Here is a 57,671-nt window from a genome sequence, read left to right as displayed (position 1 = left end):
GCTCAACAAACGGAGCCAGCTCTTTATCCGCTTCTTCTTTCGCTGCCGGATCTTCATCCGCCAGTTTTTCCAGCGATTCATCAGCTTTGCTGACAGACTGGAAGGTTTTACCCTCAAATTCATTGAGGTAATTCATCATCCACTCATCGATACGATCGGAGAGCAGCAGCACTTCAATGCCTTTCTTACGGAACAGTTCCAGGTGCGGGCTGTTTTTCGCAGCCGCATAGCTGTCTGCGGTGATGTAGTAAATTTTCTCCTGACCTTCCGCCATGCGGGATACATAATCCGCCAGGGAAACGGTCTGCGCGGAGGTGTCTTCCTTCGTGCTGGCAAAACGCAGCAGTTTGGCGATCAGTTCCGCATTGGAGCTGTCCTCGCCCGGACCTTCTTTCAGAACCAGGCCGAACTGCTGCCAGAATGTCTGGTATTTTTCCGCGTCATTATTGGCCAGTTTTTCCAGCATCTGCAGAACACGTTTGGTCAGGGCGCTGCGCAGGCTGCGGGTGACGGCGCTGTCCTGTAAAATCTCACGGGAAACGTTGAGCGGCAGATCATTGGAATCTATCAGGCCGCGCACAAAGCGCAGATAGTTCGGCATAAACTGTTCCGCGTCATCCATGATAAACACGCGCTGGACATACAGGCTCAGGCCACGGCGCTGGTCGCGGTGCCAAAGGTCAAACGGAGCCACGGACGGGATATAGAGCAGACTGGTGTACTCCTGCTTCCCTTCCACGCGGTTATGCGCCCATGTCAGCGGATCCGCAAAGTCATGGGAGAGATGCTTGTAAAACTCATTATATTCTTCATCACTGATGTCGTTTTTATTGCGCGTCCACAGTGCCTGAGCTTTGTTGATTTTCTCCCAGATAACGGTGCCGTCTTCTTCATTTTTGCTTTCGATTTCCACCGGCAGCGCAATATGGTCGGAATATTTGCCGATAACCGAGCGCAGACGCCAGTCATCGAGGAACTCATCTTCCCCTTCACGGAAATGCAGGGTGATTTCGGTACCGCGTGAATCTTTATGGGTTTTGGCGATAGAGTAATCCCCTTCCCCTTCAGATTCCCAGAACACCGCCTGATCAGACGGCACACCCGCCGCACGGGTGATCACAGTGACTTTGTCCGCCACGATAAAGGCGGAATAGAAACCCACCCCGAACTGGCCGATCAGCTGGCTGTCTTTGGCCGCGTCAGAGCCGAGTGATTCCAGGAAAGCTTTGGTGCCGGATTTGGCAATGGTACCCAGGTTGTCGATGACCTCATCGCGGGTCATCCCGATACCGTTATCACTGATGGTCAGAGTGCGCTTTTCTTTATCAGCGGACAGCCGGACATGCAGATCACCGTCATTTCCATACAGTGAACTGTCGGATAAGGCACGGAAACGCAGCTTATCGGCCGCATCAGAAGCGTTGGAGATAAGCTCGCGCAGGAAAATTTCTTTGTTGGAATAAAGTGAGTGGATCATTAACTGCAGAAGTTGTTTTACTTCTGACTGAAAACCACGGGTTTCTTGTTCTTGCAGACTCATGAATAACCTCAAACTGACTTATCAACGAAAAAAAACAGGATAAAAATCAGGTGGGGCCGGTCTTTGGGTTTTCAAGGCAAACGGGGAATTTTTTGTGACAATTCTGAGGAAAAGTGACAGACGGCACAGGCCGTCTGTCCGGGTAACAGGCAGAAACCGCCGTCAGTAATCGCTGTTGTAACGGATTTTCTGACGTCCGGCGATGGAGTGGGACAAGGTCGTGCCATCCACCATTTCCAGCTCACCGCCGACCGGTACGCCGTGGGCGATACGGCTGGCGGAAACATCATACTGCGCGCACATTTCCGCAATATAGTTGGCAGTGGCTTCCCCTTCCACTGTCGGATTGGTAGCCAGGATCACCTCAGTGATGGTTTCCTGAGACAGCCGCTCCTCCAGTTTATCCAGCCCGATATCCATCGGACCGATGCCGTCCAGCGGTGACAGGTGTCCCATCAGCACAAAGTAGCGGCCGGAGAACTGCCCTGTCTGCTCAATCGCGTGGATATCCGCCGGGCTTTCCACCACACAGATAAGACCGGTCTGCTGACGGCGCGGGTTGGCGCAGATAGTGCACTGTTCCTGCTCGGTAAAGGTCCGGCAGTCCCGGCAGTGGCCGATTTCCGACATGGCACGGGTCAGTGCCTGTGCCAGACGCATCCCGCCGCTGCGGTCGCGCTGTAACAGCTGAAACGCCATACGCTGTGCCGATTTCGGCCCGACGCCCGGCAGGCAGCGCAGGGCGTCCATCAGTGCTTCAAGAAGCGGACTGGTTTGCATCAGAACGGCATCTTAAAGCCCGGCGGCAGCTGCATTCCGCTGGAGACTGACGCCATTTTTTCTTTCTGGGTTTCGTCGATACGACGCGCGGCATCATTGAATGCGGCAGCAATCAGATCTTCGAGCATCTCTTTGTCGTCTTCCATCAGGCTTGGATCGATTTCCACGCGGCGGCAGTTATGTGCGCCGTTGATAGTCACTTTAACCAGGCCTGCACCGGATTCACCGGTGACTTCCGTATTTGCAATCTCTTCCTGCATCTGCTGCATTTTATCCTGCATTTGCTGGGCTTGTTTCATGAGATTGCCCAAACCGCCTTTACCGAACATAGTTTTCTCTCTTTGACTAAATTGCGTATTCTAACGCAAGGTGGTTAAACAGGCCGGATACTCTCTTCATCCAGTTCCGCATCAAAAAAGGTCAGCAGAGTCTGAATGGTTTTATCCGTCACAATGGACTGACGCGCCTGCGCCAGCATCTCTTCATAGATAGCCTGCCGCCATTCCAGCGGCGTTTTCATGCTGACATCATCGTCTTCACAAATTGTGAGACTGATAACTTTACCATAAAGTTCACTCAGTGCATCACTCAGCACGCTGTGTGCTGATTTTGAATTCAGGTGGCGCTGTGAGGTGCGCAGATGCAGACAGATACTGTCTTCCCCGGTCTGCTCTTTCACCGCGTTCAGCGCCAGTTGCTGCACCAGTTTCGGCAGCTGCATTTTATCAATATCCGCCGCCCACGGATCCCGTTCCCGGGCAGCAACAGCCAGTTTTTCAGCCACTTCCGGCGTTTTTTCGTGCTCAAGGGCTTTTTTGATATCTTTCGGCCGCGCAACCGGGAGTTTCTCTTCCGGTTCATCCTGTTTCTGCGGACGCCACTGATACGGCTGCGGTTTACCGGATGCTTTCGGCTGTGGTGCAGACACAGCACGGCCCCGGCGGTTTTCAGTCACGGCAGCGAGTCGCTCCAGTGCTGAGTTCGCCGGTTTACCCTTTTCAGTTAAGGTAACCGGCTCAGACTTTTTTGACGGCGGGATCTCCTGCCGGTTCAGTGCGTCACGGGCTTTCAGCAACTGGGCGGTCGGGTTGTTTTCCGTTTCCTGCGGTATCGCCGGCGGTATGCTGCGCGCCGGTGCGTCCGGTGCCGCTGTCTGCGGTTGTGACGGCAGGGAAACCGGTGCCACGGACGGCGCGGTGATCACTTCATCAATCACATTACGCGGATGAAATGCCAGTGCGCGCAGCAGTGCCATTTCAGCGCCCATGCGTCTGTCAGGGGCATACGGCAGCTCTTTGCGGCCGACCAGCAGTGTCTGATAATAGAGTTGCAGATCCGCTGGGGCAATGGCCCGGGCCAGGATGCGCAGACGTTCTTCTGTCACCCCGGCACTGTTATCCTGTACCGGCAGCAGTTGCAGCATGGCGATTTTATGCAGCGCGGCCAGCATTTCTGTCAGCAGGTTATCCCAGTCCGCGCCCCGTGATGCGGCATCATTCACGCCGTTCATCACCTGAACGCCATCCCCTTTCACCAGGGCTTCCAGGATAGTCAGCGGCTGTTCGTCGTCCAGAGTGCCGAGCATCTGCGTTACCACGTCGGTGGTCACTTTTCCGGCCCCCAGGGCAATCGCCTGGTCCGCCAGACTCAGCGCGTCACGCATACTGCCGTCTGCGGCACGGGCCAGTAACAGCCGTGCACGGGCATCGTTTTCAATCTGTTCTGCGGTCAGAATGGTATCGAGCTGCTGACTGATCTGATCCACATCCAGCGCTTTGAGATGGAACTGTAAGCAGCGGGATAAAATCGTCACCGGCAGTTTTTGCGGATCGGTGGTTGCCAGCAGGAATTTGACGTGCTCCGGCGGCTCTTCCAGGGTTTTCAGCAGCGCATTAAAGCTGTGACGGGAGAGCATGTGAACTTCGTCGATAAGATAGACTTTGAAACGCCCGCGCGACGGGGCGTACTGGACGTTATCCAGCAGTTCACGGGTATCTTCCACCTTGGTGCGCGATGCGGCATCGATCTCAATCAGATCAACAAACCGCCCCTGCTCAATTTCCAGGCAGTTCTGGCATTTACCGCACGGCGTGGCCGTGATGCCCTGTTCACAGTTAAGACCTTTGGCAAACAGGCGTGCCAGGGTGGTTTTTCCGACCCCGCGGGTACCGGAAAAGAGATAGGCATGATGCAGCCGCTGATGTTCCAGCCCGTTTGCGAGCGCTGTCAGAACATGCTGCTGACCGATAACCTGTGAAAATGTTTGTGGTCGCCACTTACGGGCAAGGACTTGATAGCTCATGGATTCCGCAGAGAGTGAACATGATTTTCCATCATGCTACCACAGCCTCACCACAATGGGCGAGGCTGAGTTTGCGTTTAATACGGGGAGAGACTCAGCCGCCGGCATATTCCAGCAGGCAGAAGCTGTGCACACCTTCCGCTTCAAGGCGTTCCGCGCCGCCGAGATCAGGCAGGCCGATAATAAAGGCTGCTTCATGCACTTCACCGCCCAGACGACGGATCAGACGGATAGTCGCATTGACGGTACCGCCGGTGGCCAGCAGGTCATCGACAACCAGCACGTTGTCACCACTGCTGATGCTGTCTTTATGCATCTCCAGGGTATCAGTGCCGTATTCCAGATCATAGGTCTCGCTGAGGGTACCACACGGTAATTTCCCTTTTTTGCGGACCGGCACAAAGCCGACACCCAGACGTAACGCAACCGGTGCGCCGAATAAGAATCCACGGGCTTCAGTGCCCACGACTTTGGTGATCCCTTTGTCTGCGAAATGCTCCACCAGCATATCAATCGTCAGACGATAGGCTTCCGGATTGGCCAGTAATGTGGTGATGTCGCGAAACAGTACCCCTTCCTTAGGATAGTCAGGGATAGTCCGGATACTTTCTTTAATAAATTGCAGTTGTTCAGCAGTTGCGCTCATAATGGGTGCCATAGAGATAACACGAAACCTCAGAATCTATGCAAATCAGGGGAAAATTGCAACCGTATCCCGTGACTTTGCCGATTATTTGTTGTTTTATATCAAACAGACTAAAAAATGCTTCTGCAACTATAGATCCTCAACAGATCCTCAACAACGATCCCGGGCACATTTCACTGAGGCGGATAATGAACACCAGACAATTGTTACAGGCGCTGCGGCAGAAAATCAGCGCGCTGGAAGAGCAGATTGCCCCGATAGCAGACCGGGAACTGAGCCAGCGCCGCTTCGATGATACCCTGTTCGCCGCCCGTAATAAAACCCTGCGCCTGTGCATGGATGAATTACTGCACCATACTGACCAGCTGGCGCAGTGTGCGGATGAAAACCGGGCTGAACAGGTACGTTTTCTGGCGGAAAAAATTGTCGCCCAGATTGCGGCACTGAACCGCGAGGCCGCCACTCAGGCGCTGCGCCAGAAAGAACAGAGCTATGTGAAACGGGACAGCCAGGTGGATCTGTATCAGCGTCTGGCGCAGCATCAGGATTATGAGCGCCGCCTGGCTCAGATGACCGATGACCGCGAACTGGCACTCGGCCGCGCACAGACCTTTGCCGAACAGCAAAAAATCCAGAAAGAGCTGGCGGCTCTGGCCGGACGCCTTGTCCGCTGCCGTCAGGCTTTACAGCGCATAGAGCGGCAGATTGAACGCCACGACGGCACCGAATTTTAATCAGATACCGGATACCCCATGAGTCTTGAAAATGCCCCCGATGAGGTAAAACTGGCGGTCGATCTTATCTGTCTGCTGGAAGAGAACCGCATCCCGGCCGCAACCGTGCTCGCGGCGTTACAGATTGTCCGCCGCGATTATGAAAACAAACTGCGCGATACAGAGAACGATCAGGCCGGCTGAGCGCCGTCATCCTTCTCTTTTCCCTGCACCTGTACTTCTTTGCCGCTGTTCTGATCGTGGAGATACACTTCCAGCTGATTGAAGGCGATATTAATATCGTTTTCGCGCGCCATCCGGTCAATCGCGCGGTTCACTTCATCCGTGGTGGCACTGCGGTCGCCGATAGTGCGCACATAGAAACGCAGCTGGTGATCGAGGCTGCTGGCACCAAACTCGGTGAAATACACACCCGGCGCCGGGTCGGTCATTACTTTCGGGTTATCCGTAGCCGCTTTCAGCAAGACCTCTTTCACCTTCGCCAGATCCGAGCCGTAAGCCACACCGACATTAATCACAATCCGCGTTACCGTATCAGAGAGTGACCAGTTGGTCAGGCGCTCGGTCATAAAGGCTTTGTTCGGGATAATGACTTCTTTGCGGTCAAAATCAATCACCGTGGTCGCACGGATGCGGATCTTGTTAACCGTACCGGAGAAAGTACCGATAGTGACGGTATCGCCGATACGGATCGGGCGTTCGAACAAAATAATGATACCCGAAACAAAGTTAGCAAAGATTTCCTGTAACCCGAAGCTGAGACCGAAGGTTAAGGCTGCTGCCAGCCACTGTAATTTACCCCACGACACCCCGAGGGTGCCGAACGCGGCAATCGTCCCGATCCCGACAATCAGATAAGTCAGAATGGTGGTGATAGCGTACGAGGTGCCCTGGCGCAGCGAGAGCCGCGAGAGTACAAGGACTTCAAGCAGACCGGGCAGGTTGCGCATCATTATCCAGGACACCACCACAATCAGGACAGACAGGATCAGATCCCCGAGCGTGATTGCCTCCACCACATTCCCCAGCGCGGTATCGACGTTGTAATGCCACAGCGTGATACTGTCAAAGAAGGAGAAAATGGTAATAAAATCAGACCATATGCCGTAGAACGCCGCTGCAAAGACAATAAACAGAACCATCGAGGTCAGACGCAGTGACTGCTGGTTAATCAGCTCCATCGACATCGGCGGCTCTTCCACAATCACATCCGGGACATCATCCCCCTCATGCTGCTCTTTATGCTGAACCTGCTGTTTCTGCCGGCGGGCCAGCGCACGCTGATAGGTCAGACGCCGTGCCGCCAGTGCCAGGCCGCGCAGACTGGTATGATAGACGATATACCACAGCAGCAGCAGATAGAGACTGTCTATCCAGCGGCTGCTCAGGCGCAGTGCCGTGTAGTAATACCCCAGCCCGACCAGCACCACCAGTACCAGCGGGGAGAATGTCAGTAAAGTCAGCAGGAACGCCCGCACCAGATGAGAGCCCTTCTCGCGCCAGATTTCAATGCAGAACGGCAATGTGAATGCAAAGACAAACACCAGTGCCACCGGCACCACCAGCTGACCAATCACATCATCCACCAGGCGCAGCGGGTATTCCATCCCGTAAGCCGCCCACAGCATAATCGGCAGCAGCGGCAGCGCCAGGCGCACCAGTCTGCGGCGGCCGGTACGGCAGATTTCAGGATCGATCCCGAAGTGTGTGACTGCAATTCCCTCCGGTTTCATAATCCGGTAACTCCACTCGAACAGCACCCAGAAGAGAGCCAGCTGGCGGGAGATAGTCCACATCAGTGCGGAATCCGCACTGCCGGTTTTCAGGCAGAAATAGCCGAAGGCAATCACAAACAGTGAGGACGGCAGGGTTTTGATCAGCATCAGTCCCAGCGCCATTGGTGTGTAGATCTGGCGGTCTTTTTTCAGCCGCCCGACATCAGCATTAATTTCAGCAAGTTTGGTATCAATATTCTTGGTGCCGAAACGCAGCAGCAGCGCAATAATCAGCAGCGGAATAGTAATAAAGAGGGAATCGACAAAACCGTTGATCAGGCTTTGCAGCGACCAGTTCAGATCCAGTGACGTCAGTTCCTGTTTGGCCGCGCCCGGGAAGGACTGGAACCAGGCCAGGTTGACCGGTTTGTTACTGTTGACCCAGAAAATCTGCTGCGCGAGGGTTTTCTCCAGTGAGGCCACCACGGTGACCAGTTGAGTCTGATCCAGCTGCAGGTTAATCGCCTGGGAAATCTGGTTACCCATCTGGGTATTCAGCTGATCCAATAAATCCTGACGGACAGACACCACCTGCATCAGCGCATGTTTCTGAGCCCGCAGCTCTGCTGCGGTCGCCGGCATATCATGGGTTTTGGCGTACTCGTCAATCATGGTGCTGACAAAGTTGTCCGGCTGATAAAGCTTGTCGCGCTGCTGGTTGATTTCAAACTGCGCCAGACGCATATCCGCAATCCGGTCCGGCAAATCTTTAATCAGCAAATCCGGCGGCAGGTAGATCTGCTCTTTAAACAGGATACGGGAGAGCAGCAGGCTGCCGCGCAGCACGGTGATCTGCTCTTTGAGGTTGCGCTCGGATTGCAGTGCGCGATCCAGAATACTGCGTACCTTAATAGAGCGCTGCACCAACTGGTTATTATCGCGGGTGGCGGCGACCAGTTTTTCACTTAAATCATGGTTGAGCGCGATTTCACGCTGCACCAGCGGATCATCCTGCATATTGCGCTGGGTATCATCCGAACTCTGCGCCTCTTTGGCCGCCTCTTCCGAATAATCCAGCCGCTTGCCGCTGACCGTTTCCTGAATTACATCAATATTACTTTCCAGCTGTTTGATGCGCTCCACCACATAGTCACGCTGCACCTGCAGCAGATTCTGTAACTGGGTGTTCGACTGTAATGCCCGTTTCTGATAATCAATCTGCTGCTGTAAGTAATACTGCTCCACCTGAAGGGCTTCAATTTCCGTCGGCCGCAGCACTTTCTGGGCCGCCATCGAATCATTCAGCAGGACGCGGATCTGCTGCAGACGCTGCACATTACCGTACATAATATTCTGTGCGCGCTCAGGCTGAGTCTGGAGAGCAATCAGATCACTATTATAAGAAGAGAGGTTATTCTGTGCGGTCTGCAACGCCTCAAGGGTGCTGTTAAGTTTCAGCTCCAGTTGCGAGAGCGGCAGATTTTCAATGGAGGCCCGGTATTCCGCCAGTCCTTCATCAGTTAATGATTTTATCTGCGTTAATTTTTGTGTGACCTGATCTGACAGTTTCGGGGCTTCATCCACCCGTTTTTTCAGTGCCTGTGATTTTTCTTTCAGGGCATCGAGATTGTCATAAAACACCAGCGCCCGCTCCAGATCCTGCACTGACAGCTTATCAGCGGCAGTCTGTTCTTTGCGGTTATTCAGGGCATTGAGTTCGGTCTGAATGGTGTTGCGGTCAGGAATATCCTGTACGGCCGCCACCGCGCTGTTCTGAACCAGCACCGGCAGCAGAAATATGAAACAGGTAAAAAGACGGAGGAAAATCTGCCTCAGCAGACCGGAAGCCGGGACACGGCTGATTCGCTTCATAATAATATCCACCTGTATCTGCCCTTCCCCGGCTGTCTGTTTCAGGTTATCTGATTAAAAGGTAATGATTTTTTCTGCATCAAGTGACCACTGCGCCAGCTCGGCCAGTGTCCCGACCTGCACGCCGTCCACCAGCGGAAGCTCAGTGATACCGCGGGCATCGGTGCAGGTTTTGCACAGCTTAATGTCTGTTTTCTGTGCCACCAGGATCTCCAGCATCTGTTTCAGGTTATAACCCTCTTTCGGCTGCTGACCGCGTAACCCGGCAACCACCGCATCTGACATCAGAAAAACATTCATCGGCACCTGACTGTCCTGCTCTTTAATCGCAATTGCCAGACGCAGTGCGTTAAATAAAGATTCACTGCCATACGCAGCGCCATTGGCAATAATTAATACAGGCTTCATACATGATATCCTTAAGGTTAATGTTATAAAATGTAAATCAGGCGTCTGCCGGCGGTAGCTGCATATTTTTACTGAGCATTAACATATCCAGATAACCGTCAACCAAATATTCAGCCTGCCCGCTGATATTAAAACTCTCGCTGGAAAAGAGCCAGTTTTCTAACAGCCCGGTTATCATTCCGCGCAGCATGATGGCGGCACGACGCAGGTCGAGAGTTGAAGGCAGCAGCCCCAGTGTGACACTTTCAATCAGGAACGACTCTATTCTTGAGTATTCCGCAGCATATAAATTTTGTCTGATGGTAATTAATTCGCTCATTTCACCGGTAAATTCACATTTATGAAATGAAATGCTCAGAATAGCCCGCATTTTGGGATCGGAAGCCACAGACGTCAGAATGTAAATTAATATTTTCTTAAACACTAAAAGTGGATTATCCGGGTATTTTGCCCGATACTCTTGTTCAATAAAGCCAATTTTCGTATCGGTTATCGAACAGACTTCAGTAAACAGATCAACTTTATTTTTGAAGTGCCAATAGATCGCACCACGGGTCACACCTGCTTGTTTTGCAATATCCACTAATGACGTCGCAGACACGCCCTGCTCACTGAAGGCGGTTAACGCGGCATCAATAATCTGGCGGCGGGTTTCTCCGGCCTGTTGTTTAGTTTTTCGTGCCATGTAAGGCCTGTGTCATCTGAAGTTAATTTACATACATTCGTGTATGTTTGTATTATAGCACGCTGATTTATTAGTTAATCAACCATATTTACCGGTTAAAAATCGACATTTTATAGAGGTTTACTATGCGAAAAAACAGAGGCGTTCTACCTCTGGCGATGCTCGTTCTGTCCGGGAGCTTTCTGCTGTCCGGATGTGGTGAAGAGCAGAAGCAAGGGGGCGAAATGCCACCGCCGGATGTTAAAGTCGTCACACTGAAAGCTGCACCACTGACAGTGAGCACGGAACTGCCGGGACGAACTTCTGCTTACCGCATCGCGGAAGTGCGCCCTCAGGTCGGCGGCATTATTTTAAAACGCAACTACAAAGAAGGAAGTGACGTCAAAGAAGGCGAATCGCTCTATCAAATTGATCCGGCTCCTTTTCAGGCCACGCTGAACAGCGCGCAGGCTGAACTGGCAAAAGCCAGAGCGAATGCCGAACTGGCCCGCCTGACAGTGAACCGCTATAAACCGTTGCTGGGAACAAACTATATCAGCCGCCAGGATTATGATGAGGCTGTCTCCACACATGCACAGGCTCAGGCTGCGGTCCGGGCTGCACAGGCAGCTGTTCAGACAGCACAAATCAACCTGAACTATACCAAAGTCACTTCACCGATTTCCGGTCTGTCCGGTAAATCAAACGTGACTGAAGGTGCATTAGTGGCAACAGGTCAGAGCCAGCCGCTGACACTGGTTCAGCAGATTGACCCTATCTATGTGGATGTGACCCAGTCCAGCGATGATTATCTGCGCCTGAAACACGAAATCGCCAGCGGTGCCGTGGATAAAGAACAGGGCAAAGTTGCGGTCAGCCTGGTGACAGCTGAAAACAAAGATTATACCCATAAAGGTTATCTGGAATTCTCCGATGTGACTGTCGACGAAACCACCGGCTCCATCACCATGCGTGCTGTGTTCCCTAACCCGCAGGAATCCCTGCTGCCGGGCATGTTTGTCCGCGCCCGTGTGGATGAAGGTGTGCGTCCTGACGCCATCCTGGTTCCGCAGCAAGGGGTTATCCGTACAGCAAAAGGCGGTGCGGTGGTTAACGTGGTTAACGCCAAAAACGAAATCGAAGTCCGTCCGGTCACTGTCGGCCAGGCATATGGTAACAAATGGCTGGTTACCGCCGGTGTGAATAACGGCGAACGTGTTGTTGTCGAAGGCTTCCAGAAAATCAAGCAGGGTGCTGTCGTTAAGGCAACAGAGGTGGATTTAAATGCACAGCCGGCAACAGCTGCGCCGAAAGAAACTGAATCTGCCAGGAAGTCCCAATAAGGAGTCAGTGATTCATGCCAAAGTTTTTTATTGAAAGACCGATATTTGCATGGGTAATCGCCATTATTACCATGCTTGCAGGTCTGTTGGCGATCATGAAACTGCCGGTGGCACAGTATCCGACTGTTGCCCCGCCGGCGATTTCGATTTCCGCAACCTATCCGGGTGCGGATGCCGAGACGGTTCAGAATACGGTAACCCAGGTTATCGAACAGAACATGAACGGTATCGACAAAATGGTGTACATGTCTTCAACCAGTGACTCAGCAGGTAACATGAGTATCTCGCTGACCTTTGAAGCTGACGCCGATCCGGATATTGCCCAGGTTCAGGTACAGAACAAACTGCAGCTGGCTATGCCGTTACTGCCGCAGGAAGTGCAGCAACAGGGGATTACGGTTCAGAAATCAACCAGCTCCTTCCTGTTGGTTGCCGCGTTTATTTCCGATGATAAAGACATGACGCAGGATGATATTGCGGACTATGTCGGTTCAAACGTGAAAGACCCGCTCAGCCGTGTAACCGGTGTGGGGGAAACCCAGCTCTTCGGTACCCAGTACGCCATGCGTATCTGGCTCGATCCCGATAAACTGGTGAAGTACAACCTGACCACTGTCGATGTTATCAATTCGATTAAAATTCAGAACAACCAGGTTGCTGCCGGTCAGCTCGGGGGAACGCCCTCTGTTAAAGATCAGCGTCTGAACGCATCGATCATTGCACAGACCCGGCTGAATACTCCTGAGCAGTTCCAGGAAATCATGCTGCGCGTGAATACTGACGGTTCTGTTGTCCGTCTGAAAGACGTTGCTTATGTGGAACTCGGTGCAGAGAACTACGGGATTATCGCGCGTTATAACGGTAAACCATCTGCCGGTATCGGGGTTAAACTTGCCACAGGGGCCAACGCCCTGGATACAGCAAACGCAGTTCGTGAAAAACTGGCTGAAATGCAGCCGTATTTCCCGGACGGAATGCAGGTTGTTTATCCATACGATACAACACCATTCGTTAAAATCTCCATTTTCGAAGTGGTGAAAACACTGGTCGAAGCAATCATGCTGGTGTTTGTGGTGATGTATCTGTTCCTGCAAAATTTCCGTGCAACATTGATCCCGACTATCGCTGTTCCGGTCGTGTTATTAGGTACATTCGCCGTTCTTGCCGCCTTCGGGTATTCGATAAATACCCTGACGATGTTCGCGATGGTGCTGGCCATCGGCCTGCTGGTGGATGACGCCATCGTGGTGGTGGAAAACGTTGAACGTGTTATGCAGGAAACCGGCCTGCCGCCGAAAGAAGCCACAAAAGTATCGATGGGGCAGATTCAGGGTGCCCTGATGGGTATCGCCATGGTGCTTTCTGCGGTATTTATTCCGATGGCGTTCTTCGGGGGTTCAACCGGGGCAATTTACCGTCAGTTCTCTGTAACTATCGTATCAGCCATGATCCTGTCAGTATTAGTGGCATTAATTCTGACACCGGCCCTGTGTTCCACCATGCTGAAGCCTATCAAACAGGGCAGCCACGGTGCTCAGACCGGATTCTTCGGCTGGTTCAACCGGATCTTTGAGAAACAGACTCACCACTATACTGACAGCGTGGGTCGCATGCTGCGCGGTACCGGTCGTTATCTGCTGCTGTATGTTGTGCTGGTTGCAGCCATGATTGTGATGTTTGTCCGTCTGCCGTCTTCCTTCTTACCGGAAGAAGACCAGGGGGTATTCCTTGCCATGGTTCAGTTACCTCCGGGCTCCACACAGGAACAGACTCAGGTTGTCCTTAATGAAGTCAGTGATTACTTCATTAATACTGAGAAGAATGTGGTGGAATCTGCCTTTACCGTTAACGGCTTCGGTTTCGCCGGTCAGGGACAGAACATGGGTCTGGCTTTCGTTGTCCTGAAAAACTGGGATGAACGTAAAGCGAAAGAAGATAAAGTGGAAGCTATTGTCGGCCGTGCCAACGCGAAATTCAGCCAGAATTCAGGCGCCATTATTTATGCGTTCAACATTCCGGCAATTGTTGAGCTCGGCACATCCAGCGGCTTTGACCTTGAACTGATGGACAATGCCAACCACGGACATGAAGCTCTGACTCAGGCCCGTAACCAGTTACTGGGACTTGCAGGCAAACATCCGGATATGCTGGTTCAGGTTCGTCCGAACGGGATGGAAGATACATCTCAGTATCATCTCTATGTTGATCAGCAGAAAGCTGAAGCATTAGGTGTGGACATCAGCACTATCAATGCGACAATGAGCACCATGTTCGGCGGAACATACGTCAACGACTTTATCGATCGCGGACGTGTCAAAAAAGTCTATATTCAGAGTGATGCACAATTCCGTATGCTTCCTCAGAATATTTCTGAACAGTATGTCCGCAATAACAACGGTCAGATGGTTCCGTTCTCCGCCTTTGTTGATACGAAGAAAGATCCGTGGTCATTTGGTTCACCACGTCTGGAGCGTTACAACGGTTTACCGGCTATGCAGATTCAGGGGAGTGCCGCACCGGGTAAAAGTAGTGGTGATGCGATGAACCTGATGGAAGACCTGGCAAAAGAATTGCCGCCTGGCTTCGGCGTTGAGTGGACAGGTATGTCTTATCAGGAAAAAATGTCCGGTAACCAGGCGCCTGCGCTGTATACCATCTCACTCATTATCGTCTTCCTTTGTCTGGCAGCGTTATATGAAAGCTGGTCGGTTCCGTTCTCTGTTATGCTGGTCGTTCCGCTCGGGGTTATCGGCGCGCTGTTGCTGACCCATGCACGCGGGCTGGAAAACGACGTGTACTTCAAGGTCGGCCTGCTGACAACCATCGGTCTGTCGGCGAAGAACGCCATCCTGATTGTGGAATTCGCCAAAGACCTGATGGAGAAAGAAGGTAAAGGGCTGATTGAAGCAACACTGGAAGCCGTTAAGATGCGTCTGCGTCCTATCCTGATGACATCACTGGCCTTTATGCTCGGGGTTATTCCGTTAGTCCTGAGTAACGGTGCCGGTTCCGGTGCACAGAACGCCGTAGGTACAGGTGTGTTCGGTGGTATGATCGCCGCAACCTCACTGGCTATCTTCTTCGTACCGGTCTTCTATGTGGTTATCCGCCGCCGCTTCAGTAAGAAGAATGAGGACATTGAGCATGCTCATGCGGTAACGCAAAAGAGCGATAGTCCTGACGGATTTTAATCCTGCTTAAACATAAAAAGGTCACATTAGTGACCTTTTTTATTTTTTTGACATGATGAATATTTTTAAATTTGAGTAAGAAAAACTTAAATAAACAATAGATGAATGTAAATTATAACATTTTGCAAATGTAAGGTTTTGTCATAACACGTTATGATTCATCACCTGCCCTTTCCCATAAAAATTCAGTAAATTTAAGCAGATGAGTAATTATAACCTGTGTATCAGCGCATTTATTCTGCATTTAAATTTACTTTTTTTGTATTTTGGCTAGTGACAAGAGCGGAAATAGTGTTATATTACTAACAGGGTTAACTCAGACCTTTTTATTCACATCTTTTTCCGGAACATCACGTTCACTGACTGAAACAGATTAACACGTAATCAGCGTCTGGTTATCCGCTTGTGCTGAACGGAACTTTACATTACCTTTATTTATAACTAAAGGCTGATGATATATATAATACACCGACGTCGATAACGTAATAACTTACTCATGTGTTAATTATAATTTAACGTTTTTCAGCGCCTTATCATTCCCGGTTACATTCAGGAGGTGATTATGGACGAGTATTCTCCACGAAATTACGATATTGCGGTACTGAAGTATCTGTGTGATGAACTTTGCCGTGAAGGCACACAAACCCTCATCAGAAGCAATAATTATTGGGTTAATGATTTAGCCTCAGATTCAAACTTAAAACTTAACGAATTATTAGGTTACATTGCTGACGTGGCCTGGAGTTTTAAGATAAAACATACACAAAATAAGGATCTCATCTCATTTGTCGATGAATACATCGATGAAACTTACGCGCTGTTTGGTCAGATGGAAGTTTCGTTTAATGACGTTGAGGAATGGAAGAAGATGGCATCACTGGTAAGCAGCATGCTGACCAGCGAGGGGCATCTTGTCCACTAACGGAATACAGACTTATATATCAGTATATTGCGTACTAACAACTCAGCAAGAAGATAACATATGATGACTAAACTGGACTATCTCATGCGCTTACGTAAGTGCACTTCTATTGAAACACTGGAACGTGTCATTGAGAAAAACAAATATGAACTGACTGATGATGAGCTGGAGGTTTTTTATTCAGCAGCCGATCATCGTCTGGCCGAATTAACCATGAATAAACTGTATGACAAAATCCCGGCATCTGTCTGGAAATTTGTCCGTTAATTCAAACTGCTGTAACCGCCTCTCTTTCAGGCAATAGTCTTATTTTTAGTGATCCCGGGCCAAAGGCACAGCTGACTGACTTTGGCTTCCGATCATGCCCGCTATTTATCCCGCTATTCTTTACGTATATTACGATACAGATATAATTTATAACAAAAGCATATATTTTATGTTTGTTTCACTCACCAGATTATTAAATGACGATACCCATTTATTAAACTCAATGTATAGCGAAAATTTCATTTTCACTGTTTACCACTATAATGGGTTAAATCAAAAATAAGATTTTTACCTGAACATGCGATTTTATGTGAAACTCTCTCTTTTACACTAAGAACATAAAACAAATTTTACCTATATTGCTATATCCTTATATCTGATGTTGCCCGCTGAATGCCGGAGTTTGTGCGGACAGGGATAATGTTAAATTATGAATATATGAATAATATGCGCCGGATGAATAACGGGAGAAACTCGCTGTGCAGACAGAGGCAAACGGTATCAATAACGGGATAATCACAGAGACGGGTACAACAGAAATGGATGGGGGCCTTGCCAGCGACATCCCGGCACACAATTCCCCTGCTATGGCTGCTTCCTTCCGGACCTGACCGAGTTAACAAGTTCATGTTGCGGGAGAACCAACAAAGCCCCCATAGGAACCCTCAATAATGAGGCTGTGCCATTATCCGGGATCAGCACTGAAATAGCAAGGCAACCGGTGCTGACCGCTGTATTTTTACACACTACTGACACAACGACATACCTCTGCCGGTCAGGAACCGCACATAACGGCGGTTTATCATTTTTCAATTGCACTGACAGCGATTAGAATGACCGCTTCCTGCTGAAAATACTTAATAAGGGTAACCATGAGCCTGGCATTAGAAAATCTGATAAACCTGATGGCACTCGAAAAACTCGAAGACGGGTTATTCCGGGGGCAAAGTGAAGATCTCGGCCTGCCGCAGGTCTTTGGCGGACAAGTTGCCGGACAGGCACTGTATGCAGCGGGACAGACCGTTCCGGCTGATCGCCGCGTTCATTCATTCCACAGCTATTTTCTGCGCCCCGGCGACAGCCATAAACCGATTATTTATGATGTGGAAAATCTGCGTGACGGCAAAAGTTTCAGTGCCCGCCGTGTCAGCGCGATTCAGAACGGAAAACCGATTTTCTATGTGACCGCCTCTTTCCAGGGGGAAGAGAGCAGTTTTGAGCATCAGAATGCCATGCCGGAAGTTCCGGGCCCTGACGGACTCGCCTCTGAAACTGATATTGCCCGCAAGATCGCCGCGAATCTGCCACCGAAAATGCAGGCACTGTTCCTGCGTGAGCAGGCTATTGAATGGCGGCCGGTGCGTTTTTGCAGCCCGTTTCAGAACCCGGAGAATCCGCCGGTGCGTTATACCTGGCTGAAAACCAACGGCACCATACCGGATGATCAGGCGCTGCATCAGTATCTGCTCAGTTATGCTTCTGACTACAATTTCCTGCCGACTGCCCTCCAGCCACACGGCTACGGCTTTATGCAGCCGGAAATTCAGATTGCCACGATTGATCATTCCATGTGGTATCACCGCCCGTTCCGGCTGGATGAATGGCTGCTGTATGCCGTGGAAAGCCCGACAGCGTCCGGCGGACGCGGGTTTGTCCGTGGTCACTTCTATAATCAGACCGGCGTGCTGGTTGCATCTACTGTACAGGAAGGCGTTCTGCGCTTGCGGGATATTTAAGCGCCTGCGGTAAAAAAGCCCCCGCTGTACATCGGTGAGCGGGGGCTTACTTTTTTTCAGCTATGAGCGGTTATAGGCCTGTTCACCATGCGTACTGATATCCAGCCCGCTGATCTCATCTTCTTCTGTGCAGCGTACACCGGTTGTCAGTGCCGCGCATTTGAATGCGATGTAAGTAATCACTCCGCTCCAGAGCACAGTAACCAGGATGCTTTCCGCCTGAATCCATACCTGATGCAGCATAGTGACACCTTCTGCATAGCCGGTACCGCCGAGAGCAGACGCAGTAAACACGCCGGTCAGCAGACAGCCCGCAATACCGCAGACGCCGTGGATCCCGAAGACATCGCAGACATCATCCGCTTTCAGGCGGCGCTTCAGTGCAGTGACGCCCCAATAACCGGCAATACCGCTGATAAGGCCGATAACTATCGCCCCCGCGACGCCCACCGTCCCGGCCGCCGGGGTGATCCCGACCAGACCACCGATACAGCCGGAACACGCACCGAGAAGTGAGGGCTTACCCCGCATGCACCACTCTGCAATCACCCACGCCAGCACGCCCGCCGCCACCGCAATCACGGTATTCAGAAAAGCCAGTGCTGCAATACCATCCGGTTTTCCGGCCGATCCGGCATTAAACCCGAACCAGCCGATATAGAGGATCGCCGTACCGGTAAATACCATCGGCAGACTGTGCGGTTTGGTGGCGGTTTTCCCCGGTAACAGGCGCGGTCCCAATATGTAAGCACCAACTAACCCGGCAACCGCCGCGTTGATATGCACAACGGTTCCCCCGGCAAAATCCAGTGCACCATCTTCCGCCAGCCAGCCGCCGCCCCAAACCATATGCGCCATCGGTACATAAGCCAGAGAGAACCAGATAACGGTGAACAACAGAAAGGCCGTGAATTTGATCCGTTCTGCCAGCGCACCGGTGATAAGTGCAACAGTAATTGCCGCAAAAGAGCCCTGGAAAATAACATGTGTCAGCTGGCTGATACTGCCGCTGTTACTGACAGGCGTGATCCCGCTGAGAAATGCATGAGACAGACCGCCAATCACCCCATTTCCGTCAGAAAATGCCATGCTGTAGCCATAAAAAACCCATAACAGCAGCACCAGCGCGAAGCTGACAATCACCTGTGTCATGACTGATAACACATTCTCACGTCGTACCAGTCCGCCGTAAAACAGCGCGATACCGGGAAGTGTCATAAAATACACCAGTGCGGCACAAATCAGCATAAAACCATTATCCGCACGCTCCATTCCTTCCGTTGCACTGAATGCCGGAAGCGGCAGCGCCGCGGACATCACAACAGGCAAGACCATTTTTCGTTTCATCATCTGAGCATCTCCGCGCGGTTTAAATAGCTTCATCATTTTGTTCACCGGTACGGATCCGCACCGCCTGAGTAATGTCTGAAACAAATATTTTCCCGTCACCGATACTGCCGGTATATGCCGAGCGGCAAATTGCCTCAATAATGCGATCAAGAGAATCATCAGGCACAACAATCGTAAGCTGCGTCTTCGGCAGAAAATCCGTGCTGTACTCTTCCCCCCGGTACAGCTCAGTGTGCCCCTTCTGTCTGCCCGCACCCCGTACTTCCAGTACAGTTAATCCCTGAATACCCTCTTCGTTCAGCGCATCTCTGACGTCATTAAGTTTAAAAGGCTTGATGATGGCCATTATCATTTTCATCGCATTCTCCGCTTCAGGTTGCTGGTGTCCTGAGGACAAATTGCAAAAGTGATGCCAATAAGCAGAATGGAAATTAAATCTATTAATTACAATGAGATAAAAATAAAAAAGGTGTCTGATTCATCAGACACCTTTTCCTGTGATGCGGGGATTGCACTTTTTTACAGCATCATGCACCTGTTTATGTGAACGATCTCACAATTATAGTGCAGGGGTATAGTTCTCTTCCGGGGCGTTGAGTGATTCCCCGACCTGCTGCAGCTGATACATCTGGTAATAGCGGCCCTTCTCTGCCAGTAACGCCCGGTGAGAGCCGGATTCCGCCATTTCGCCGCGGTTGAGCACATAAATGGTGTCCGCATCGACAATCGTGGACAGTCGGTGTGCAATCACCACCAGTGTGGTTTCACGGCGGATCAGCTGTAAGGCTTTCTGGATAGCCTGCTCAGTACCGGAATCGATATTGGCGGTTGCCTCATCCAGTATCAGGATTTTCGGGGTCTGCACCAGCACCCGTGCCATGGCCAGCAACTGTTTCTGCCCGTCAGACAAGGTGTTACCCTGCTCACCCAGTTCGGTATCCAGCCCGTATTCAAGCTGTGAGACATGCTCACTCAGCTGAACCATCTCCAGCACCCGGTGAATGCGCTCATCATCAATATCCCGTCCGAGGGTGATATTGTCGCGGAAAGAGGCGGCCATAATGACCGGATCCTGCTGCACCATCGCGATGCCCTGCCGCAGTGCTTTATGTGAGAATTGTTCCAGCGGACGCCCACCGAGGCTGATTTCCCCGGCCTGCCACGGATAGTAGCCCATCAGCAGGTTTGCCAGTGTGCTTTTCCCGCTGCCGGTATGCCCGACAAAGGCGACAAAACTGTGCTCCGCCACATCGATACTGATATCACGCAGCACCGGTTTTCCGGGTTGATAGGCAAATGTCAGGTGTGATACACGGATACTGCCGCCGGTCAGCGGCTGATCATCTGCCCCGTATTTCTGCTGCGGGCTGTCCATCAGCTCAAAAACACGCTCACCGGAAATCACCGCCTGCTGTAAAACAGACTGCTGGGATGTCAGCGTGATAAGCGGTTCATTCAGCCGCCCGAGGTAGGTGATAAACGCATATAACACCCCGACGCCGATAACGCCGGTGCCCTCAACCCCGAACAATAACATCAGACCACAGAGGATCGCCGCCGAAAACAGGCTCAGCAGCGGACGCAGCAAAATGCCGTCCAGCCGCAGTGCCGCCATTCTGACCTCATAATGACGGCGGTTGGCGGCAAACATCCTTTCCCCGAAACGCGCCTGCTGGCGGAACTGCTGAATCACTGTCATGCCGCTGATAATTTCATGGAAACCATCGTTAATATCGGCCAGATAACTGCGCACCCGGCGCACAATCGGCGTGCTCAGCCGCTGATAGATCCACATCACCAGCATCACCGCCGGGAACATCGCGGTTGCCACCAGCGCCATCCGCCACTCCAGGGAGTACATGGCAATCAGCATCACCACAATCAGCGCCACGCTGCGGAACAGTGTCGGCAGCACGTTGACAAACAGGTCTTTGATCATCTCCGTATCATTGGTGACACGGGAGATCAGCTGCCCGACCGGCTGGGTGTCAAATGCACTCAGCGGCTGGCGCAGCGCGGCATCCATCACATCGGCGCGCAGTGTCTGGACCACGCCGACAGCGGCCTGATTGAAATAAATCAGCTGAAAATAATGCAGCAGCGATGCGGCAATCTGTAAGGCGACAAACCCGGCCACCAGCAATAATGTCACTGACAGGACAATCTGATTTTTCGCCACCATATTGTCGATAAAATAGCTCACCAGAACCGGTGCGGCGACTTCAGCAATGGCTGTCAGCCACAGCATCACAATGGCAACGGCCATCGGACGGCGGTAGTTACGGCCATAGCCGAGCAGACGTTTCAGCGACGGCCACAGGTTTTTTGCCGCTTCCGGGCGGGTCTGTTCACTCATCGAGCGCGGCCTCTAACTGCTGATAATGATACATCTCACGATACCATCCGTTCTGATTAATCAGTTCCTGATGACGCCCCTGTGCACTGATACCGCCCTGTTGCAGCACCAGAATATTGTCGGCTTCAGTCAGCGCTGAGAGCCGGTGCGCACTGATAATCACCGTACGGCCTTCCCCCCAGCGCCGCAGATTCTGCAGGATCCGGTATTCCGTCTGCCCGTCCACTGCGGAAAGTGCATCATCGAGGATCAGGATCTCCGCATCCATCAGCAAAGCACGGGCAATGGAGATCCGCTGTTTCTGCCCGCCGGACAGCATCACGCCCCGCTCACCGGCCTGAGTCTCATAACCGAGCGGCAATCGTTCAATATCATCATGAACACTGGCCAGCCGGGCCGCGTGTTCAATTTCTTCCTGTGTTGCCCCGGGCCGCCCCAGCGCAATATTATTGGCGATAGTATCGGAGAACAGAAACGGCGTCTGATTCACCACCGCCAGCCGGGCATGCCAGCCGGCGAAGGTCAGTTCCGGCAGCGGTCTGCCCTGAAAACAGATACTTCCCGCTGTCACATCATAATGACGCTGGATTAATGCCAGCAGCGTGGATTTGCCGCAGCCGGTCGGGCCGCACAACCCGAGCAGCTGGCCCGGTCTGAGGGTAAAACGGATATCATGCAGAACCGCCCGGCGGCTTTCCGGATAGCAGAATTCATTCACGGCAACGGACAGCTCGCCGCGTCCCGGTTGCGGGGATTCTGTACCATCCGCCAGTACCGGCGGGGTTTCAAGAAGAGATTGGATCCGGCTGTAGGCCGCGCTGCCGCGCTCCACAATGTTAAACATCCAGGCTAATGCCAGCATCGGCCAGATCATCAGCCCGAGATACATAATAAAGCTGGTCAGCCCGCCGAGCGTCAGTGTGCCCTGCATCACCATCCAGCTGCCGCCGGCAACCGCGAGCAGGTTTGACATCCCGATAGCCATTATAATGGTCGGGTCGAAACGGGCATCTATCTGTGCCACATGCATATTTTTGCGTCCGGCTTCCGCCGCAACGGATTCAAACCGGGAAGACTGGTGATCTTCCAGGCCAAAAGCTTTAATCATCCGGATACTGCTGAGGCTTTCCTGCGCGTGGTTATTCAGGGAGGAAAATGCACCCTGCGCTGTTTTAAAGCGCTGATGCAGCTGCTGCCCGTAACGTTTGATAGCCAGAGCCATCAGCGGCATCGGCAGCAGGGAAAGCAGTGTCAGCTGCCAGCTGATCTCAATACTCATCGTCAGCAGGACCACCAGTCCCATGACAAAAGAATCCACCAGCGTCAGCACTCCCTCTCCGGCGGCAAACACCACTTTGTCCACATCATTGGTACTGCGGGCGATCAGGTCACCGGTCCGGTAACGGTGATAAAAGGCCGGAGACTGGCGGCTGAACTGCTGATAAAAATCCTGACGCAGACGCACCGCCAGCTTGTAGGAGGCACCGAATAACCAGACCCGCCAGATATAGCGCAGAATATAAATCACCAGTGCGATAAGCAGCATCACGCCGACCCAGACCCACAGCGTGGTGGTGGTCATCGTCTCTTTGGTCACGCCGTCAACAATGATGCCGACAAAGCGCGGCGGCAGGATCTGTAACACCGCGATAATGATCAGAAAAGTGACCGCACCGGTATAGCGCCGCCATTCACTGAGGAAATACCATTTTAATTGGGCAAATAATCTCACAGGATCCCGTATAACATCTCAGGTTAATAATCAGTCCGCTTTGCATTTCTCCGGAATCGGCAATGCGGTGGTGTACTTTATGCGCTCCATCGCAAAATTGGAAGTCACATCAATTAAACCGGGCACACCGTTAACCAGTTTTTTGTAAAAATGATCGAAGCATTTCATGTCCACCACCTCGACCTGCAGCATGTAGTCAAATTCCCCGGCCATCCGGTAAAACTCCACCACATCAGGCATCTGCTGAACAAATTCCACAAACTGAGTATACCACTCACTGCTGTGGTGCTGTGTCTTGATCATGACGATCACCGTCAGTCCCAGCCCGAGCTTCTCCGGGTCCAGCAGCGCCACACGTTTGCGGATATACCCTTCATCTTCCAGCCGTTTCAGCCGTTTCCAGCAGGGAGTGGATGTCAGGTTCACCGCTTCGGACAGGGTGTTCAGTGATAATGCAGCATCTTCCTGCAAAAGTTGTAACAATTTACGGTCTGTTTTATCTAACATATCACCACCAGAGAGAATAAATTTCTCCATATCATGCATGATACAGAAAATAGAAAAAGCCTTTTCTCTCACAGAATTGCTAAGATGCATCAACAGACCGTGAGGAGATACTACATGACAACCCAATGGACCACATCCGCCATTAATGCCATTCAGGCCGATTATCAGCGCAGTGCTGACACCCACCTGATCCCGCTGGAATTACCCGTTTACCCGGGGGTTTCATTATATCTCAAAGATGAAAGCACTCACCCGACCGGCAGCCTGAAACACCGCCTGGCGCGTTCGCTTTTCCTGTACGGCCTGTGTAACGGCTGGATCCGCGAAGGCACACCGGTGATTGAAGCGTCCTCCGGCAGCACCGCTGTCTCTGAAGCGTACTTCGCCCGTCTGCTCGGCCTGCCGTTTATCGCCGTGATGCCGCGCTGCACCGCACGCCGCAAAATTGAACAGATTGAGTTCTACGGCGGACAGTGCCACTTTGTGGACAGCAGTGCGCAGATTTATGCAGAATCCGAGCACCTGGCCCGCGAAACCGGCGGCCACTATATGGATCAGTTCACCTATGCCGAGCGTGCCACTGACTGGCGCGGCAACAACAATATTGCCGAAAGTATTTACCGTCAGATGTCACGGGAAGCCCATCCGGTGCCGCGTTACATTGTGATGAGCGCAGGTACCGGCGGTACTTCTGCCACGCTCGGCCGGTTTATCCGCTATCAGGGACATGACACAAAACTGGTTGTCGTCGATCCTGAAAACTCTGTTTTTTATGACTGCTACCATCAGAAATGCTCGCATCTGCGCTGCGATACCGGCAGTAAGATTGAAGGCATCGGCCGTCCGCGCGCGGAACCGTCTTTTATCCCGGGCGTGATTGATGATGTGATCAAAGTCAGTGACCAGTGCAGTATCGCCACCCTTTACTGGCTGGAAAAACTGCTCGGCCGCCGCACCGGTGCCTCCACCGGTACCAACGTCTGGGGCGCACTGCAACTGGCGAAACAGATGCATGAACAGCAACAAACCGGCTCAATTGTGACACTGATTTGCGACAGCGGCGAACGCTATCCGGACACCTATTACAACCCGCAGTGGGTGGCAGACAACATCGGCGATCTGACTGACGCACAGGCAACACTACCCAAATGGTGATGCAGCCGTTACCATAAACCTTATCTTTTTATAATGAGGTTTACCGATGAAACGTGCTGTGGTCGTATTCAGTGGCGGGCAGGACTCCACAACCTGCCTGATTCAGGCACTACGCAACTATGATGAAGTGCATTGTGTGACGTTTGATTACGGACAGCGCCACAGTCAGGAAATAGACGTTGCCCGTAAACTCAGCCTGAAACTGGGTGCAGCGGCACATAAGGTGCTGGATGTCTCTCTGCTGAATGAACTGGCGGTCAGCAGCCTGACCCGTGATAACATCCCGGTGCCCGGGTTCAGTGAAAGTGAACAAAGTGATATTCCGAATACCTTTGTCCCGGGCCGTAATATCCTGTTTCTCACCCTGACGGCGATTTATGCTTATCAGGTCAATGCAGAAGCGATTATCACCGGTGTCTGTGAAACCGATTTTTCCGGTTATCCGGATTGCCGGGACGAGTTTGTCAAAGCACTGAACAAAGCCGTCAACGCCGGTCTTGCCCGTGATATCCGCTTTGAAACCCCGCTGATGTGGCTGGATAAAGCACAAACCTGGGCGCTGGCTGATTATTACGGACAACTGGATACCGTCCGCACAGAAACACTGACCTGCTATAACGGCATTCAGGGGGATGGCTGCGGGGAATGCGCCGCCTGCCATCTGCGCCGCAACGGACTGGACAGCTATCTTGCTGATCGCAGTGCTGTTATGGCCGCCATGAAAAAAATTACCGGCCTGCATTAAGTGCCTGTTACGCCCGGCAACCCGCCGGGCGCTCTTCTGCTCTGACGGTGATCAGTCCTCTTTCGGTGCCGTCAGCAACTCAAATTTATCGCGGATCTCCCCTTCAATCGGGATCGCTTTACCGGTTTTCATATTTACAAAGACAAAGGTCACTTCCGCATCCGCCACAACCTGCTTATCTTCCTGACGGGTAATTATCTGTTTGAGAACACCGCTTTTCTGCCCCGCGTGCTGTAAATAGCTGTCTATCACCAGCCGCTCTCCCACATACACCGGCAGCCGGTAGTTAATATTGATATTCACCACCACCACGGCGATATCCATCTGTTTGAACCAGCGGTAAGCATCGTAGCTTTCCAGCCAGTCCCAGCGGGCGGCCTCCAGAAACTCCAGATAACGCGCATTGTTAACATGTCCGAAGGCATCAATATGGTAGCCAATCACTTTAATTGTGGTGCTCATAATATCTCTCCCTTTACTCTGTTTCCGGTATTCCCTTCCCCGTCAGCCCGGGGAAGGGAAATCAGCCTCTGCTGATATTACAACTCTATCTTATCGCTGTTCATCGTAAAAATACGCTCACCAATACCATATACATCCTTCAGTTGTTCCGCAGAAGTAAATGGTCCGTTTTCCGTGCGGTACTCCACAATCCGCTGTGCTTTTTTCGGCCCGACACCACTGAGTTCCCGGGCCAGTTCTTCCGCAGTCGCGGTATTAATGCTGATGCGGTTTGTTTCCTGTGCAACAGACTGCTGAACCTGCGCACTGTCTGCCGGTGGTGCAGCCTGAGCCAGTGCGGAAGTACTGAAAAAACCGCCGGTTAACAGTGCTGATGTTAATAATAATGCAGATGTCCATTTTGTTTTCATGCTATTTCTCCTTTTGTGTTTAGCACGAAACGGAGTGTCGCAAAAATTTTTTCTGCCGGGGGATTTTCAGAACAGAAATGCGAAAGGCTGCGAACGCAGCCTTTCAGATGATGTAAAACGACATTTTATTTTTCGGTACAGATCGAAAAATTTTAGTTCATATTTCTCACATCAATATCTGCGTTAGCACGCAGGTTCAGCAGTAATGATTCCAGCTCAGTGGACGCCATTTGCTGACGCAGCACTGTACGCAGTTCAGTTTTTTCCTGATCCGTTGCCGTACCGGCTGTGACTTTATCCAGCTGTACCAGAACAATGTTACCCTTGCCGTCAATGGTGCGGCTGTAGGTCGGTTTACCGTCCGCAGGATGCGGCTGGGTAAAGGCAGCATTGATAACCGGGTCTGACGGATTCAGGCGCTGAACAGTCTGCTCTGCACCGAATTTCACACCGGCTTCTGTTAACGCGGCGTCGCCTTTACCTTCTTTCAGTGCCGTCAGCAGTTTATCCGCTTCCGCATTCAGCGCGGCTTCCGCTTTGCTGCGCTTCACCAGCGCGTCAATGTCTGACTTCACTTTTTCAAAGGATTCCACTGCTTCCGGACGATATTCATCAACACGGATCACAAAGGCACGGTCACCGGAAACGGTGATGATGTCAGAGTTAGCACCGGAAGGTCCTTTCTCATCAAACAGTTTGTTTTCCGTTAATGCTTTTAACACTTCCGGATAGTTAACCGCATCCGGCAGACTGTTCAGGGCAAACCAGTCAGTCTGTACAGCTTTAACGCCGGTTGCCTGCTCAACACCCATCAGGGATTCGTTATCGTTCGCAGCAGCTTCACTGGCTTTCTGCTGGAGGTCAAAGAAGGCTTTGCTTGCCGCTTCGCCTTTGGCCAGACGGGTGGCTTCTTCTTTCACATCCGCCAGCGGTCTGACGGTTTCCGGCTCGTACACATCCAGACGGAAAATCGCGTAGCCGTTATCCACTTTCAGAACCTCTGAAATCTGACCGGCGGTTGTCAGCCCGGCACCTTTAATTTCAGGGATCAGCGCAGCATCTTCCATCCAGCCGATCACGCCGCCGTTACGGGCAGTCAGTTTATCGGTGGATTTTTCTTTAGCCAGGGTTTTGAAATCCGCCCCGTTTTTCAGTTCATTCAGTACCGCTTTGGCATCATCTTCCGTCGCCAGGGTGATCTGACTGTACTCGCCTTTTGCCGGCACAGTAAAACGCGGGATATTTTTGTCGTAGTAGTCCTGAATCTGTTCTTCAGTGACTGATGTGTTGTCCTGGATATTCGCGGCATCCAGCTCAACAAAACTGATTTTTAAGGACTGCGGCGCAATGAAGCTGTTTTTATTCTTCGCGTAATAAGCCTGCAGCTCTTCATCGGTTGTGGTCTGTTTTGCCTGAGCAGAAGCCAGATCCAGTGTCGCGGTACGGATGGTACGTGACTGGAGTAAAACAGCTGCGGCATTGGTCACTTCGGAATCAAGCACAAATGAGTCACGCACAAACGGCTGAACCAGCTGTGCCTGAATCATCTGCTTGCGCAGATAAGTTGCGTAGTTGTCACCGGTGATACCGTTACGGGACAGGAATGTCTCATACGCCTGCTGGCTGAACTGACCGTTAACCTGAAAATCAGGCTCCTGACGAATTGCGCTGATAATCTGGTCATCACTGACGGTGATACCTAATTTCCGTGCATACTGTTCCAGCAGAATGGTGTCAATCATCTGGTTCAGCGCCTGAGAACGGATTTGTTTAACGCCCTCTTCGGTGCTGACTAACTGCGAGAACAGGTCACCCAACTGAGCCTGCTGGCGGTTACGCTCTTCCTGGAAGGCGCGCTCTAACTGCTGGACCGATATTTCAGTATCGTTCACTTTGGCAGCATAGTTAGAACCGCTGACGAGGTAACCACCCACACCTGTCAGAATAAATGACAGGATAATGATGGCGAAGACAATTTTAATCACAGGGTTGTTCGCCGCTGTGCGCAGGTTTTCCATCATAAGAAATCCAAACTCCGCTTTGGTAAAAGAAAAATCAGGTCAGGGGAAATTATGCCCTAAAACAAAAAAAAGCGCATCATTCTGATGCGCTTCCTGTTTAGCTTTATACGGTTTTTGTGCCCGGGACAGATAAATATCCCGTTGCCTGAGGAAAAACTCAGCCGTTTACTGCGTCTTTAAGACCTTTACCTGCACGGAAAGCCGGGACTTTCGCAGCGGCGATTTTGATCTCTTTTCCGGTCTGCGGGTTACGGCCTGTACGTGCTGCACGCTCACGAACAGTGAAAGTACCGAAACCAACCAGAGCCACGTCATCCCCGCCCTTCAGAGAATCGGTTACTGAACCAATAATTGCATCTAACGCGCGACCAGCCGCAGCTTTAGAAATATTAGCGTCTGCAGCAATTTTATCGACCAATTGTGACTTATTCACTATTATCATCCCCTTTCAGAATTTTCGGCCCGGATTTACGAAGTATGTTCCTGACAGCCACAGCCGTTATATCAAGCCTTTTCGCTCTTGGCAAGATTGCAGACTTCGCATGTTTCGTAAGAATGTTCGCTAAATTAGCGGGACAAAAAAAGGCTGACAAGTCCTAAAGTACCTGTCAGCCCTTTATTTATCTGAACTTCTTGACGCAGGTCACTATTTCCTACGCCTTTTTACTTACCACTTCCATACCAAAAGCAGGATTCACTAAGGCAAGTGAAAGAACTTCATCTATTGTTTTAACCGGATGAATATCCAGATCCGCTTTTACGTTATCCGGAATTTCTTCCAGATCACGGCGGTTTTCGTCCGGAATCAGAACAGTCTTAATGCCGCCGCGGTGTGCTGCCAGCAGTTTTTCTTTCAGACCGCCGATTGGCAGCACCAGACCACGCAGGGTAATTTCCCCGGTCATCGCCACATCCGCACGTACCGGGTTACCGGTCAGTGCGGAAACCAGTGCGGTACACATTGCGGTACCGGCACTCGGGCCGTCTTTTGGTGTTGCACCTTCCGGTACGTGGACGTGAATGTCGCGTTTTTCATAGAAATCATTGTTGATCCCTAATTTATCCGCCCGGGCACGCACCACGGTTAACGCTGCCTGGATAGATTCCTGCATCACTTCACCCAGTGAACCGGTGTAGGAGAGTTTCCCTTTACCCGGAACCGCTGCGGTTTCGATGGTCAGCAGGTCACCGCCGACTTCTGTCCACGCCAGACCGGTAACCTGGCCCACACGGTTTTCAGTATCAGCACGGCCGTAATCCACTTTCTGCACACCCAGGTAATCTTTCAGGTTGTCCTGATTAATCTCGATGTGTTTCAGTGTCTTATCCATCAGCAGCTGTTTCACCGCTTTACGGCACAGTTTGGAGATTTCACGCTCCAGTCCGCGCACGCCCGCTTCACGGGTGTAATAACGGATAATGCCGAGGATCGCGCTGTCATCAATATGCAGCTCGGTTTTCTTCAGTGCGTTGCGCTCAATCTGCTTCGGCAGCAGGTGGCGCTTGGCAATGTTGAGTTTCTCATCTTCCGTATAACCGGACAGACGGATCACTTCCATACGATCCAGCAGCGGTGCCGGAATATTCATGGAGTTGGATGTCGCGACAAACATGACGTCGGACAGATCGTAATCCACTTCCAGGTAGTGATCGTTAAACGCGATATTCTGTTCCGGATCCAGCACCTCAAGCAGTGCGGAAGCCGGATCGCCGCGCATATCCGATGACATTTTATCGATTTCATCCAGCAGGAACAGCGGGTTTTTCACGCCAACTTTTGCCATTTTCTGGATAAGTTTACCCGGCATAGAACCAATGTAGGTACGGCGGTGACCGCGGATTTCCGCTTCATCACGCACGCCGCCCAGCGCCATACGGACATATTTACGGCCGGTTGCACGGGCAATGGACTGCCCCAGAGAGGTTTTACCCACCCCCGGCGGTCCGACGAGGCACAGGATAGGCCCCTTGATTTTGCTGATACGGCTTTGTACCGCCAGATATTCAAGGATGCGCTCTTTCACCCGCTCCAGGCCGTAATGGTCACTGTCGAGGATTTCCTGCGCTTTAAGCAGATCTTTTTTCACTTTACTGCGCTTGACCCACGGAACCTGAATCATCCAGTCAATATAGCTGCGGACAACCGTCGCTTCCGCTGACATCGGCGACATCATTTTCAGTTTCTGTAATTCCGCTTCGGCTTTCTCTTTTGCCTCTTTCGGCATCTGCGCTTCTTCGATTTTGCGTTTCAGCGCTTCTGCTTCATCCGGCGCGTCGTCCATCTCACCCAGTTCTTTCTGGATAGCTTTCATCTGCTCATTGAGATAGTACTCGCGCTGGCTTTTTTCCATCTGCTTTTTGACGCGGTTACGGATGCGTTTCTCAACCTGTAACAGATCGATTTCCGATTCCATCATCGCCATCAGATATTCGAGACGCTCAACCATATCTGACATTTCCAGAACAGACTGTTTGTCCTGTAATTTCAGTGTCATATGGGAAGCGATAGTGTCAGCCAGTTTGGCGACATCGTCGATACTGTGCAGAGATGTCAGGACTTCCGGCGGGATCTTTTTATTCAGCTTGATATAGCCTTCAAACTGGTTGATCGCCGTGCGCAGCAATACTTCCTGCTCGCGCTCGTCCACGACAGGGGATTCCATCAGCTCTGCCTGGGCAGAGAAGAAATCTCCGTTGTCACTTAATGTTTTGATATGCGCACGTTGCAGGCCTTCGACCAGCACTTTGACGGTGCCGTCCGGCAGTTTCAGCATCTGTAATACAGACGCGACTGTCCCGACGGAAAATAAATCATTGACGCCCGGCTCATCCGTTGACGCTTCTTTTTGTGCTACCAGCAGCACTTTTTTATCCATATCCATCGCTGTTTCCAGACAGTGGATAGATTTTTCGCGCCCGACAAATAAAGGAATAACCATGTGGGGGTAGACCACCACATCGCGCAAAGGCAGTACCGGGATTTCAATGCGTTCAGCACGCTCAGGATTCATAGAGCACTCTCTTCGTTTAGCTTACGCCTTGTTGGGAACGTCGTGAAACGCGTTATCACGGGTTCCACTCCATAGAATAATCAATATATGGGGATGCATTTCTCACATTCAACACTTTATTTAGTAAGAAAAGCAAAATGAGGGAAAATTCCCTCATTTAGTTAATATTGATAACAACTGCGCTAACTTTCCGTTACTCGCCGGAAACCTGAGCTTCCGGTTTGCGGTAAATCAGCATCGGTTCGGTCTGGTTGGTTATCACGTTTTCATCGATAACCACTTTTTCGACATTTTCCATCGACGGTAAATCATACATCGTGTTGAGCAACGCAGCCTCAACGATGGAACGCAGACCACGGGCACCGGTTTTACGGTTCATGGCTTTTTTCGCAATGGCAATCAGTGCTTCACGGCGGAACTCAAGTTCAACATCTTCAATGCTGAACAGCGCCTGATACTGTTTTGTCAGCGCGTTTTTCGGTTCCTGAAGGATCTGAATCAGCGCATCCTCACTCAGTTCACCGAGCGTTGCCACGACAGGCAGACGGCCGATAAATTCCGGGATCAGACCAAATTTGATCAGATCTTCCGGTTCAACCTGAGCCAGTAATTCGCCTTCTGTCGCTTTGTCTTTCTCGCCGCGCACTTCCGCACCGAAACCGATACCGGAACGGGTATTCAGACGCTGACCGACCACTTTATCCAGACCGGCAAACGCCCCGCCGCAGATAAACAGAATTTTCGAGGTATCAACCTGTAAAAACTCCTGCTGCGGATGTTTGCGCCCGCCCTGCGGCGGAACAGCAGCGATAGTCCCTTCAACCAGTTTCAGCAGAGCCTGCTGAACGCCTTCACCGGAAACATCACGGGTAATCGACGGGTTATCTGATTTACGGGAGATTTTATCGATTTCATCAATATAGACGATACCGCGCTGTGCTTTCTCCACATCATAGTCGCATTTCTGTAAAAGCTTCTGAATGATGTTTTCGACATCCTCCCCCACATAACCGGCTTCGGTCAGTGTGGTGGCATCCGCCATGGTGAACGGCACATCCAGGTAGCGGGCCAGGGTTTCAGCCAGCAGGGTTTTACCGCTGCCGGTCGGGCCGATCAGCAGAATGTTACTTTTACCCAGTTCCACACCGTCAGCGGTTTTATCGCCGTTGCGCAGACGTTTGTAGTGGTTGTATACCGCGACTGCCAGCACTTTTTTAGCCAGTTCCTGACCAATGACATAGTCATCGAGGTGCTGACGAATTTCATGAGGCGTCGGCAGTTCACTGCGCTCACTGCCACGGGCCGGGATCAGATCTTTAATTTCTTCACGGATAATATCGTTGCATAAATCAACGCATTCATCACAGATATACACTGACGGGCCGGCAATCAGTTTCTTAACCTCATGCTGACTTTTTCCGCAGAAAGAGCAGTACAGCAGCTTTCCTGAACCGTCTTTGCGTTTGTCTGTCATCAGTAAACCTCACTTAATCAGTACAGCTCACCGCCTGTGAGCCGCAAAAAATGTCACAGCACCGCAGTACCCTGCCGCCCGGCAGGATACGGGCAGTGCCTGTGTTACTTACCGGTGTGTGTAAATATGGTCAACCAGACCGTATTCCTGCGCTTCTTTCGCGGACAGGAAGCGGTCACGCTCGGTATCACGCTGAATTTCCTCAACGGATTTACCGGTATGGTGAGCTAATAAATCATTCATGCGCGCTTTCACTTTCAGAATTTCCTGAGCATGAATTTCAATATCAGTGGCTTGTCCCTGATAGCCGCCCAGCGGCTGGTGAATCATCACCCGGGAGTTCGGCAGACAGTAACGTTTGCCCGGCGCACCTGCCGCCAGTAAGAAAGAACCCATTGAGCAGGCCTGGCCCACACAGATGGTGCTGACCTGCGGTTTGATGAACTGCATGGTGTCATAAATGGACATCCCTGCGGTGATCACGCCGCCCGGCGAGTTGATATAAAGACTGATGTCTTTTTCCGGGTTCTCAGCTTCCAGGAAGAGTAACTGTGCCACGATCAGGTTTGCCATATGATCTTCAACCTGGCCGGTTAAAAAGATAATACGGTCTTTTAATAAACGGGAATAGATATCGTAGGAGCGTTCACCGCGTGAAGTCTGCTCGATAACCATCGGCACCAGCGCCATGTTGGGTGCGAAAGTATCCTGATTGTCGTGATATGACATGTCCATCTCCTGATTGAATTTTATTGGTGCCTGGCGGATACCGGTTATTTTACTTGAGATCCGGTGCGATGACCATGCGCTATACGCGATCCGGTCACATAAGCAGCATATACTGTCCGGCAGATACCCTGTATGGCAAATATGGGGGATAACCACCGCAGTTTTCAAGGAATATTGTCAGAAATGACGAAAAAACCGCAGACAATACACATTGCCTGCGGTTTTATATCAGATAAACAGCCTTCGGCCGTTCACAAAGAGAGAGGATTAACCTGCTGCCTGAACCTGGTTCATCAGATCAGTGAAGCCGGTTTCTTTATCTGTCACTTTTGCTTTCGCCAGAACAGTTTCAACAGCCTGCTCTTCCAGTGCCAGATTACGGATACCATCCATCATCTGTTTGTTTTTGTTGTAGTATTCCACAACTTCAGCCGGATCTTCGTACGCTGATGCCATTTCGTCGATCAGCGCATTAACGCGATCGTCTTCGGCTTTCAGTTCGTTAGAAGAAATCACTTCGCCTAACAGCAGACCAACCATTACACGGCGCTTAGCCTGACCTTCAAACAGTTCGCGAGGCAGTTCCATCGCCTGTTTTTCAGAGCCACCGAAACGCTGTGCCGCCTGACGGCGCAGTTCTTCGATTTCGCTGTCAACAGCTGCTTTCGGTACATCGATTTCGTTTGCTTTCAGCAGACCGTCGATAACCTGGGTTTTGATACGGTTGCGTACTGCGTTTTTCAGTTCGCGTTCCATATTTTTGCGGATTTCCGCTTTCAGACCTTCCAGGGAACCGTCGCCGATACCGAAACGTTTGATGAACTCTTCAGTCATTTCCGGCAGTTCGCGCTCTTCCACTTTTTTCAGGCTGATAGCGAATTTCGCTGCTTTCCCTTTCAGGTTTTCAGCGTGGTAATCTTCCGGGAATGTCACTTCGATGTCGAATTCTTCACCGGCTTTGTGACCCACGATACCGTCTTCGAAGCCCGGGATCATACGATTCTGGCCCATGACCAGGACGAAATCAGAAGATTTGCCGCCTTCGAACTCTTCGCCGTCAACAGAACCGGTGAAGTCGATAGTGATGCGATCGTCAGCTTTAGCTGCGCCTTCAGTCACTTTCCACTCAGCCTGCTGTTTGCGCAGAGTCTCAACCATGCCGTCGATGTCTTCGTCTTTAACTTCAACAACCGGTTTTTCAACTTCGATTGTTTCCAGACCTTTCAGCTCAATTTCAGGGAAGACTTCGAACTCAACAGTGTAAGTGAAATCCTGACCTTCTTTATACGGCTCATCAACTTTGTAGTCAGGCGCGCCGACAGGGTTGATTTTGTTTTCGATGATAGCGCTGACAAAGTTACGTGACATCAGGTCGCTCAGTGCATCCTGAACCGCCACATCGCCGTAACGCTGTTTGATGATGTTGTGCGGCACTTTACCTTTACGGAAACCGTCGATACGTGCTTTCTTGGCGATTTCAGCTAATTGTTTAGTTACTTCTTTGTCAATATCGGCTGCAGGAACGGTGATTAATACACGACGCCCAAGGCCTTCAGTCGTTTCAACAGAAACTTGCATCTTATTACCTCAAAAAAGTCTATTGCTCGGTCAACTCCATATCTCACACCGGCCCGATGCCTGTGTGAAACGATAATGAACCGGGGCGGTCGCATTTAAAAACCGAGTTCCCTTATATTCAGAAGCGTCCCGAAACCATACGGAATTTCAGACGCGACATTATAGCGATGCTGACAGGCCGCGTCGAGAAGTGCAGACAAAAGAGTCTGAATTTCACCCTTTTTCTGTTAAATTTTGTGCTGTGCGCTGCTTTTTCACTCAAACAGCGGCTTACTTTCCGCCACCATGACAACGCGGGGACGGATTCACCCCGCCCTGACTGTGATTCCACTCATCCGGGGTATAAGTATGCAGCGCCAGAGCGTGAACCCCGCCAGCCAGCTCATCAGCCAGCAGCGTGTACATATGACGGTGACGTGCCACCGGGCGCATGCCCGCAAAGGTCTCACTGACCACCACCACCTTAAAATGGGTTTCCGATCCCGCCGGAACATTGTGCTGGCTGCTCTCATTCACCACACTGATATAATGAGGCGCAAGCGCGTGATTCAGTTTTTCTTCAATACGCTGCTGCATTACAGCAGGAAATGATGCCGACATAACTATCCTTCCGGTCAATACTGGCTTTCAGAGAAAGCTCAGTGTAGTGAGTTTTTTATCAAAATCCATACCATTCGCGGATAAAGCCGATTATCATCATGCGTTAAGCCGAACACTCACACCCCGGCGTTTATCCGGTGCTGTGACTGACTTCAACAACTTGTAACGGATTCATATTATGTTGAAAAAATACCTCCTCCCGCTGTTCGCAATACTCTTACTGGCCGGGTGTCAGGCGCCGTCCAACACCCTGTCCATTGAACCGGTGATGAAATTACCGTCTGCGGATCCGACGCTCGGTGCCGCCACTATCTCGATTACCGGTGTGGATAAACGCCCGTCACAGACTCTGGCCGAATTCAGCCGTAACGGCCAGCTGGCACAGCTGCGCCCGTCCCGTGACCTGCGTTTCCTGATGCAGGAAACCCTGGAAAAACAGATGACAGCGCGCGGTTTTATGATTGGCTCACCGGCAAATGCCAATGTGCAGATTTCCATCAATACCTTTAAGGCGGATGTACAGGAAGGCAGCCTGCGCCATAATATCACCGTCAATATTGATATTACCATTCTCGCCACCGCGCAGAATAACAGCACAAAGAGCCGGACTTTCCGCACCAGCTATAATGTGCAGGGCCCGTTAAGCGCCAGCAATGAAAAAATCACTGACGCCTTTAACCGCGCACTCAGCGATATCGTCGCGGACATGGCTCAGGATACCCAAATCAGCCAGTTCATTAAGCAGAACACCCGCTACTAATCTGCCGTGCCGCCTGCTGCCGGATAACGCCGGGCGGCCCGCTGTTTTCAGTCACTGTCAATGCGCCGCAGTCTGCGGCGTGTGAGGATAATCATGCTCCGGAGTATTTGGGCGACTTACAGCGAGCGTAATGCCCGTATTCTTTTACTGCTCGGTTTCGCATCCGGATTACCGCTGGCACTGACCAGCGGCACACTCCAGGCCTGGATCACCGTCGAAAACGTGGATATCAGGACCATCGGGTTTTTCACCCTTGTCAGCCAGGCCTATGTGTTTAAATTCCTGTGGGCACCGTTTATGGATCGCTACCAGCTGCCGTTCCTCGGACGCCGCCGCGGCTGGATGATCGCCACCCAGCTCCTGCTGGTTGTCAGTATCGCCGGTATGGGGATGCTGAAACCGACGGAACACCTCTGGTGGCTGGCTGCTGCCGCCGCGATTGTCGCTTTCTGCTCCGCCTCACAGGACATCATTTTTGATGCCTATAAAACGGATTTGCTGTCCGCGAAAGATCGCGGTACCGGGGCTGCGATATCAACCTTAGGTTACCGGCTGGCCATGCTGCTCTCCGGCGGGCTGGCGCTGTTTATCGCCCACCGTTATACCGGCTGGCAGAATATGTACCTGCTGATGGCGGCGATGATGCTGATTGGTGTGTTCGCCACACTGCGCGCAAAAGAGCCGGAAACCGATGCCCCGCCGCCGCGCACACTGCGTGAGGCTGTCCGGGAGCCGCTGGCGGAGTTTTTCTCCCGTAACAACACCTGGCTGCTGTTACTGCTGATCGTCCTTTATAAGATGGGGGACGCCTTCGCCCTGACACTGAGCACACCGTTTCTGATCCGCGGAGCCGGGTTCGGTCCGGACGAAGTGGGACTTATCAATAAAACCCTGGGGCTGGCCGCCACGATTGTCGGGGCCCTGTACGGCGGTTATCTGATGCAGCGCTGGAGCCTGTTTAAATCCCTGATGTTCTTCGGGATCCTGCAGGGATTTTCCAACCTCGGCTACTGGGTGTTATCTGTCACACCACAAAATATCTATATGATGGGCGGCGTGGTATTTATCGAGAATATCTGCGGCGGGATGGGCACAGCCGCCTTTGTCGCCCTGCTGATGACACTCTGTAACCGGTCCTTCTCCGCCACACAGTTTGCCCTGCTGTCAGCACTGTCTGCTGTCGGCCGCGTCTATACCGGCCCGTTTGCCGGCTGGATGGTGGAGGCCTACGGCTGGAGCTGGTTCTATCTGTTCACCGTGTTTGCCGCAATTCCGGGATTGCTGCTGCTGATGTTGTGCCGCAAAACGCTGCTATACACCCAGAAAACGGAGCAGTTTCTGCCGAGGCAGCACTTCCGCAACGGCTACCGGACGGCGATGTCACTGCTCGGTATCACCGCAGTACTGTTCGCAGCCAGCCTGATCCTGCTGCTGACCGGGGTATTTGAACTGACTCCGGGCTTTATTCCGGACACGCTGAAAGGCGACCTGTTTATTTACGGCCTGAATATCGGTATTGCCGGGTTGTTCCTCGGCGGGCTGCTCGATTATTGTGCACTCCGCCGCGATAAACTGGCCTGACAGGCTGTTACGAATATCAGAAAAAATTCAATCAAAAGTTTATAAAGCCGGTTTTTACCGGCTTTTTTTATGTTTAATTTTAGATGTAAGTCACAATTTTTGTAATTTATTTCTTAAAATTACATTCAAAACCACAAATACGTCACATCACCCATTTTCCTTTTTGTGCCTTCACCCTATATTCGCGCTGTTACTTCTGACTTCTGTACTCTTTAACGACCAAATAAACAGCTAATAAATTATGAAAAAAACGACTATTGCAGCCCTGATCGCTGCAACCGCCGCGTTTTCTGCGCAGGCTGAATATCAGTGGGGATTTGCTAACGTCAGCATGAACTATCTGGACTGGACTCCGCATACCACTCACAAGAGCGGCAACAGCACGCATAAGGATGACTTTGCGTATCTGGAGCTTGAGGGCGGTGCCGGTTTCAGCTGGGGTGAGCTCTATGGTTTCTTCGACCTCGAGAACGCGTTTAACAGTAAAAACGATTCCGATGCCGGTGATAACCAGCGTTACACCTTCAAAACCACGGCGCGTATCTACCTCGGTGATACCGGTTTCAACGCCTACGGTCATGTTTACGGTACCTACTCTCTGCCGGGTAACGGCGGTAACTTCCATGAAGTGAACACCCTGTACGGTATCGGTTATAACACTGAATTCAACGGGTTATGGTTTAAACCGTTTGCTGCCCTGCACTATGTTGATCAAACGTTTTACAGCGGTAACAACGGTTATGTTCTCGGCTGGGTTGCCGGTTATGACTTTAACCTGTGGAATGAAAAATTCAGCGTCACCAACTGGAACGAAATCGAGCTTAACCGCAACGACCGTTACGGCAACGGCGGGCGTGACGGCGTCAACGGCGCGCTGGCCTTATGGTGGACACCGGTTCCGTCAGTGACAACCGGCATTCAGTATCGCTATGCGGATAACAAACTGGGTGAGGATTTTTACCAGCAGGCTGTGGTTTACAGCATAAAATATAACTTCTAGATCACATTTTTTCGCTGCGGGGGGCAAAAACCCCCGTATTTTTACCAGGAAACTGTTTCTGAACAAAAAAATTTCACCATTACGTCACATAAAGTGTAATAATCAGTGTTTCATCCTTTCGGTATTTCCTTCCCTAATCTAAGCTTAAATATAAATTTGTCTCCTGATTGTTAAAATTGTGATTTTTATTTCACGATTTCATAAAAATTGGCTCACTTGTGATCCTTTTAACATAAAGAGGCAACAAACCAACCAATCTTATTACATATATTTACACTGATCTTACCTTGCCGTAATATGTGCGGACTGATGAAACGACAAGAGTACTTGAGTACCTTTGTTTTTGGGGTCGTTGGATGAGACTTATGAACTACAAAAAGAGTATTGGGGTAATCTCGCTGCTCGCATCTGCACTTTTGCTGGGCGGATGCGATATGGCACTGATGAACCCGAAAGGCACTATCGGTGCTGAGCAAAAAACACTGATTTTAACCGCCATTGGTCTGATGCTCATTGTGGTTATTCCGGTCATTATCATGGCAATCGTTTTTGCCCTGCGTTACCGGGAAACCAGAAAAGCAACTTACCGTCCTGACTGGGCGCATTCCAATAAAATCGAGCTGGTCGTCTGGACTGTTCCGATCATTATCATTCTGATCCTGGGTACCATTACATGGAAAACCACCCATGAGCTGGATCCGTACAAGCCGCTGGTCAGTGACCAGGAGCCTGTTACCATCCAGGTTATCTCAATGGACTGGAAATGGTTATTTATCTATCCGGATCAAGGCATTGCCACTGTCAATGAGATCGCATTCCCTGTCGGTGTTCCTGTCAATTTCAAAATCACCTCTGATTCTGTGATGAACTCGTTTTTCATCCCGCAGTTAGGCGGCCAGATTTATGCGATGGCAGGTATGCAGACCAAACTGCATCTGATTGCGGAAGAGCCGGGCGTGTACAAAGGCATTTCTGCCAGCTACAGCGGCCACGGTTTCTCTGACATGAAATTTACCGCCACTGCCACCCCGACACGCGAAGCCTTCGATGAGTGGGTTGCGAAGGTGAAAGCCTCACCGGACACTCTGACCACCACCGAAGCGTTTGACGCACTGGCAAAACCGAGTGTGAACAACCCGGTTGTCTATTTCTCCGCGGTCAAACCAAATCTGTTTGTGGACACCATTAACAAATTTGGTCACAGCGGCCACGGTGCCGGGAAGACACAGGAAGGCGAAAGCCATTCAATGATGAACATGAGCGCAGATGAACACAGCAGCCATATGCCTGCAGCTCATGCCGGGAATGAGGGGTAAAGCATGTTCGGAAAATTAACACTGGATGCCATCCCTCTGCATGAACCTATCGTTGTTATTACGGTACTGGGTATCATTCTGGGTGGTGCTGCACTTGTCGGTCTTATCACCTACTTCCGCAAATGGACGTGGTTATGGACTGAATGGTTAACCACCGTTGACCATAAAAAAATCGGTATTATGTACATCATCGTTTCGATGGTGATGCTTATCCGTGGTTTTGCTGACGCCATTATGATGCGCGCCCAGCAGGCCCTTTCGTCTGCCGGTGAAGCCGGATTCCTGCCGCCTGAACACTACGACCAGATCTTTACCGCCCACGGCGTTATTATGATCTTCTTCGTCGCGACACCGTTTGTTGTCGGCCTGATGAACCTGGTTGTACCGTTACAGATCGGCGCCCGTGACGTTGCCTTCCCGTTCCTGAACTCCCTGAGCTTCTGGTTCTTCGTGGTCGGCGTGATGCTGGTGAATATCTCTCTGGGTATCGGGGAATTTGCACAGACCGGCTGGTTGGCCTATCCGCCGCTGTCGGGACTGGAATATAACCCTGGTGTCGGGGTCGATTACTGGCTGTGGAGTCTCCAGATATCCGGTATCGGTACATTGCTGACCGGGGTGAACTTCTTCGCCACCGTACTGCGTATGCGTGCACCGGGTATGTCGATGATGAAAATGCCGGTCTTTACCTGGGCGGCATTCTGTACCAACATCCTGATTATCGCCGCATTCCCGATTCTGACTGTCACCTTAACCGGCCTGACATTAGACCGCTACCTGGGCACCCATTTCTTCACCAATGATATGGGCGGCAACATGATGATGTACATCAACCTGGTGTGGGCATGGGGCCACCCGGAAGTGTATATCCTGGTTCTGCCGGTCTTCGGGGTCTTCTCTGAAGTCACTGCGACATTCTCGAAAAAACGCCTGTTCGGCTATACCTCACTGGTATGGGCAACTATCGCGATTACTGTTCTGTCCTTTATCGTCTGGCTGCACCACTTCTTTACCATGGGCTCCGGCGCGAACGTCAACGCCTTCTTCGGTATCGCCACGATGATAATCTCCATTCCGACCGGGGTGAAGATATTCAACTGGCTGTTTACCATGTATCAGGGTCGTATCGAGTTCAAAACCCCGATGCTCTGGACAGTCGGCTTTATTATCACCTTCTCCGTCGGTGGTATGACCGGGGTTCTGCTGGCCGTGCCGGGGGCAAACTTTGTCCTGCATAACAGCCTGTTCCTGATTGCACACTTCCATAACGTCATCATCGGCGGTGTGGTCTTCGGTTGCTTCGCCGGTACCGCTTACTGGTTCCCGAAAGCCTTCGGTTTCACCCTGAACGAAAAATGGGGTGTCCGCGCATTCTGGTGCTGGTTCATCGGTTTCTTTGTTGCCTTTATGCCGGTTTACGTGCTGGGCTTCATGGGAATGACCCGCCGTATCAGCCAGAACATTGACCCGACCTTCCACACCATGCTGTTAATCGCAGCGGTCGGCGTGGCGATTATCGGTGTCGGTATTCTGTGCCAGGTTATTCAGTTCTACGTCAGTATCCGTGACCGCGACCAGAACCGCGACCTTACCGGGGATCCGTGGGGCGGCCGCACGCTGGAGTGGGCAACCTCTTCACCACCTCCGTTCTATAACTTTGCTGAAGTACCGGATGTTCAGTCCCGTGATGAATGGTGGGAGATGAAAGAAAAAGGCACCGCGCATAAACGTCCTGCAAAATATGAAGAAATTCATATGCCGAAAAATACGGCAGCAGGTGTGATTATCGCCGGTTTCAGCCTGATCTTTGGTTTCGCCATGATCTGGCATATCTGGTGGCTCGCGATTGTCGGTTTCGCCGGCATGATCGTCACCTGGATTGCAAAAAGCTTCGACGAAGATGTGGATTACTATGTTCCTGTGGCTGAAGTCGAAAAAATCGAAAACGCCCACTACGAACAACTGAGCAAGGCAGGTGTGGATAATGTCAACTAATACCCTGACTCAACATAATAACGCCCATGATAATCATGGGCATCACGATGCAGGCGCGACCAAGGTCTTCGGATTCTGGGTCTACCTGATGAGTGACCTGATTCTGTTTGCGAGTCTGTTCGCCATTTATGTGGTGCTGAAAGACGGCACCGCCGGCGGGCCGACCGGCAAAGAGATCTTTAACTTACAGTTTGTACTGGTGGAAACCTTCCTGCTGTTATTCAGCAGTATCACCTACGGCTTTGCCATGCTGGCAATGAACCGCAATCAGGTGGGTCAGGTTAATCTGTGGTTATTTGTGACTTTCCTGTTCGGCCTCGGCTTCGTGGCGATGGAAATCTATGAATTCCATGAATTAATCAGCGAAGGTTACGGCCCTGACCGCAGCGGCTTCCTGTCCGGTTTCTTCACCCTGGTGGCAACACACGGTCTTCACGTCACAGCCGGTCTTATCTGGATCATCATCATGATCATCCAGACCAGCCGCCGCGGCCTGACCGAAGTGAATAAAACCCGCCTGAACTGCTTAAGCCTGTTCTGGCACTTCCTGGACGTGGTCTGGATTTGTGTGTTCACCGTTGTTTATCTGTTGGGGGCACTGTAATGAGTCATTCAAATACAGCCGGTACCGGGGCAAGCCACGGTAGTGTGAAAACCTATCTGATCGGCTTTATATTGTCGGTCATTCTGACAGTCATCCCGTTTTATATGGTGATTGAGGGAACCGCCTCGACATCTGTTCTGCTGGCGACTGTTGTGATTACTGCTGTTGTTCAGATTCTTGTTCACCTGGTGTGCTTCCTGCACATGAATACCGCGTCTGAAGAGCGCTGGAACCTGATTGCGTTCCTGTTCACGCTCCTCATTATCGGTATCGTGGTCGTGGGTTCACTGTGGATTATGTACAACCTGAACATCAATATGATGGTTGATTAAGAGTTGCCGATATGATGAAGCAATACCTGCAAGTGACCAAACCGGGAATTATTTTCGGAAATTTAATTTCTGTGGTCGGGGGATTCCTGCTCGCCTCCAAAGGTGACATTGATTACCCTCTGTTCATTGCGACATTGCTCGGTGTCTCGCTGGTCGTGGCCTCCGGTTGTGTTTTTAACAATTACATTGACCGCGACATCGACTCCGTCATGGAACGCACGAAAAACCGCCCTCTGGTAAGAGGGCTTATTGACCCGAAAATCAGTCTGGTTTATGCCTCTGTGCTGGGTATTGCCGGCATGGCGCTGCTGTTAGTGGCAGCCAATGTGGTGGCAATGCTGATTGCTGTTGTCGGTTTTGTGGTTTATGTCGGGGTTTACAGCCTGTACATGAAACGCAAATCGGTCTACGGCACACTGGTCGGCAGCCTGTCCGGTGCCGCACCACCGGTTATCGGCTACTGCGCAGTGACAGGCCAGTTTGATACCGGCGCACTGATCCTGCTGTTAATCTTCAGTTTATGGCAGATGCCGCACTCCTACGCGATTGCCATCTTCCGTTTCAAAGATTACCAGGCGGCCAATATCCCTGTACTGCCGGTGATTAAAGGTATTTCTGTGGCGAAAAACCACATTATCCTGTACATCATCGCCTTTATGTTTGCCACACTGATGCTCGCCATCAGCGGGTATGCGGGATATAAATACCTGATTGTCGCCGCGGCAGTCAGTGTCTGGTGGCTGGGTATGGCGTTATCGGGCTATAAGACAACCAATGATCGTGTCTGGGCGCGTAAGTTGTTCGTGTTCTCCATTGTCGCTATCACGTCACTCAGTGTGATGATGTCTGTTGACCCGAGCGTCTCCGGTGATGTTCTGCTGGCCTACAGTCGTTAATACACACTTTCTGTAATAACAAAATGGCAGGGCTCCCCTGCCATTTTGTGTTTAGTAAAAACCACAAATCTCATTAGAATGTGGTGTCTGTCTTTTTGAGGTTATCCCATGAACGATAATAAAATGACCCCGCTTGAGCGTCGTACGACCTGGGGGTTAGGCTCGGTATTTTCTCTGCGCATGCTCGGCATGTTCATGGTATTGCCTGTTATCACCACGTTCGGACTCGATTTTAAAGACGCCACCAGCACCCTGATAGGCTTTGCCATTGGTGTCTACGGCCTGACCCAGGCCATCTTCCAGATCCCCTTCGGCCTGCTTTCTGACAAAATCGGCCGCAAGCCGCTGATTGTCGGCGGGCTGATTATTTTTATGGCGGGTAGTATTGTTGCCGCACTCAGCCACTCTATCTACGGCGTGATTGCCGGACGGGCACTCCAGGGCGCAGGGGCGATCTCCGCCGCCGTCATGGCGTTACTGTCCGATACCACCCGTGAACAGAACCGCACTAAAGCGATGGCGTTTATCGGTATCAGTATCGGGGTAACCTTTGCGGTCGCTCTGGTACTCGGCCCGGTACTGGCGGATATCGTCGGTCTGTCCGGCCTGTTCTGGGGCATTGCCCTGCTCGCCTTTTTCGGGATCCTCATCACCCTGTATGTGGTGCCGGACAACAAAGAGCACCGCCAGAACCGGGAAACCGCCGTGGTAAAAGGTGCGATTAAACAGGTGCTGATGGATAAACAGCTCGCCCGGCTGAATTTCGGGATCCTCGCCCTGCACACCCTGCTGATGGCCACCTTTGTCGCGCTTCCTCTGGTAATGAGTGATGCTGGGCTGGCGCGGGAATCCCACTGGAAGGCGTATCTGTACACGATGCTGATTGCCTTTGTGTCTGTGCTGCCGTTTATTATTTATGCGGAAAAATACCGCAAAATGAAGCAGGTTTTTGTCAGTTGCGTGGTTATGATGGCGCTGGCAGAAATCGTGTTTCTGCTGGCAGGCAAAAATCTGTGGCTGCTTTACGGTGGATTACAGATTTTCTTTATCGCCTTCAATGTCATGGAGGCAATTCTGCCGTCACTGATCAGCAAAGAAGCACCGGCGGGCTACAAAGGGACGGCGATGGGGATCTACTCCACCAGCCAGTTTATCGGTGTGGCGCTGGGCGGCAGCCTCGGCGGCCTGCTCTACGGCATCAATGGTGCGGTAACGGTTTTCGGCGGTGGTCTCATACTGACACTTATCTGGCTGGCTGTCAGTCTGACACTGCGTCAGCCGCCGTATGTCAGCAGCCTGCGTCTGGAGTTACCGGAAAATGACGTGAATAATCCGGATATTGCCGTGAAATTACGCGGACAGCCGGGTGTGCGTGATGTGGTGATTATTGCGCAGGAACGGGCGGTGTATGTGAAAACGGATACCAGACTGTCAAACCGCAAACAACTCGAAGCCGTTTTACAGGGCTGACAGGAACCGGCAACCATGCTGATGCAGGCTGCCGGATAACACTCAGTCGCGGAAGTTTTTGAACTGGAAAGGCTGCCCCAGTTTCCCTTCGCGTACCAGTGCCATAACAGACTGTAAATCATCACGGGATTTGCCGGTCACACGGACTTCTTCTCCCTGGATTTGCGCCTGCACTTTGAGTTTGCTGTCTTTGATCAGCTTGACGATTTTTTTCGCCAGTGCAGCATCGATCCCCTGTAACAGGGTTGCCTCAACACTGTACAGCTTACCGCTGTGAACAATCTCATCCGGTACCGTCAGAGACGCACCGTCGATTCCGCGTTTCGCCAGTTTTTCCCGCATAATATCAACCAGCTGATTGACCTGGAAATCAGATTCACTGGTCATTTTAACACTGTTATTTTTCTCATTGAGCTCAATCGTGGCGGTAATGTTGCGGAAATCCCAGCGACTGGTCACTTCACGCTGTGCGTTTTCCACGGCATTGCGCACTTCATGTAATTCAACTTCAGAAACAATATCAAATGATGGCATCGGAAGACCTCCCTATATTCAACTGACCGGCATAATACCGGGTTTATCAAACCAACAAAAGCACTATATTTCCCGCTATATTTACTAAGGTGCAAACGGACAAAAAGTGGTACTATTCAGTGATATTGCTCACATCTTTTTCGCTGTCCGGAGTCCTTATGAAAATAACAGTACTGGGTTGCGGCGCAATCGGGAAACTCTGGCTCGCTGCACTGTCAGGCAATCATGAGGTGCAGGGATGGATGCGTATTCCCCAGCCCTACCTGAATGTGAATATTGACTCTCTGAACGGAGAGCCGTTTTACGGGCAATTTACCACAAACGATCCGGAATTCCTCGCACAAACCGAATTATTACTGGTTTGCCTGAAAGCCTGGCAAACCTCCGAAGCCGTAAATCAGCTGCTGCCGCAGATACCGGAATCCTGCCCGGTGTTACTGCTGCACAATGGTATGGGTGTGGCGCGTGAGTTGTCCCGCTGCCCGAATCCTCTGCTGACCGGCATCACCTCCCACGGCGCATATGAAGAAAACGGTCTGCTGCATCACAGCCGCCGGGGACTGACCCACATTGGTCCTGTGAATGAACGCGCCCGTCATTACGGCCATCTGGCGGATATTCTGCATGATGCACTGCCGGACGTAGCCTGGCATGATGAAATCGATGCGGCCAGCTGGCAAAAACTCGCCGTAAACTGTGTCATTTCCCCGCTCACCGTTATCTATGACTGCAAAAACGGCGGACTAATGGCGCACCTGCCGCAAATCCGTGTGCTGTGTGATGAAGCTGCTGAAGTGATGCTGCGTGAAGGGATCCACACTGACGGTGATGATATCTATGAATACATTCTTCATGTGATTGAAAAAACCGCCGATCACAGCTCATCCATGCGCCGGGATATTCTTTACGGCCGTTATACCGAAATTGATTACATCACCGGCTATCTGCTGCAACGCGCCCGTTATCACGGGATCCTGCTGCCGGAGCATATTCACGTTTACAGCCTCGTCAAACAAAAAGAGGAACAAAATGCCCCCTTCAGTTCTCATTTGTCTCGCTGACGGCTGCGAAGAAACCGAAACCGTCACCACCGCTGATCTGCTGGTCCGTGCCGGTGTGACGGTCACACTCGCCAGTGCCAATGATGACGGCAGCTGTCTGGTCACCGGTTCACGCGGGATCCGCATTATGGCTGATGTACCGCTGGTGCGGGTAGCGGACACCCCGTTTGATGCCATTGTGCTGCCGGGTGGCCTGAAAGGTGCGGAGAATCTGCGTGACAGCCCGCTGGTGATTGAAAAAATCCGCCGTATGCATTGTGACGGGCACATTGTTGCCGCTATCTGCGCAGCGCCGTCTGTCATTCTGGTGACCCACAACCTGTTTCCGCTCGGCAATATGACCGGCTATCCGGCACTGGAAGATAAAATACCGGCAAAACAGTGGGTCAATCAGCGGGTCTATTTTGATGAGCGCGTTAACCTGCTTACCAGCCAGGGCCCGGCCACCGCCATCGATTTTGCCCTGCGTCTGACAGAGCGTCTTTGCGGACAGGAAACCGCAGCAAAAGTGGCGGCAGAATTAGTACTGCCGCCGGGGATATGGGATTATCAGGATACCCCTTACCGCACGCTGGCTGATCAGGGCTGAATAACAAGCGGAGCCGGTGTTGCGGGCTCCTGTATTACCTCAGGAGCCTGTTCCGGTTCTGCACCCTTTTCAGGCTCCGGAACCACCATCATCCAGACTTTGGGTTTCAGTGAATAATGTCCCGCTTTCAGCGCTGCCCAGGCCGCCTGCTTCTCTTCTTCAGAGGCATACTGAATATCCTGGTAATCACGCTCTTCCCAGACCTGTTTATCCGGCTGACCGTCTGTGACTTCCGTGGCTTGCTGCCAGATCTGACAATAGAACGATAAATCAGAATAACCGCTGACACAGACCAGCGCATCATCCTGTCCGTCGCCATCCGCATCCGCCATAAAGCCGAGACACTCCCCGCCTGCGGAGGATTCAGTACAGAACCAGGCGCGTGTCACATCATATTTTCCTTCCCACCAGGATTCCGGCAGCGCCGGGCTGCCCGCTACTGTGAGCATTACCTCCCGCAGTGTCCGGCGGTTATCCTGATCATAAGAGGAGTATGTCAGTGCTTTACTGTATTCCGGATTTTCATTCAGCATCGCGAGTACCGCCTCTCCCCGTTTACCCAGGTCTTCCAGGGTATAGCGGATATCAGAGGTGACTTTGATTCTGCCCTTTTCAATACCCGCCAGAATACTGTTTGCCGTGATCTGTTTAAAATCCGCCAGCGGACTGCTGATCACCAGGATAATCGCCATCAGTATCAGTAATCCGGCTTTGTTGACCGCCCCGAGCAATACTGCCCATCCGCTGCGTTTCCATAACAGTGCCGCGCTGTACGCCAGCACAACCATCGCCAGAAACAGTGCGATACAAAATCCGTATAACCGATCAATACTCCAGCTGTACTGATTAACACGCACCAGAATGCCGTAAACCGATAACAGCGAAAAAACGTTCAGCAACAGCACACCAGCCAATACCAGTCCGTTGAGCCATGAACGGAAGCGTGGCACACATTCATTACCGTAAACCAGATTCAGCAGCAGGATATTCAGCGAAACAAACCAGATCATGGTGAATGAACCCAGCCCGCTGACACGGACGCCGGTCACCAAGGATAACAGCAATCCGCCTGCCGCAATCACACCGATCACGGTCAGCAGCGGTAGCAGTACCCGCGCCACATAACCGGCGATTTTTCCGGTGCTGAAGGTGAATACCGTGCGGATAAACACAAGGCTGATATTGAATCCGAGACAAAAACTCATCCAGAAATACAGAGAATCATTCAGCCAGTCACTGAGAAATTCCAGATTCACAATCCGGAACAGGTAAACCGCCAGAAACAGCATTCCCATCACCAGCAGGCCGATAAGCCCCGCCAGCGCACCCAGCACGGTATTTCTGACATACTGCTCTGTCAACAGCGCATAATCCGGGTTCCACGAGCCGGACAACTGCCGCAACTGAAACCACGGCAGAATCAGCCAGAACAGCAGTACCATCAGAGGAATGAGTGAAGAGAGCTCACGGGTGTGGCCCGCCGTTGCCTCACTCAGATACCAGAAATTCATCCAGACACAGAGAACGGCAGTCAGCAGCAGCCCTGCCCAGAGTGCCGCCGAAGAAAAACGGTTAATCAGATAACTGAATACCGACGGCACAAACAGCGCCAGCAGCATCGGCAGCCAGACCAGCGACCCCGGCACCTGCCACGAACTGCGGATAAGGTAATCGGATGTTGCATTCAGTGTAAGCCCCTGAAGGAGCGCCACCACAATAACAATAACATAGACAAAACGGCTTGCCGGTGCCTGAAGCGCACTGTTTTTCATTCTGAAACCCCGTCAGTAATATAGGTTGCTGCCGGACAGCATAGTGCCGGAACCGGCACAACGGTATCCCTTAAACTCTGAAAAAAGACAATAAAAAACCCCGCCTCCACAGAGGCGGGGTTCAGAAATAAATGACAGCTGCGACTCAGGGACGATACACCTTCACATTGGTATAGCCCTGCTCTGCCAGATACATCGCCTGCAGACGGCTCATCACCCCGCGATCGCAGTAGAGCAGATAAGTGGTCTCCGCCGGTAAATCACCGAACTGAGTGCTGAGCTTGTAGAACGGCAGTGTGCGCACTTCCGTTCCCTCAATTTTCAGCGGATGCGCTTCCTGTTCATCCGGCGAGCGGATATCCAGCACCACATCCGTGGCAGACAGTTCTGATACCATCTCCACTTCAGTAACCTGCTGCTCACTCTGCTGCGCGATCACACGGATATCCATGTTCTGCGCGTTGAGCACCACATCATCCAGAATCGCAAAATCGAATTTCTCTTCTTCGGCTTCGATTTTCTCTTTCACCGCTTTCACAGTCGGGTTTTTCGAGATCACGCCGCAGAATTCCGGCATGGTACGGGCAAAATCTTCAGTACCGATCTGACGGGCAAGATTGATAATGGTTTCTTTGTCGTGTGAGATCAGCGGACGCAGCACCAGGGTGTCTGTCGCGTTGTCGATCATGCGCAGGTTAGTCAGCGTCTGGCTGGAAACCTGTCCCAGCGCCTCGCCGGTCACAATCGCCTGCACGCCATAGCGTTCCGCGACACGGGATGCCGCACGGACCATCATCCGCTTGAGCACCACGCCCATCTGGCCGTCATCCACTTTTTCCAGAATTTCCGCCACTACCGGCTCAAAATTCACCGCCACAAAGCGGACTTTGTGCGAGCTGCCGAAGCGGTTCCACAGGTAATGCGCCACCTGTTTCACACCGATTTCATGTGCCGCACCGCCTAAATTAAAGAAGCAGTAGTGAACACGGCAGCCGCGGCGCATCAGCATATAGCTGGAGACACCGGAATCGAACCCGCCGGAGAGCAGAGACAGCACATCTTCCTGAGTCCCGATCGGGAAACCACCGATCCCTTCCAGACGGCGTACCACGAGGATCAGTTTGTCATCTTCCACTTCCAGATTCACCGTCACATCCGGATGCGTCAGTTTTACCTTCGCGGACGGAATATGCTGGTTCAGGCCGCCGCCGACATAGCGCTCCAGCTCAATGGAACTGAACGGGTGCTTACCACGGCGCTTGGCGCGGACACAAAAGGTTTTGTTTTCCAGTGATGCGGCATACATTTCGAAGGTCTGCTCATAAATATTATGCAGATCGGTAAATGCGCGCTCTTCCACCTGTAAAATATGGTGGATACCGGGAATACGGGTCAGGCGGTCAGCCACACCTTCGCCAAGCTCTTCTTTCTTCACGCGGACTTCAAGATAGTCCCAGTGACGGACAACCGCCACGTCTTCGGCCAGATCTTTAAGCACATTACGGATGTTACTGGTCAGAATTTTAATAAAGCGCAGGCGGACACTCTGGCTTTTGATGGTAATTTCAGGAAATAATTTAATGATAAACTTCATAACGGTTTACTGGCTATCGGCTTGATTTGCAAAGGACGGAGCAGCCGGTGTCAGGCAGCGGCAATCCCCGTTGATGAAATTGAAAGGCGGCAGTATATCACCATATCTCGATCTGCCCCGTAAAAATCGTAAATGAAAGGCACAATTTTCACTGAAAAGTGTAAACTAGGAATTATTTGCGACATAAATGCAACATCACTGAAAAACAGACCATGACCAAAAAAACATCCGCAACGAAAACCGATGCACTGAGCTTTGAAGCATCACTCGATGCCCTTGAAGGGATCGTCACCCGTCTGGAAGCGGGTAACCTGCCGCTGGAAGAAGCCCTGGCCGAGTTTGAACGCGGTATCGCACTGACCCGCACCAGCCAGAAAACCCTGATGGCAGCCGAACAGCGGGTTCAGATCCTGCTGAATGATGATGAAAACGCCCCGCTGAGCGATTTTACACCTGAAAACGACTGACCGCCCGGATCCGGCGGTTCCTGTGTGAACGAGAATGACCATGCCAGAACAAACTCCCGAAACATTCCGCAACCAACTGACACAGGCCAGAGAGCGTGTTGATCACGTTCTTGATGAGATCCTGACCACACTGCCGTTCGCCGCCACCGACATGGGTAAAGCCATGCATTACGGCGCCCTGCTCGGCGGAAAACGTCTGCGCCCGTTCCTGGTGTACGCCACCGGTGAAATGTTTGGTGTGACGGCTGAAAACCTGGATGCCCCGGCAGCAGCCATTGAGTGCATTCACGCCTATTCCCTGATCCATGACGATTTACCGGCCATGGATGACGACACACTGCGCCGCGGCAAACCAACCTGCCACGTCGCCTTTGGTGAAGCGAATGCTATTCTGGCGGGGGATGCCCTGCAAACCCAGGCATTTGCAATTCTCGCCGCCCGGCCGATGCCGGATGTCCGCCCGCAGGACCGTCTGGCGATGATCGCCGAACTGGCGGATGCCGCCGGTCTTGGCGGAATGTGCGGCGGCCAGGCACTTGATCTGGCAGCGGAAGGAAAAAACATCGGTATTCATGCGCTGGAACAAATACATAACCATAAGACCGGTGCTTTAATCCGTGCTTCCGTCCGTATGGGCGCGATGAGTGCCGGTGAAGCAGGCTATGCCGTATTACCGGCTCTCGACACTTACGCACAGGCTATCGGCCTGGCGTTTCAGGTTCAGGATGACATTCTGGATGTTATCGGTCATACGGATGTGATCGGAAAAAGCCAGGGCAGCGACGCCGCTCACGGGAAGAGCACATATCCGTCACTGCTCGGGCTGAAAGCGGCTCAGGATAAAGCACAGGCGCTTTATCAGGAATCACTGGCTGCGCTTTCACAGCTTGAAGAACATCATTACAACACAGCAACCCTGCGTGAACTTGCTAATTTTGTGATTGAACGTAACAGCTAATCCGTCCGGCACGTTCCGGTATTTTCAGAAACTTTAATAAGAATTAGTGAGCATTACATGAGTATTGATATCGCTAAATATCCGACTTTGGCACTCGTTGAGACGCCTGATGATTTGCGTCTGTTACCGAAAGAGAGTTTACCGAAACTCTGCGATGAACTGCGGCAATATCTGTTAAACAGCGTCAGCCGTTCCAGCGGGCATTTTGCCTCCGGTCTCGGCACGATTGAACTGACCGTGGCACTCCATTATGTCTATCAGACTCCGTTTGATAACCTGATCTGGGATGTCGGCCACCAGGCCTATCCGCACAAGATCCTGACCGGGCGCCGTGACCGCATTGACACCATCCGCCATAAAAACGGGCTGCATGCTTTCCCGTGGCGTGAAGAGAGTGAATATGATGTTCTGAGTGTTGGTCACTCCTCCACCTCCATCAGTGCCGGTGTCGGGATGGCGGTTGCCGCTGCCCGTGAGGGACGCAACCGCAAAACCGTCTGTGTGATCGGCGACGGCGCGATCACCGCCGGTATGGCCTTTGAGGCAATGAACCACGGCGGGGATATCAAATCCGACATGCTGGTGATCCTCAACGACAACGAGATGTCCATCTCCGAAAACGTCGGTGCCCTCAACAACCACCTGGCGCAGCTGCTTTCCGGCAAGCTCTACACCACACTGCGTGAAGGCGGAAAGAAAGTGTTCTCCGGCCTGCCTCCTATCAAGGATCTGCTGAAGAAAACCGAAGAACACATCAAAGGCATGGTGGTGCCGAGCACCTTCTTTGAAGAGCTGGGCTTCAATTACATCGGGCCGGTAGACGGACACGATGTACTGGCACTGATCCAGACCCTGAAAAATATGCGTGACCTGAAAGGTCCTCAGTTCCTGCATATTATGACGAAAAAAGGGCGCGGTTATGAACCGGCTGAAAAAGATCCGATCAGCTGGCACGCCGTACCGCAGTTTGATCCGTCAACCGGCACACTGCCGAAAAGTAAATCGTCCAAACCGACCTTCTCAAAAATCTTCGGTGACTGGCTGTGTGAAGAAGCAGAGCACGACCCGAAACTGATGGCGATCACCCCTGCCATGCGCGAAGGTTCCGGTATGGTACGCTTCTCCAAATCCTTCCCGGATCAGTATTTTGATGTCGCGATTGCTGAACAGCACTCCGTCACCTTTGCCGCCGGACTGGCTATCGGTGGTTACAAGCCGGTTGTTGCGATTTACTCCAGCTTCCTGCAGCGCGCCTACGATCAGGTGATCCACGATGTCGCGATCCAGAAACTGCCGGTCCTGTTTGCTATCGACCGCGCCGGGATTGTCGGCAACGACGGTCCGACACACCAGGGCGCGTTTGATCTCTCCTTCCTGCGCATCCTGCCGAACATGGTGATCATGACCCCGAGTGATGAAAACGAGTGCCGCCAGATGCTGCACACCGGTTATCACTACGGCAAAGGCCCGGTTGCGGTGCGTTATCCGCGCGGCGGCGGCTGTGGTGCCACACTCCAGCCACTGACTCAGATTGAGATCGGTAAAGGTGTTGTGCGCCGTGAAGGGGAGAAAACCGCAATTCTGGTCTTCGGTACCCTGCTGGAAGAAGTCCTGAAAGCGGCAGAAAACCTGAATGCCACCGTGGTGGATATGCGTTTTGTCAAACCGCTGGATGAAGCCCTGATCCTGGAGATGGCAGCGAGCCATGACACACTGGTGACTGTCGAGGAAAACGCCGTTATGGGCGGTGCTGGCAGCGGTGTGAATGAATTCCTGATGGCGCAGCGCAAGCCGGTGCCCGTGCTCAATATCGGCCTGCCGGACAGCTATGTGCCGCAGGGCGACCAGGAAGAGATCCGCAGCGATATGGGCCTGGATGCAGAGCATATTCAGAAGTCCATCGAAGCGTACCTGGCAAAAGCCTGATTATCCTTCCGGACACAAAAAACCCTGCTGATGCAGGGTTTTTTATGTCATCAATAATGTCTTTGCCGCTTACTCCGCAGCCGCTTTCACCGCAAAGTGGTCAAACCCGCTCAGGGCCGGTTTTACTTCCTCACCTTTACTGAAATAGCGGATGCCGTCACTCTCCGGTTTCATCTGCCCGATACAGCAGAAAGGTGCGCCGGTGTGTGCCAGTGCCATTTCCAGTGCGCCACGATTGATTTCCGGAACGGTAAAGCACAGTTCATAATCCTCACCGCCCGCCAGTGCACGGGCGAGAGCCTGCTCCGGTGATGAACAGGCTTTCAGTGCCTCAGACATCGGTAAGTTATCCAGTTCAATCCTGGCACCGCAGCGGCTGGCTTTCAGGATATGGCCGAGATCGGAAATCAGCCCGTCAGAGATATCTATCGCAGAGGATGCGAGATCGCGCAGCGCCTGTCCCTGCAGGATACGCGGCTGCGGACGCAGATGGCGTTTCAGCAGATATTCTTTGTGTGCCGGGTCTTCGGGCTGCAGCTCACCCAGTAAAATCGCCAGTCCGGCGGCACTGTCACCCAGTGTGCCGGTGACATAGATCCAGTCGCCGTTACGGGCACCGGCGCGTTTCATCGCCCGCCCGGCCGGGACCAGACCATGAACCGTCAATGTCAGGCTCATCGGGCCGCGTGTGGTATCGCCGCCGATTAACTGCATACCGTAATAATTCAGTTGCTCAAAGAAGCTGTCGCTGAACTCACCCAGCCACGCTTCATCAATGGACGGCAGTGTCAGCGCCAGGGAAACCCAGGCCGGATCCGCACCGATAGCGGCCAGATCACTTAAATTCACAGCAAGGGATTTCCACGCCAAATCACGGGCAGAAACGGAAGGCAGAAAATGAATACCGGACACCAGGGTATCCGTGCTGACAGCAACCTGCTGTTTTTCCGCTACGGTCATCAGAGCGCAATCATCCCCGATACCCAGTTCAACGTCCCGGCGGTAATAGTGCTGCCGGTCAAAAAAACGCCGGATGAGATCAAATTCACCACAAGCCATAATCAGAAATTCCGCAATCAGATAAAGACAAAAGGCCGGTTAAACCGGCCTCTTTTATATCATGTCATTTATGTCCTTGCATAAAAGTATCAGATGATTACTTTCTGCGGGCATTTGGCGCGGCTTTATCAAGCACGCCATTGACAAATTTGTGGCTCTCTTCCGCGCCGAACACTTTTGCCAGTTCAATCGCTTCGTTGATAACCACTTTGTAAGGGACATCCTCACGGTAGCTTAATTCATACATCGCCAGACGCAGAACCGCTTTTTCCACCTGACCTAACTCCTCCAGCTGGCGGGAGAGGTACGGAGCCATCAGTGCATCAAGGCGCACCGCATTCGTTGCCGCACCGAAGAACAGCTCACGAAAATAGGCGACATCAACGTCTTTGACATCCTGCTCTGACAGAAATTCTGATTCAACATCCGCAATATTATTGCCGGATAACTGCCACGAATAAAGCGCCTGAACGGCACATTCACGAGCACGACGACGAGCTGCAGGTTTCACACATATCCCCTTACTAAAATCCGGATTCAGCCTTTGATGGCTTTAATTACATTAATCATTTCCAGCGCGGTCATCGCGGCTTCCGCCCCTTTGTTACCGGCTTTGGTTCCCGCACGTTCAATGGCCTGTTCAATATTTTCGGTGGTCAGCACCCCGAAAGTAACCGGAATCGAGCTGTTCATCGCAACGGCAGATAACCCGGAGCTGCATTCACCGGACACATATTCAAAATGTGCGGTGCCGCCGCGGATAACAGTACCCAGTGCAATAATAGCGTCATATTTTCCGGTATCAGCCAGTGTTTTCACTGCCAGAGGCAGTTCATAAGCACCCGGCACCCAGACCGTTGTAATGTTCTCAGAGGAGACCTGGCCAATACGCTCAAGCGCATCAACCGCACCGTCTAACAGGCTGTCGTTGATGAAGTTGTTAAAGCGGGCAATTGCGATGGCGATACGCGCACCCGGCGCACTGACAACACCTTTAATGACGTTCATAGCCTTTCCTTCTTACGAGTTTCATACTGCGGGGCGCGGATTTTATCACATTCTTTCCGTCACCGCGCCTGTGTTTTTCAAACTCCGGAATAAAAATTAAATTCCGGCGTAAATTCAGAGGTTAATAAACCGGGGTCAGCCGCAGGCGGAGATCCGGCCCGACCATCGTGCAGTCGTCGATCCGCAACTGCGGCGCATCACGCAGATGCGCAAGCGGCGGCAGTGTAAAGAGATCCTGCGCATCACTGCCCAGAATCTTCGGTGCCAGATAAAGCACGATTTCATCCGCCAGTCCGGCTTTCAGCAGTGCGCCCGCCATATGTGAGCCGCACTCTGTCCAGATATGATTAATATTGCGTTTGCCGAGCTGCATCATCAGCAGAACCAAATCAACACCACAGCCGTTCTCCGGCAGGATCATTTCCTCAACGTCACCCTGCCAGTTATCCGGCTGAGAAGCGATCCGCGCCAGCCAGCAACTGCCCGGCAATTGTGTGAC

52 protein-coding genes and 1 other RNA gene (2 of these 53 cut by a window edge) are annotated in these 57,671 nt (G+C 51.8%); 23 read left to right on the top strand and 30 right to left on the bottom strand.

The window, feature by feature from the left end:
* The 5 genes from htpG to apt form a co-directional block, all read right to left on the bottom strand.
* A protein-coding gene (gene htpG / locus GN208_RS02775) for a molecular chaperone HtpG (RefSeq protein ID WP_004236485.1) crosses the window boundary here: on the bottom strand, positions 1-1,540 show its 5' portion. It extends 335 nt beyond the left edge of the window; 1,540 of the gene's 1,875 nt are visible here — the first part of the coding sequence; the start codon lies at positions 1,538-1,540; its stop codon lies off the left edge, out of view.
* Between the two features lie 162 nt (positions 1,541-1,702).
* Positions 1,703-2,320: a recombination mediator RecR gene (recR, locus tag GN208_RS02770; protein WP_004236484.1), complete on the bottom strand. Its 618-nt coding sequence runs from the start codon at positions 2,318-2,320 to the stop codon at positions 1,703-1,705.
* Positions 2,320-2,649, bottom strand: a complete 330-nt coding sequence (locus GN208_RS02765; RefSeq protein WP_015422952.1) for a YbaB/EbfC family nucleoid-associated protein — start codon at positions 2,647-2,649, stop codon at positions 2,320-2,322. The genes recR and GN208_RS02765 overlap by 1 nt, the downstream gene beginning before the upstream one ends.
* 44 nt (positions 2,650-2,693) lie before the next feature.
* Entirely contained in the window at positions 2,694-4,622 is a 1,929-nt protein-coding gene (gene dnaX, locus GN208_RS02760) for a DNA polymerase III subunit gamma/tau (RefSeq protein ID WP_004236482.1), read from the bottom strand.
* Between the two features lie 94 nt (positions 4,623-4,716).
* Complete coding sequence (gene apt / locus GN208_RS02755) at positions 4,717-5,268, bottom strand: adenine phosphoribosyltransferase (RefSeq protein ID WP_004236481.1); 552 nt, start codon at positions 5,266-5,268, stop codon at positions 4,717-4,719.
* A gap of 188 nt (positions 5,269-5,456) precedes the next feature.
* On the opposite strand from apt, the gene GN208_RS02750 reads away from it, so the two are divergent.
* Together GN208_RS02750 and rsmS are read left to right on the top strand one after the other, a co-directional pair.
* Positions 5,457-6,002, top strand: a complete 546-nt coding sequence (locus tag GN208_RS02750) for a primosomal replication protein (RefSeq protein ID WP_004236480.1) — start codon at positions 5,457-5,459, stop codon at positions 6,000-6,002.
* An 18-nt stretch (positions 6,003-6,020) separates the two neighbouring features.
* Positions 6,021-6,185 (top strand): pleiotropic regulatory protein RsmS, encoded by a 165-nt coding sequence (gene rsmS / locus GN208_RS02745; RefSeq protein WP_004236479.1) that lies wholly within the window; start codon positions 6,021-6,023, stop codon positions 6,183-6,185.
* Here rsmS and mscK read toward each other — a convergent pair.
* From mscK to acrR, 3 genes are read right to left on the bottom strand one after another with little or no spacing between them, the layout of a single operon-like run.
* Positions 6,173-9,589 carry a mechanosensitive channel MscK gene (gene mscK, locus GN208_RS02740; RefSeq protein ID WP_015422954.1) on the bottom strand — a complete coding sequence of 1,139 codons (3,417 nt, stop codon included), beginning with the start codon at positions 9,587-9,589 and terminating at the stop codon, positions 6,173-6,175. The two genes, rsmS and mscK, sit on opposite strands and share 13 nt — an antisense overlap.
* A 54-nt stretch (positions 9,590-9,643) precedes the next feature.
* The gene (locus tag GN208_RS02735; RefSeq protein WP_004236477.1) at positions 9,644-9,997 is read right to left on the bottom strand and encodes a DsrE family protein; all 354 of its coding nucleotides are present in this window, start codon (positions 9,995-9,997) and stop codon (positions 9,644-9,646) included.
* A gap of 37 nt (positions 9,998-10,034) precedes the next feature.
* A complete protein-coding gene (gene acrR / locus GN208_RS02730; RefSeq protein ID WP_004236476.1) occupies positions 10,035-10,682 on the bottom strand; it encodes a multidrug efflux transporter transcriptional repressor AcrR in 648 nt (215 codons plus the stop codon).
* A 125-nt stretch (positions 10,683-10,807) separates the two neighbouring features.
* Here acrR and GN208_RS02725 point away from each other — a divergent pair, with 125 nt between their 5' ends.
* From GN208_RS02725 to GN208_RS02710, 4 genes are all read left to right on the top strand, one after another.
* Entirely contained in the window at positions 10,808-12,004 is a 1,197-nt protein-coding gene (locus GN208_RS02725) for an efflux RND transporter periplasmic adaptor subunit (protein ID WP_015422955.1), read from the top strand.
* Between the two features lie 14 nt (positions 12,005-12,018).
* Positions 12,019-15,195: an efflux RND transporter permease subunit gene (locus GN208_RS02720; RefSeq protein WP_015422956.1), complete on the top strand. Its 3,177-nt coding sequence runs from the start codon at positions 12,019-12,021 to the stop codon at positions 15,193-15,195.
* Positions 15,196-15,757: 562 nt separating this feature from the next.
* Positions 15,758-16,117 (top strand): Hha toxicity modulator TomB, encoded by a 360-nt coding sequence (gene tomB / locus GN208_RS02715; protein ID WP_004236473.1) that lies wholly within the window; start codon positions 15,758-15,760, stop codon positions 16,115-16,117.
* A 63-nt stretch (positions 16,118-16,180) separates the two neighbouring features.
* Positions 16,181-16,384 (top strand): HHA domain-containing protein, encoded by a 204-nt coding sequence (locus tag GN208_RS02710; protein WP_024474604.1) that lies wholly within the window; start codon positions 16,181-16,183, stop codon positions 16,382-16,384.
* 550 nt (positions 16,385-16,934) lie between these two features.
* Here the strand turns inward: GN208_RS02710 and ffs are convergent.
* An RNA gene (ffs, locus tag GN208_RS02705) (signal recognition particle sRNA small type) lies at positions 16,935-17,031 on the bottom strand.
* 225 nt (positions 17,032-17,256) lie between these two features.
* Here ffs and tesB point away from each other — a divergent pair.
* Positions 17,257-18,120, top strand: a complete 864-nt coding sequence (gene tesB / locus GN208_RS02700; RefSeq protein ID WP_243828289.1) for an acyl-CoA thioesterase II — start codon at positions 17,257-17,259, stop codon at positions 18,118-18,120.
* 60 nt (positions 18,121-18,180) lie between these two features.
* Here the strand turns inward: tesB and amtB are convergent, their stop codons facing one another.
* The 5 genes from amtB to GN208_RS02675 form a co-directional block, all read right to left on the bottom strand.
* Positions 18,181-19,470, bottom strand: a complete 1,290-nt coding sequence (gene amtB / locus GN208_RS02695; protein WP_015422958.1) for an ammonium transporter AmtB — start codon at positions 19,468-19,470, stop codon at positions 18,181-18,183.
* Positions 19,471-19,489: 19 nt separating this feature from the next.
* A complete protein-coding gene (locus GN208_RS02690) occupies positions 19,490-19,828 on the bottom strand; it encodes a P-II family nitrogen regulator (RefSeq protein ID WP_004236467.1) in 339 nt (112 codons plus the stop codon).
* 201 nt (positions 19,829-20,029) lie between these two features.
* Complete coding sequence (locus tag GN208_RS02685; protein WP_004236466.1) at positions 20,030-21,826, bottom strand: SmdB family multidrug efflux ABC transporter permease/ATP-binding protein; 1,797 nt, start codon at positions 21,824-21,826, stop codon at positions 20,030-20,032.
* Entirely contained in the window at positions 21,819-23,558 is a 1,740-nt protein-coding gene (locus GN208_RS02680; RefSeq protein WP_015422959.1) for a SmdA family multidrug ABC transporter permease/ATP-binding protein, read from the bottom strand. The genes GN208_RS02685 and GN208_RS02680 overlap by 8 nt, the downstream gene beginning before the upstream one ends.
* A gap of 30 nt (positions 23,559-23,588) precedes the next feature.
* A complete protein-coding gene (locus tag GN208_RS02675; protein ID WP_024474599.1) occupies positions 23,589-24,065 on the bottom strand; it encodes an Lrp/AsnC family transcriptional regulator in 477 nt (158 codons plus the stop codon).
* 114 nt (positions 24,066-24,179) lie between these two features.
* On the opposite strand from GN208_RS02675, the gene GN208_RS02670 reads away from it, so the two are divergent.
* Both GN208_RS02670 and queC read left to right on the top strand, forming a co-directional pair.
* A complete protein-coding gene (locus GN208_RS02670; RefSeq protein ID WP_004236463.1) occupies positions 24,180-25,220 on the top strand; it encodes a PLP-dependent cysteine synthase family protein in 1,041 nt (346 codons plus the stop codon).
* A gap of 46 nt (positions 25,221-25,266) precedes the next feature.
* Complete coding sequence (gene queC, locus GN208_RS02665; protein ID WP_004236462.1) at positions 25,267-25,965, top strand: 7-cyano-7-deazaguanine synthase QueC; 699 nt, start codon at positions 25,267-25,269, stop codon at positions 25,963-25,965.
* 51 nt (positions 25,966-26,016) lie between these two features.
* On the opposite strand, the gene GN208_RS02660 is transcribed toward queC, so the two are convergent.
* The 9 genes from GN208_RS02660 to bolA form a co-directional block, all read right to left on the bottom strand.
* The gene (locus GN208_RS02660) at positions 26,017-26,427 is read right to left on the bottom strand and encodes a thioesterase family protein (protein WP_004236461.1); all 411 of its coding nucleotides are present in this window, start codon (positions 26,425-26,427) and stop codon (positions 26,017-26,019) included.
* A 77-nt stretch (positions 26,428-26,504) separates the two neighbouring features.
* A complete protein-coding gene (locus tag GN208_RS02655; protein ID WP_004236460.1) occupies positions 26,505-26,837 on the bottom strand; it encodes a helix-hairpin-helix domain-containing protein in 333 nt (110 codons plus the stop codon).
* A 152-nt stretch (positions 26,838-26,989) separates the two neighbouring features.
* The gene (ppiD, locus tag GN208_RS02650) at positions 26,990-28,858 is read right to left on the bottom strand and encodes a peptidylprolyl isomerase (RefSeq protein WP_004236459.1); all 1,869 of its coding nucleotides are present in this window, start codon (positions 28,856-28,858) and stop codon (positions 26,990-26,992) included.
* A 157-nt stretch (positions 28,859-29,015) separates the two neighbouring features.
* On the bottom strand, positions 29,016-29,291 hold the full coding sequence (gene hupB / locus GN208_RS02645; protein WP_004240390.1) for a nucleoid-associated protein HU-beta: 276 nt from the start codon (positions 29,289-29,291) through the stop codon (positions 29,016-29,018).
* 220 nt (positions 29,292-29,511) lie between these two features.
* The gene (lon, locus tag GN208_RS02640) at positions 29,512-31,869 is read right to left on the bottom strand and encodes an endopeptidase La (RefSeq protein ID WP_004236457.1); all 2,358 of its coding nucleotides are present in this window, start codon (positions 31,867-31,869) and stop codon (positions 29,512-29,514) included.
* A gap of 193 nt (positions 31,870-32,062) precedes the next feature.
* Complete coding sequence (clpX, locus tag GN208_RS02635; protein WP_004236456.1) at positions 32,063-33,343, bottom strand: ATP-dependent protease ATP-binding subunit ClpX; 1,281 nt, start codon at positions 33,341-33,343, stop codon at positions 32,063-32,065.
* Positions 33,344-33,451: 108 nt separating this feature from the next.
* Positions 33,452-34,072 carry an ATP-dependent Clp endopeptidase proteolytic subunit ClpP gene (clpP, locus tag GN208_RS02630; RefSeq protein ID WP_004240392.1) on the bottom strand — a complete coding sequence of 207 codons (621 nt, stop codon included), beginning with the start codon at positions 34,070-34,072 and terminating at the stop codon, positions 33,452-33,454.
* A 267-nt stretch (positions 34,073-34,339) separates the two neighbouring features.
* A complete protein-coding gene (gene tig / locus GN208_RS02625; protein ID WP_004236454.1) occupies positions 34,340-35,650 on the bottom strand; it encodes a trigger factor in 1,311 nt (436 codons plus the stop codon).
* Positions 35,651-35,920: 270 nt separating this feature from the next.
* The gene (bolA, locus tag GN208_RS02620; RefSeq protein ID WP_015422960.1) at positions 35,921-36,250 is read right to left on the bottom strand and encodes a transcriptional regulator BolA; all 330 of its coding nucleotides are present in this window, start codon (positions 36,248-36,250) and stop codon (positions 35,921-35,923) included.
* A 178-nt stretch (positions 36,251-36,428) separates the two neighbouring features.
* Here bolA and GN208_RS02615 point away from each other — a divergent pair, with 178 nt between their 5' ends.
* From GN208_RS02615 to GN208_RS02575, 9 genes are all read left to right on the top strand, one after another.
* On the top strand, positions 36,429-37,010 hold the full coding sequence (locus GN208_RS02615; protein WP_004236452.1) for a YajG family lipoprotein: 582 nt from the start codon (positions 36,429-36,431) through the stop codon (positions 37,008-37,010).
* Positions 37,011-37,103: 93 nt separating this feature from the next.
* Positions 37,104-38,591 (top strand): muropeptide MFS transporter AmpG, encoded by a 1,488-nt coding sequence (ampG, locus tag GN208_RS02610; protein ID WP_015422961.1) that lies wholly within the window; start codon positions 37,104-37,106, stop codon positions 38,589-38,591.
* 241 nt (positions 38,592-38,832) lie between these two features.
* Entirely contained in the window at positions 38,833-39,591 is a 759-nt protein-coding gene (locus tag GN208_RS02605; protein ID WP_004236449.1) for an outer membrane protein OmpK, read from the top strand.
* Positions 39,592-39,947: 356 nt separating this feature from the next.
* Complete coding sequence (gene cyoA / locus GN208_RS02600; protein ID WP_046024039.1) at positions 39,948-40,907, top strand: cytochrome o ubiquinol oxidase subunit II; 960 nt, start codon at positions 39,948-39,950, stop codon at positions 40,905-40,907.
* A gap of 3 nt (positions 40,908-40,910) precedes the next feature.
* Positions 40,911-42,902 carry a cytochrome o ubiquinol oxidase subunit I gene (cyoB, locus tag GN208_RS02595; RefSeq protein ID WP_004236447.1) on the top strand — a complete coding sequence of 664 codons (1,992 nt, stop codon included), beginning with the start codon at positions 40,911-40,913 and terminating at the stop codon, positions 42,900-42,902.
* The gene (locus GN208_RS02590; protein WP_004240400.1) at positions 42,892-43,506 is read left to right on the top strand and encodes a cytochrome o ubiquinol oxidase subunit III; all 615 of its coding nucleotides are present in this window, start codon (positions 42,892-42,894) and stop codon (positions 43,504-43,506) included. The genes cyoB and GN208_RS02590 overlap by 11 nt, the downstream gene beginning before the upstream one ends.
* A complete protein-coding gene (locus tag GN208_RS02585; protein WP_004236445.1) occupies positions 43,506-43,838 on the top strand; it encodes a cytochrome o ubiquinol oxidase subunit IV in 333 nt (110 codons plus the stop codon). The genes GN208_RS02590 and GN208_RS02585 overlap by 1 nt, the downstream gene beginning before the upstream one ends.
* Positions 43,839-43,849: 11 nt before the next feature.
* Positions 43,850-44,734 (top strand): heme o synthase, encoded by an 885-nt coding sequence (gene cyoE / locus GN208_RS02580; RefSeq protein ID WP_004236444.1) that lies wholly within the window; start codon positions 43,850-43,852, stop codon positions 44,732-44,734.
* A gap of 108 nt (positions 44,735-44,842) precedes the next feature.
* On the top strand, positions 44,843-46,204 hold the full coding sequence (locus tag GN208_RS02575) for an MFS transporter (RefSeq protein WP_004236443.1): 1,362 nt from the start codon (positions 44,843-44,845) through the stop codon (positions 46,202-46,204).
* Positions 46,205-46,246: 42 nt separating this feature from the next.
* Here the strand turns inward: GN208_RS02575 and GN208_RS02570 are convergent, their stop codons facing one another.
* Positions 46,247-46,738, bottom strand: a complete 492-nt coding sequence (locus tag GN208_RS02570) for a YajQ family cyclic di-GMP-binding protein (protein ID WP_004236442.1) — start codon at positions 46,736-46,738, stop codon at positions 46,247-46,249.
* A 158-nt stretch (positions 46,739-46,896) separates the two neighbouring features.
* On the opposite strand from GN208_RS02570, the gene panE reads away from it, so the two are divergent.
* The gene (panE, locus tag GN208_RS02565; RefSeq protein WP_004236441.1) at positions 46,897-47,799 is read left to right on the top strand and encodes a 2-dehydropantoate 2-reductase; all 903 of its coding nucleotides are present in this window, start codon (positions 46,897-46,899) and stop codon (positions 47,797-47,799) included.
* The gene (gene yajL / locus GN208_RS02560; protein ID WP_004236440.1) at positions 47,768-48,388 is read left to right on the top strand and encodes a protein deglycase YajL; all 621 of its coding nucleotides are present in this window, start codon (positions 47,768-47,770) and stop codon (positions 48,386-48,388) included. The genes panE and yajL overlap by 32 nt, the downstream gene beginning before the upstream one ends.
* Here the strand turns inward: yajL and GN208_RS02555 are convergent.
* Together GN208_RS02555 and thiI are read right to left on the bottom strand one after the other, a co-directional pair.
* Complete coding sequence (locus GN208_RS02555; protein ID WP_004236439.1) at positions 48,379-50,160, bottom strand: DUF4153 domain-containing protein; 1,782 nt, start codon at positions 50,158-50,160, stop codon at positions 48,379-48,381. The genes yajL and GN208_RS02555 overlap by 10 nt on opposite strands.
* Before the next feature lie 145 nt (positions 50,161-50,305).
* A complete protein-coding gene (gene thiI / locus GN208_RS02550; RefSeq protein WP_004236438.1) occupies positions 50,306-51,754 on the bottom strand; it encodes a tRNA uracil 4-sulfurtransferase ThiI in 1,449 nt (482 codons plus the stop codon).
* 212 nt (positions 51,755-51,966) lie between these two features.
* Between thiI and xseB the strand changes: the two genes are divergently transcribed.
* The 3 genes from xseB to dxs are packed head-to-tail and all read left to right on the top strand — an operon-like array spanning position 51,967 to position 55,105.
* Positions 51,967-52,221: an exodeoxyribonuclease VII small subunit gene (gene xseB, locus GN208_RS02545; RefSeq protein ID WP_004236437.1), complete on the top strand. Its 255-nt coding sequence runs from the start codon at positions 51,967-51,969 to the stop codon at positions 52,219-52,221.
* Positions 52,222-52,255: 34 nt separating this feature from the next.
* A complete protein-coding gene (gene ispA, locus GN208_RS02540; RefSeq protein WP_004236435.1) occupies positions 52,256-53,179 on the top strand; it encodes a (2E,6E)-farnesyl diphosphate synthase in 924 nt (307 codons plus the stop codon).
* A gap of 57 nt (positions 53,180-53,236) precedes the next feature.
* On the top strand, positions 53,237-55,105 hold the full coding sequence (gene dxs / locus GN208_RS02535) for a 1-deoxy-D-xylulose-5-phosphate synthase (RefSeq protein ID WP_004236434.1): 1,869 nt from the start codon (positions 53,237-53,239) through the stop codon (positions 55,103-55,105).
* 69 nt (positions 55,106-55,174) lie between these two features.
* Here the strand turns inward: dxs and thiL are convergent, their stop codons facing one another.
* The 4 genes from thiL to ribD all read right to left on the bottom strand — a co-directional run.
* Positions 55,175-56,164 carry a thiamine-phosphate kinase gene (gene thiL, locus GN208_RS02530; protein WP_004240411.1) on the bottom strand — a complete coding sequence of 330 codons (990 nt, stop codon included), beginning with the start codon at positions 56,162-56,164 and terminating at the stop codon, positions 55,175-55,177.
* A 97-nt stretch (positions 56,165-56,261) separates the two neighbouring features.
* Positions 56,262-56,675: a transcription antitermination factor NusB gene (gene nusB, locus GN208_RS02525; RefSeq protein ID WP_004240412.1), complete on the bottom strand. Its 414-nt coding sequence runs from the start codon at positions 56,673-56,675 to the stop codon at positions 56,262-56,264.
* A gap of 26 nt (positions 56,676-56,701) precedes the next feature.
* Positions 56,702-57,172, bottom strand: a complete 471-nt coding sequence (ribE, locus tag GN208_RS02520) for a 6,7-dimethyl-8-ribityllumazine synthase (RefSeq protein ID WP_004236430.1) — start codon at positions 57,170-57,172, stop codon at positions 56,702-56,704.
* Between the two features lie 121 nt (positions 57,173-57,293).
* Positions 57,294-57,671, bottom strand: the end of a protein-coding gene (gene ribD / locus GN208_RS02515) for a bifunctional diaminohydroxyphosphoribosylaminopyrimidine deaminase/5-amino-6-(5-phosphoribosylamino)uracil reductase RibD (protein WP_048884253.1). Its footprint extends 732 nt past the window's final position; the window shows 378 of its 1,110 coding nt (coding positions 733-1,110); its start codon lies off the right edge, out of view — the gene reads right to left on this strand; its stop codon occupies positions 57,294-57,296.

This window comes from Morganella sp. HSTU-ASny43, from assembly GCF_022819185.1.
Lineage (GTDB): Bacteria > Pseudomonadota > Gammaproteobacteria > Enterobacterales > Enterobacteriaceae > Morganella > Morganella morganii.
The sequence above is the reverse complement of the archived record's forward strand: the minus strand, read 5'-3'. Positions and strand labels throughout refer to the sequence as shown.

Coding starts and splice junctions, on each gene's coding strand:
- recR (WP_004236484.1), bottom strand. CDS start 2,320: ATGCAAACCAGTCCGCTTCTTGAAGCACTGATGGACGCCCTGCGCTGC.
- GN208_RS02765 (WP_015422952.1), bottom strand. CDS start 2,649: ATGTTCGGTAAAGGCGGTTTGGGCAATCTCATGAAACAAGCCCAGCAA.
- dnaX (WP_004236482.1), bottom strand. CDS start 4,622: ATGAGCTATCAAGTCCTTGCCCGTAAGTGGCGACCACAAACATTTTCA.
- apt (WP_004236481.1), bottom strand. CDS start 5,268: ATGAGCGCAACTGCTGAACAACTGCAATTTATTAAAGAAAGTATCCGG.
- GN208_RS02750 (WP_004236480.1), top strand. CDS start 5,457: ATGAACACCAGACAATTGTTACAGGCGCTGCGGCAGAAAATCAGCGCG.
- rsmS (WP_004236479.1), top strand. CDS start 6,021: ATGAGTCTTGAAAATGCCCCCGATGAGGTAAAACTGGCGGTCGATCTT.
- mscK (WP_015422954.1), bottom strand. CDS start 9,589: ATGAAGCGAATCAGCCGTGTCCCGGCTTCCGGTCTGCTGAGGCAGATT.
- GN208_RS02735 (WP_004236477.1), bottom strand. CDS start 9,997: ATGAAGCCTGTATTAATTATTGCCAATGGCGCTGCGTATGGCAGTGAA.
- acrR (WP_004236476.1), bottom strand. CDS start 10,682: ATGGCACGAAAAACTAAACAACAGGCCGGAGAAACCCGCCGCCAGATT.
- GN208_RS02725 (WP_015422955.1), top strand. CDS start 10,808: ATGCGAAAAAACAGAGGCGTTCTACCTCTGGCGATGCTCGTTCTGTCC.
- GN208_RS02720 (WP_015422956.1), top strand. CDS start 12,019: ATGCCAAAGTTTTTTATTGAAAGACCGATATTTGCATGGGTAATCGCC.
- tomB (WP_004236473.1), top strand. CDS start 15,758: ATGGACGAGTATTCTCCACGAAATTACGATATTGCGGTACTGAAGTAT.
- GN208_RS02710 (WP_024474604.1), top strand. CDS start 16,181: ATGACTAAACTGGACTATCTCATGCGCTTACGTAAGTGCACTTCTATT.
- tesB (WP_243828289.1), top strand. CDS start 17,257: ATGAGCCTGGCATTAGAAAATCTGATAAACCTGATGGCACTCGAAAAA.
- amtB (WP_015422958.1), bottom strand. CDS start 19,470: ATGATGAAACGAAAAATGGTCTTGCCTGTTGTGATGTCCGCGGCGCTG.
- GN208_RS02690 (WP_004236467.1), bottom strand. CDS start 19,828: ATGAAAATGATAATGGCCATCATCAAGCCTTTTAAACTTAATGACGTC.
- GN208_RS02685 (WP_004236466.1), bottom strand. CDS start 21,826: ATGAGTGAACAGACCCGCCCGGAAGCGGCAAAAAACCTGTGGCCGTCG.
- GN208_RS02675 (WP_024474599.1), bottom strand. CDS start 24,065: ATGTTAGATAAAACAGACCGTAAATTGTTACAACTTTTGCAGGAAGAT.
- GN208_RS02670 (WP_004236463.1), top strand. CDS start 24,180: ATGACAACCCAATGGACCACATCCGCCATTAATGCCATTCAGGCCGAT.
- queC (WP_004236462.1), top strand. CDS start 25,267: ATGAAACGTGCTGTGGTCGTATTCAGTGGCGGGCAGGACTCCACAACC.
- GN208_RS02660 (WP_004236461.1), bottom strand. CDS start 26,427: ATGAGCACCACAATTAAAGTGATTGGCTACCATATTGATGCCTTCGGA.
- GN208_RS02655 (WP_004236460.1), bottom strand. CDS start 26,837: ATGAAAACAAAATGGACATCTGCATTATTATTAACATCAGCACTGTTA.
- ppiD (WP_004236459.1), bottom strand. CDS start 28,858: ATGATGGAAAACCTGCGCACAGCGGCGAACAACCCTGTGATTAAAATT.
- lon (WP_004236457.1), bottom strand. CDS start 31,869: ATGAATCCTGAGCGTGCTGAACGCATTGAAATCCCGGTACTGCCTTTG.
- clpX (WP_004236456.1), bottom strand. CDS start 33,343: ATGACAGACAAACGCAAAGACGGTTCAGGAAAGCTGCTGTACTGCTCT.
- clpP (WP_004240392.1), bottom strand. CDS start 34,072: ATGTCATATCACGACAATCAGGATACTTTCGCACCCAACATGGCGCTG.
- tig (WP_004236454.1), bottom strand. CDS start 35,650: ATGCAAGTTTCTGTTGAAACGACTGAAGGCCTTGGGCGTCGTGTATTA.
- bolA (WP_015422960.1), bottom strand. CDS start 36,250: ATGTCGGCATCATTTCCTGCTGTAATGCAGCAGCGTATTGAAGAAAAA.
- GN208_RS02615 (WP_004236452.1), top strand. CDS start 36,429: ATGTTGAAAAAATACCTCCTCCCGCTGTTCGCAATACTCTTACTGGCC.
- ampG (WP_015422961.1), top strand. CDS start 37,104: ATGCTCCGGAGTATTTGGGCGACTTACAGCGAGCGTAATGCCCGTATT.
- GN208_RS02605 (WP_004236449.1), top strand. CDS start 38,833: ATGAAAAAAACGACTATTGCAGCCCTGATCGCTGCAACCGCCGCGTTT.
- cyoA (WP_046024039.1), top strand. CDS start 39,948: ATGAGACTTATGAACTACAAAAAGAGTATTGGGGTAATCTCGCTGCTC.
- cyoB (WP_004236447.1), top strand. CDS start 40,911: ATGTTCGGAAAATTAACACTGGATGCCATCCCTCTGCATGAACCTATC.
- GN208_RS02590 (WP_004240400.1), top strand. CDS start 42,892: ATGTCAACTAATACCCTGACTCAACATAATAACGCCCATGATAATCAT.
- GN208_RS02585 (WP_004236445.1), top strand. CDS start 43,506: ATGAGTCATTCAAATACAGCCGGTACCGGGGCAAGCCACGGTAGTGTG.
- cyoE (WP_004236444.1), top strand. CDS start 43,850: ATGATGAAGCAATACCTGCAAGTGACCAAACCGGGAATTATTTTCGGA.
- GN208_RS02575 (WP_004236443.1), top strand. CDS start 44,843: ATGAACGATAATAAAATGACCCCGCTTGAGCGTCGTACGACCTGGGGG.
- GN208_RS02570 (WP_004236442.1), bottom strand. CDS start 46,738: ATGCCATCATTTGATATTGTTTCTGAAGTTGAATTACATGAAGTGCGC.
- panE (WP_004236441.1), top strand. CDS start 46,897: ATGAAAATAACAGTACTGGGTTGCGGCGCAATCGGGAAACTCTGGCTC.
- yajL (WP_004236440.1), top strand. CDS start 47,768: ATGCCCCCTTCAGTTCTCATTTGTCTCGCTGACGGCTGCGAAGAAACC.
- GN208_RS02555 (WP_004236439.1), bottom strand. CDS start 50,160: ATGAAAAACAGTGCGCTTCAGGCACCGGCAAGCCGTTTTGTCTATGTT.
- thiI (WP_004236438.1), bottom strand. CDS start 51,754: ATGAAGTTTATCATTAAATTATTTCCTGAAATTACCATCAAAAGCCAG.
- xseB (WP_004236437.1), top strand. CDS start 51,967: ATGACCAAAAAAACATCCGCAACGAAAACCGATGCACTGAGCTTTGAA.
- ispA (WP_004236435.1), top strand. CDS start 52,256: ATGACCATGCCAGAACAAACTCCCGAAACATTCCGCAACCAACTGACA.
- dxs (WP_004236434.1), top strand. CDS start 53,237: ATGAGTATTGATATCGCTAAATATCCGACTTTGGCACTCGTTGAGACG.
- thiL (WP_004240411.1), bottom strand. CDS start 56,164: ATGGCTTGTGGTGAATTTGATCTCATCCGGCGTTTTTTTGACCGGCAG.
- ribE (WP_004236430.1), bottom strand. CDS start 57,172: ATGAACGTCATTAAAGGTGTTGTCAGTGCGCCGGGTGCGCGTATCGCC.